Annotated in this window: 49 protein-coding genes, 4 tRNA genes and 2 rRNA genes (1 of these 55 running past the window's edge); 21 read left to right on the top strand and 34 right to left on the bottom strand. The window is 56.1% G+C overall.

Features of this window, described 5'->3' with window-relative positions; genetic code table 11:
• The 13 genes from rnr to nnr all read right to left on the bottom strand — a co-directional run.
• Positions 1-1,594, bottom strand: partial view of a ribonuclease R gene (gene rnr / locus BBA90_RS04380; protein ID WP_065648095.1) — the 5' portion only. 830 nt of this gene lie to the left of the window's left edge; 1,594 of the gene's 2,424 nt are visible here — the first part of the coding sequence; it begins with the start codon at positions 1,592-1,594; its stop codon lies beyond the left edge, outside the window.
• Between the two features lie 15 nt (positions 1,595-1,609).
• The gene (nsrR, locus tag BBA90_RS04375) at positions 1,610-2,053 is read right to left on the bottom strand and encodes a nitric oxide-sensing transcriptional repressor NsrR (RefSeq protein ID WP_065648094.1); all 444 of its coding nucleotides are present in this window, start codon (positions 2,051-2,053) and stop codon (positions 1,610-1,612) included.
• A gap of 194 nt (positions 2,054-2,247) precedes the next feature.
• Positions 2,248-3,546, bottom strand: a complete 1,299-nt coding sequence (locus BBA90_RS04370; RefSeq protein ID WP_065648093.1) for an adenylosuccinate synthase — start codon at positions 3,544-3,546, stop codon at positions 2,248-2,250.
• A 165-nt stretch (positions 3,547-3,711) separates the two neighbouring features.
• Complete coding sequence (locus BBA90_RS04365) at positions 3,712-3,912, bottom strand: DUF2065 domain-containing protein (protein ID WP_065648092.1); 201 nt, start codon at positions 3,910-3,912, stop codon at positions 3,712-3,714.
• A 56-nt stretch (positions 3,913-3,968) separates the two neighbouring features.
• Positions 3,969-4,973 carry a protease modulator HflC gene (gene hflC / locus BBA90_RS04360; protein ID WP_039380630.1) on the bottom strand — a complete coding sequence of 335 codons (1,005 nt, stop codon included), beginning with the start codon at positions 4,971-4,973 and terminating at the stop codon, positions 3,969-3,971.
• A gap of 3 nt (positions 4,974-4,976) precedes the next feature.
• Positions 4,977-6,212 carry an FtsH protease activity modulator HflK gene (gene hflK, locus BBA90_RS04355; protein WP_065648091.1) on the bottom strand — a complete coding sequence of 412 codons (1,236 nt, stop codon included), beginning with the start codon at positions 6,210-6,212 and terminating at the stop codon, positions 4,977-4,979.
• 217 nt (positions 6,213-6,429) lie between these two features.
• Complete coding sequence (gene hflX / locus BBA90_RS04350; protein ID WP_065648090.1) at positions 6,430-7,710, bottom strand: ribosome rescue GTPase HflX; 1,281 nt, start codon at positions 7,708-7,710, stop codon at positions 6,430-6,432.
• An 80-nt stretch (positions 7,711-7,790) separates the two neighbouring features.
• A complete protein-coding gene (gene hfq / locus BBA90_RS04345; protein ID WP_039380637.1) occupies positions 7,791-8,105 on the bottom strand; it encodes an RNA chaperone Hfq in 315 nt (104 codons plus the stop codon).
• A 100-nt stretch (positions 8,106-8,205) separates the two neighbouring features.
• The gene (miaA, locus tag BBA90_RS04340) at positions 8,206-9,156 is read right to left on the bottom strand and encodes a tRNA (adenosine(37)-N6)-dimethylallyltransferase MiaA (RefSeq protein WP_065648089.1); all 951 of its coding nucleotides are present in this window, start codon (positions 9,154-9,156) and stop codon (positions 8,206-8,208) included.
• Positions 9,149-11,065, bottom strand: coding sequence for a DNA mismatch repair endonuclease MutL (mutL, locus tag BBA90_RS04335; protein WP_065648088.1), 1,917 nt, complete (start codon positions 11,063-11,065; stop codon positions 9,149-9,151). Before mutL ends, miaA begins: the two co-directional genes overlap by 8 nt.
• Before the next feature lie 44 nt (positions 11,066-11,109).
• Complete coding sequence (gene amiB, locus BBA90_RS04330; protein ID WP_065648087.1) at positions 11,110-12,771, bottom strand: N-acetylmuramoyl-L-alanine amidase AmiB; 1,662 nt, start codon at positions 12,769-12,771, stop codon at positions 11,110-11,112.
• The gene (gene tsaE, locus BBA90_RS04325; protein WP_065648086.1) at positions 12,768-13,241 is read right to left on the bottom strand and encodes a tRNA (adenosine(37)-N6)-threonylcarbamoyltransferase complex ATPase subunit type 1 TsaE; all 474 of its coding nucleotides are present in this window, start codon (positions 13,239-13,241) and stop codon (positions 12,768-12,770) included. The genes amiB and tsaE overlap by 4 nt, the downstream gene beginning before the upstream one ends.
• 3 nt (positions 13,242-13,244) lie before the next feature.
• A complete protein-coding gene (gene nnr, locus BBA90_RS04320) occupies positions 13,245-14,762 on the bottom strand; it encodes a bifunctional ADP-dependent NAD(P)H-hydrate dehydratase/NAD(P)H-hydrate epimerase (RefSeq protein WP_075050710.1) in 1,518 nt (505 codons plus the stop codon).
• Between nnr and queG the strand changes: the two genes are divergently transcribed.
• The gene (queG, locus tag BBA90_RS04315; RefSeq protein ID WP_065648357.1) at positions 14,761-15,900 is read left to right on the top strand and encodes a tRNA epoxyqueuosine(34) reductase QueG; all 1,140 of its coding nucleotides are present in this window, start codon (positions 14,761-14,763) and stop codon (positions 15,898-15,900) included. The two genes, nnr and queG, sit on opposite strands and share 2 nt — an antisense overlap.
• Positions 15,901-16,325: 425 nt before the next feature.
• On the opposite strand, the gene BBA90_RS04310 is transcribed toward queG, so the two are convergent.
• The 4 genes from BBA90_RS04310 to orn form a co-directional block, all read right to left on the bottom strand.
• Positions 16,326-16,401, bottom strand: a tRNA-Gly gene (locus BBA90_RS04310).
• A 25-nt stretch (positions 16,402-16,426) separates the two neighbouring features.
• Positions 16,427-16,502: transfer RNA gene (locus BBA90_RS04305), tRNA-Gly, on the bottom strand.
• A 78-nt stretch (positions 16,503-16,580) separates the two neighbouring features.
• A tRNA-Gly gene (locus tag BBA90_RS04300) sits at positions 16,581-16,656 on the bottom strand.
• A 217-nt stretch (positions 16,657-16,873) separates the two neighbouring features.
• Entirely contained in the window at positions 16,874-17,422 is a 549-nt protein-coding gene (gene orn, locus BBA90_RS04295) for an oligoribonuclease (protein WP_065648084.1), read from the bottom strand.
• 102 nt (positions 17,423-17,524) lie between these two features.
• Between orn and rsgA the strand changes: the two genes are divergently transcribed.
• From rsgA to mscM, 3 genes are all read left to right on the top strand, one after another.
• Positions 17,525-18,574 (top strand): small ribosomal subunit biogenesis GTPase RsgA, encoded by a 1,050-nt coding sequence (rsgA, locus tag BBA90_RS04290; protein ID WP_065648083.1) that lies wholly within the window; start codon positions 17,525-17,527, stop codon positions 18,572-18,574.
• Positions 18,575-18,669: 95 nt separating this feature from the next.
• On the top strand, positions 18,670-19,566 hold the full coding sequence (gene asd / locus BBA90_RS04285) for an archaetidylserine decarboxylase (protein WP_065648082.1): 897 nt from the start codon (positions 18,670-18,672) through the stop codon (positions 19,564-19,566).
• A gap of 16 nt (positions 19,567-19,582) precedes the next feature.
• The gene (gene mscM / locus BBA90_RS04280) at positions 19,583-22,924 is read left to right on the top strand and encodes a miniconductance mechanosensitive channel MscM (protein WP_065648081.1); all 3,342 of its coding nucleotides are present in this window, start codon (positions 19,583-19,585) and stop codon (positions 22,922-22,924) included.
• A gap of 47 nt (positions 22,925-22,971) precedes the next feature.
• Here the strand turns inward: mscM and mdh are convergent, their stop codons facing one another.
• Positions 22,972-23,910 (bottom strand): malate dehydrogenase, encoded by a 939-nt coding sequence (gene mdh, locus BBA90_RS04275; RefSeq protein ID WP_065648080.1) that lies wholly within the window; start codon positions 23,908-23,910, stop codon positions 22,972-22,974.
• 419 nt (positions 23,911-24,329) lie between these two features.
• Here mdh and argR point away from each other — a divergent pair, with 419 nt between their 5' ends.
• From argR to yhcN (BBA90_RS04260), 3 genes are all read left to right on the top strand, one after another.
• Positions 24,330-24,800: a transcriptional regulator ArgR gene (gene argR, locus BBA90_RS04270; RefSeq protein ID WP_065648079.1), complete on the top strand. Its 471-nt coding sequence runs from the start codon at positions 24,330-24,332 to the stop codon at positions 24,798-24,800.
• Positions 24,801-25,262: 462 nt separating this feature from the next.
• Positions 25,263-25,526: a peroxide/acid stress response protein YhcN gene (gene yhcN / locus BBA90_RS04265; protein WP_065648078.1), complete on the top strand. Its 264-nt coding sequence runs from the start codon at positions 25,263-25,265 to the stop codon at positions 25,524-25,526.
• 92 nt (positions 25,527-25,618) lie between these two features.
• Complete coding sequence (gene yhcN / locus BBA90_RS04260) at positions 25,619-25,885, top strand: peroxide/acid stress response protein YhcN (RefSeq protein ID WP_065648077.1); 267 nt, start codon at positions 25,619-25,621, stop codon at positions 25,883-25,885.
• Between the two features lie 60 nt (positions 25,886-25,945).
• Here yhcN (BBA90_RS04260) and BBA90_RS04255 read toward each other — a convergent pair whose 3' ends face one another.
• The 13 genes from BBA90_RS04255 to csrD all read right to left on the bottom strand — a co-directional run bounded on the left by BBA90_RS04255 (position 25,946) and on the right by csrD (position 43,775).
• Positions 25,946-26,215 (bottom strand): barstar family protein, encoded by a 270-nt coding sequence (locus BBA90_RS04255; RefSeq protein ID WP_065648076.1) that lies wholly within the window; start codon positions 26,213-26,215, stop codon positions 25,946-25,948.
• A 15-nt stretch (positions 26,216-26,230) separates the two neighbouring features.
• Positions 26,231-27,685: an NAD-dependent succinate-semialdehyde dehydrogenase gene (locus tag BBA90_RS04250; protein WP_139074167.1), complete on the bottom strand. Its 1,455-nt coding sequence runs from the start codon at positions 27,683-27,685 to the stop codon at positions 26,231-26,233.
• A gap of 111 nt (positions 27,686-27,796) precedes the next feature.
• Entirely contained in the window at positions 27,797-29,749 is a 1,953-nt protein-coding gene (gene aaeB / locus BBA90_RS04245) for a p-hydroxybenzoic acid efflux pump subunit AaeB (protein ID WP_065648074.1), read from the bottom strand.
• A gap of 11 nt (positions 29,750-29,760) precedes the next feature.
• Positions 29,761-30,690, bottom strand: a complete 930-nt coding sequence (gene aaeA, locus BBA90_RS04240) for a p-hydroxybenzoic acid efflux pump subunit AaeA (RefSeq protein ID WP_065648073.1) — start codon at positions 30,688-30,690, stop codon at positions 29,761-29,763.
• Positions 30,691-30,698: 8 nt separating this feature from the next.
• Positions 30,699-30,902 (bottom strand): p-hydroxybenzoic acid efflux pump operon protein AaeX, encoded by a 204-nt coding sequence (aaeX, locus tag BBA90_RS04235; RefSeq protein ID WP_065648072.1) that lies wholly within the window; start codon positions 30,900-30,902, stop codon positions 30,699-30,701.
• Positions 30,903-31,279: 377 nt separating this feature from the next.
• Positions 31,280-32,725: a metalloprotease TldD gene (tldD, locus tag BBA90_RS04230; protein ID WP_065648071.1), complete on the bottom strand. Its 1,446-nt coding sequence runs from the start codon at positions 32,723-32,725 to the stop codon at positions 31,280-31,282.
• Positions 32,726-32,789: 64 nt separating this feature from the next.
• Entirely contained in the window at positions 32,790-36,590 is a 3,801-nt protein-coding gene (yhdP, locus tag BBA90_RS04225) for an AsmA2 domain-containing protein YhdP (protein WP_065648070.1), read from the bottom strand.
• A 47-nt stretch (positions 36,591-36,637) separates the two neighbouring features.
• Entirely contained in the window at positions 36,638-38,107 is a 1,470-nt protein-coding gene (gene rng / locus BBA90_RS04220) for a ribonuclease G (RefSeq protein ID WP_065648069.1), read from the bottom strand.
• On the bottom strand, positions 38,097-38,690 hold the full coding sequence (locus BBA90_RS04215) for a Maf family protein (RefSeq protein WP_065648068.1): 594 nt from the start codon (positions 38,688-38,690) through the stop codon (positions 38,097-38,099). The genes rng and BBA90_RS04215 overlap by 11 nt, the downstream gene beginning before the upstream one ends.
• An 8-nt stretch (positions 38,691-38,698) precedes the next feature.
• Positions 38,699-39,187: a rod shape-determining protein MreD gene (gene mreD / locus BBA90_RS04210; protein WP_039380697.1), complete on the bottom strand. Its 489-nt coding sequence runs from the start codon at positions 39,185-39,187 to the stop codon at positions 38,699-38,701.
• Positions 39,184-40,218, bottom strand: coding sequence for a rod shape-determining protein MreC (gene mreC / locus BBA90_RS04205; RefSeq protein WP_065648067.1), 1,035 nt, complete (start codon positions 40,216-40,218; stop codon positions 39,184-39,186). Before mreC ends, mreD begins: the two co-directional genes overlap by 4 nt.
• A 257-nt stretch (positions 40,219-40,475) precedes the next feature.
• Positions 40,476-41,519 (bottom strand): rod shape-determining protein MreB, encoded by a 1,044-nt coding sequence (gene mreB / locus BBA90_RS04200; RefSeq protein WP_003855260.1) that lies wholly within the window; start codon positions 41,517-41,519, stop codon positions 40,476-40,478.
• Between the two features lie 309 nt (positions 41,520-41,828).
• Positions 41,829-43,775: an RNase E specificity factor CsrD gene (csrD, locus tag BBA90_RS04195; protein WP_065648066.1), complete on the bottom strand. Its 1,947-nt coding sequence runs from the start codon at positions 43,773-43,775 to the stop codon at positions 41,829-41,831.
• Positions 43,776-44,072: 297 nt separating this feature from the next.
• On the opposite strand from csrD, the gene msrP reads away from it, so the two are divergent.
• The 14 genes from msrP (at position 44,073) to BBA90_RS04125 (ending at position 57,174) form a co-directional block, all read left to right on the top strand.
• Entirely contained in the window at positions 44,073-45,077 is a 1,005-nt protein-coding gene (gene msrP, locus BBA90_RS04190) for a protein-methionine-sulfoxide reductase catalytic subunit MsrP (RefSeq protein WP_065648065.1), read from the top strand.
• Entirely contained in the window at positions 45,078-45,680 is a 603-nt protein-coding gene (gene msrQ / locus BBA90_RS04185; RefSeq protein WP_065648064.1) for a protein-methionine-sulfoxide reductase heme-binding subunit MsrQ, read from the top strand.
• A 232-nt stretch (positions 45,681-45,912) separates the two neighbouring features.
• A complete protein-coding gene (gene aroQ / locus BBA90_RS04180; RefSeq protein ID WP_065648063.1) occupies positions 45,913-46,365 on the top strand; it encodes a type II 3-dehydroquinate dehydratase in 453 nt (150 codons plus the stop codon).
• Positions 46,366-46,386: 21 nt separating this feature from the next.
• On the top strand, positions 46,387-46,851 hold the full coding sequence (gene accB, locus BBA90_RS04175) for an acetyl-CoA carboxylase biotin carboxyl carrier protein (protein ID WP_065648062.1): 465 nt from the start codon (positions 46,387-46,389) through the stop codon (positions 46,849-46,851).
• Positions 46,852-46,862: 11 nt separating this feature from the next.
• Positions 46,863-48,212: an acetyl-CoA carboxylase biotin carboxylase subunit gene (gene accC / locus BBA90_RS04170; RefSeq protein WP_065648061.1), complete on the top strand. Its 1,350-nt coding sequence runs from the start codon at positions 46,863-46,865 to the stop codon at positions 48,210-48,212.
• Between the two features lie 71 nt (positions 48,213-48,283).
• Entirely contained in the window at positions 48,284-48,526 is a 243-nt protein-coding gene (locus BBA90_RS04165; RefSeq protein ID WP_065648060.1) for a YhdT family protein, read from the top strand.
• The gene (panF, locus tag BBA90_RS04160; protein ID WP_065648059.1) at positions 48,516-49,961 is read left to right on the top strand and encodes a sodium/pantothenate symporter; all 1,446 of its coding nucleotides are present in this window, start codon (positions 48,516-48,518) and stop codon (positions 49,959-49,961) included. The genes BBA90_RS04165 and panF overlap by 11 nt, the downstream gene beginning before the upstream one ends.
• An 11-nt stretch (positions 49,962-49,972) precedes the next feature.
• Positions 49,973-50,854: a 50S ribosomal protein L11 methyltransferase gene (gene prmA / locus BBA90_RS04155; protein ID WP_065648058.1), complete on the top strand. Its 882-nt coding sequence runs from the start codon at positions 49,973-49,975 to the stop codon at positions 50,852-50,854.
• Between the two features lie 371 nt (positions 50,855-51,225).
• A complete protein-coding gene (dusB, locus tag BBA90_RS04150; protein ID WP_039380734.1) occupies positions 51,226-52,191 on the top strand; it encodes a tRNA dihydrouridine synthase DusB in 966 nt (321 codons plus the stop codon).
• Between the two features lie 24 nt (positions 52,192-52,215).
• Positions 52,216-52,512 carry a DNA-binding transcriptional regulator Fis gene (gene fis, locus BBA90_RS04145; protein WP_003855228.1) on the top strand — a complete coding sequence of 99 codons (297 nt, stop codon included), beginning with the start codon at positions 52,216-52,218 and terminating at the stop codon, positions 52,510-52,512.
• Positions 52,513-53,016: 504 nt separating this feature from the next.
• The gene (locus BBA90_RS04140) at positions 53,017-54,042 is read left to right on the top strand and encodes an amino acid ABC transporter substrate-binding protein (RefSeq protein ID WP_065648057.1); all 1,026 of its coding nucleotides are present in this window, start codon (positions 53,017-53,019) and stop codon (positions 54,040-54,042) included.
• Positions 54,043-54,110: 68 nt separating this feature from the next.
• Entirely contained in the window at positions 54,111-55,289 is a 1,179-nt protein-coding gene (locus tag BBA90_RS04135) for an amino acid ABC transporter permease (RefSeq protein WP_065648056.1), read from the top strand.
• 14 nt (positions 55,290-55,303) lie between these two features.
• Positions 55,304-56,404: an amino acid ABC transporter permease gene (locus BBA90_RS04130; protein WP_065648055.1), complete on the top strand. Its 1,101-nt coding sequence runs from the start codon at positions 55,304-55,306 to the stop codon at positions 56,402-56,404.
• An 8-nt stretch (positions 56,405-56,412) separates the two neighbouring features.
• Positions 56,413-57,174, top strand: coding sequence for an amino acid ABC transporter ATP-binding protein (locus BBA90_RS04125; RefSeq protein ID WP_065648054.1), 762 nt, complete (start codon positions 56,413-56,415; stop codon positions 57,172-57,174).
• Positions 57,175-57,296: 122 nt separating this feature from the next.
• Here BBA90_RS04125 and rrf (BBA90_RS04120) read toward each other — a convergent pair.
• The 3 genes from rrf (BBA90_RS04120) to rrf (BBA90_RS04110) form a co-directional block, all read right to left on the bottom strand.
• A 5S ribosomal RNA gene (gene rrf, locus BBA90_RS04120) occupies positions 57,297-57,412 on the bottom strand.
• Between the two features lie 37 nt (positions 57,413-57,449).
• Positions 57,450-57,525: transfer RNA gene (locus tag BBA90_RS04115), tRNA-Thr, on the bottom strand.
• A 15-nt stretch (positions 57,526-57,540) separates the two neighbouring features.
• Positions 57,541-57,656 (bottom strand): 5S ribosomal RNA (gene rrf / locus BBA90_RS04110).
• Positions 57,657-57,671 lie beyond the last annotated feature (15 nt).

Genomic DNA, 57,671 nt, shown 5'->3' with positions numbered 1-57,671 from the left:
CATCCGGACGATCGGCGATCTGATCCAGCAGTTCGGCGTAATCCACAGGCTGCGGTTTTGCGCCGCCCGGCAGGCTGAGTCCCAGCTCGCTCAGGACGGTACGGAAACTGGTGATGCTGTCTTCGCTCGGACGATCGTGATCGCGGAACAGCGCCGGCTCCTGGTGTTTCTCCACAAAGCGGGCAGACGCGATGTTAGCGAGGATCATGCACTCTTCAATCAGCTTATGTGCGTCGTTACGCACCGTGCGCTCAACGCGCTCGATACGGCGCTCAGCGTTGAAGATAAATTTCGCTTCTTCGGTTTCAAATGAGATGCCACCGCGCTGCTCGCGTGCGGTTTCCAGCACCTCATACATGCAGTACAGCTCTTCCAGATGTCTTACCTGCGCCGCATACTGCTCACGCAGCTCAGGATTGCCCTGCAGGATATTCCAGACTTTGTTATACGTCAGACGCGCGTGCGAGTTCATCACCGCTTCATAATGCTTATAGCCGGTCAGTTTACCGCTGGCAGAGATGGTCATTTCGCAGACCATGCAGAGGCGGTCCACCTGCGGATTCAGCGAGCAGAGGCCATTAGAGAGGATCTCCGGCAGCATCGGCACAACCTGAGACGGGAAGTAGACTGAAGTACCGCGCTGATGGGCTTCGTCATCCAGCGCCGTACCCGGCCGCACGTAGTAGCTCACGTCAGCGATTGCCACCCAGAGGCGCCAGCCTCCGCCGCGTTTTTTCTCGCAGTAGACGGCATCATCAAAGTCGCGGGCGTCTTCACCATCAATGGTGACCAGCGGCAGCTGACGCAGGTCGACACGCCCCTGCTTCGCCGCTTCCGGCACGTCTTCTTTCAGCTTTGCGATCTCTTTTTCGACTTCTTCCGGCCAGGTGTGCGGAATTTCATGCGTGCGCAGCGCCATATCAACCGCCAGCCCGGTGCCCATATTGTCGCCGAGGATCTCGGTGATTTTACCGATAGCTTTGGTGCGGCGCGTGGCGCGCTGCACAATCTCTACCACGACAACGGAGCCCATCCGGGCATCAAGCGTGGCGTCCTGCGGAATAAGAATATCAAAGCTCAGACGGCTATCGTCCGGTACCACGAAGCCCGTGCCGGCATCGGTAAAATAGCGGCCGACAATCTGGCTGTTACGCGGTTCAAGGACCCGCACCACGCGTGCTTCGCGGCGACCTTTACGGTCTGCCCCGCCTGGCTGCGCCAGGATCACGTCGCCATGCAGGCAAAATTTCATCTGCTCAGCGGACAGATAGAAGTCATCTTTCTGCCCCTCAGCGCGTAAAAAGCCGTAGCCGTCACGGTGGCCGATGACTTTACCGCGCAGCAGGTCGAGGCGTTCCGGCAGCGCATAACACTGACGACGGGTAAAGACCAGCTGGCCGTCGCGTTCCATTGCACGCAGACGACGGCGCAGCGCCTCCAGCTGCTCTTCACTGGTGATATTTAATGCCCCCGCAATCTCTTCGCGGCTGGCTGGTTTTTCCCGCTGCTCCAGCAGCCCGAGAATAAATTCGCGGCTGGGGATCGGGTTATCGTATTTTTCAGCTTCTCTGTCCTGAAAAGGATCTTTTGACATTAGGTTCCTCCGATGTCATTTGGAGTGGATTGCCACCGGCGGTTCGGACAATAGGATGTGGTAGAGCGAATCGTTGTTTCTTACCAGATCGGCCAGCGTATAGTTATCCAGCTCCTGCAAAAATAACTGCACAGCGTCACTGAGCGCTTTACGTAAGCGACAGGCTGGCGTGATGGCGCAGGTTGCGCAATTGACTAACTGCAGCGGCTCCATCTTTCTGACAACATCGCCAATAATAATTTTTTCCGGGTCCATACCTAAACGAATTCCGCCGTTTTTGCCGCGTGTAGCAGCTACAAAGCCGGCCCGGCTCAGTTGATTGATGATTTTTACCATATGGTTACGCGATACGCCGTAAGTATCGGTGACTTCAGTAATGTTAGTCTGCCTGCCCTCGGGCAGCGTAGCCATGTAAATCAGTGCGCGCAGACCATAATCGGTAAAACTTGTTAGCTGCACATATACCTCAGTAAACCATCAGATTTTTTAGTTTTAGCGCCAGTCGTGCGCTTCGATTAACAATGATGATAAACCAGTGCGGAAAAACCCGGAGCGCTTTTTTCATGCCCGTGTGGTCCTGAGCAGGAAAAAACAGAGTGAGCGGAAGCAAACAGCGGATAAACAGAGGCCGGAGCATGTCCGGCCTGAGAAGATTATGCGTCGAACGGATCGCGCAGAATCATGGTCTCACTACGGTCCGGGCCCGTTGAGATAATATCAACCGGCACACCGGTTACTTCTTCAACACGTTTGATGTAATCACGTGCAGCCTGTGGCAGACCCTCTACGGTTTTAACACCAAAAGTGGTTTCACTCCAGCCAGGCAGGGTTTCGTAAATCGGTTCGATACCTTCCCAGCCTTCGGCTGCCAGCGGCGTAGTCGTCATTTCACGCCCATCCGGCATACGGTAGCCCACACAGATTTTAACTTCTTTCAGACCATCCAGCACGTCCAGTTTGGTCATGCAGAAGCCGGAAAGCGAGTTAATCTGTACGGCACGGCGGACGGCAACCGCATCAAGCCAGCCGGTACGACGGCGACGGCCGGTAGTCGCACCAAACTCATTGCCCTGCTTGCAGAGAAACTCACCGGTCTCATCAAACAGCTCGGTCGGGAATGGGCCGGCTCCGACACGGGTAGAGTAAGCTTTTACGATACCCAGCACGTAGTCGACATAGCGCGGACCGATACCGGAGCCGGTTGCCACGCCGCCTGCGGTGGTGTTAGAAGAGGTTACATAGGGATAAGTGCCGTGATCGATATCCAGCAGCGTACCCTGCGCACCTTCAAACATGATCAGATCGCCACGCTTACGCGCGCCGTCCAGCAGATCGGATACATCAACCACCATGCTGGTCAGGATGTCCGCTACGGCCATCACGTCGCTCAGCACTTTTTCGTAGTCAACGGCATCTGTTTTGTAGTAGTTCACCAGCTGGAAATTGTAGAAATCAACAATCTCTTTCAGCTTAACCGCAAAGGTTTCTTTGTTGAACAGGTCGCTGACCCGCAGACCGCGACGCGCGACTTTATCTTCATAGGCAGGTCCGATTCCGCGGCCCGTTGTACCGATCGCTTTGGCACCACGCGCTTTTTCACGCGCCAGATCCATTGCAACGTGGTATTGCAGAATCAGCGGACAGGCTTCAGAAATCAGCAGACGTTCACGTACCGGCACACCGCGCGCTTCCAGACCGTTCATCTCTTTCATCAGCGCTTCAGGTGACAATACCACCCCATTACCGATGATGCTGGTAACATTTTCACGCAGGATGCCAGAAGGAATTAAGTGGAGGACGGTTTTTTCACCGTTGATGACAAGTGTATGGCCTGCATTGTGGCCACCCTGGTAACGCACCACATAATTAGCGCGTTCAGTCAGAAGGTCTACGATTTTACCTTTACCTTCGTCACCCCATTGGGTGCCCAGTACGACGACGTTCTTACCCATTTCTAAAATCACCGATTGCTTAAAAATGGATTCTACCATCGGTTTTTCACAGTTTCAGCACTTTTAGCACACGTTTGCGCTGTTTTTTGTCTGCGTTTTGTTCAGCTCACAACATGTTGGGGAAGCGCAGCCTTACAGACACAATTTACCCGGCAAGCGGCATTCTTAGCCCTGCATGTGCTGGCTGAACAGGCAGTAGATCACCACGCCCGCCACCACCAGTCCACCGCCAAAACGATGCAGCAGGCGGTCAGGCAGCTGCGTCAGAGAAAGTATCATACGCCGCCAGAGTCGCGGCATTAACATCGGCCCCACGCCTTCCAGTATCAGCACCAGCGCAAGCGCCATCCAGATAGTTGAATTCATACGTTACCCAAAAAAAAGGGCCGACATCAGTGTCGGCCCCGGCTTTATAGCAACTTTTATCGTGAAACGTTAGTCGGTGCTTTCATATAGCGGAAGAAATCGCTATCCGGGCTCAGCACCATGACATCCTGATTATCAGCAAAGCTGTTTTCATACGCCCGCAGACTGCGAATGAATGCGTAGAAATCGGGATCCTGGCTGAAGGCATCAGCAAACAGCTTGGCGGCTTCACCATCCCCTTCACCGCGCGAGATCAGCGCCTGACGCTGGGCTTCAGCCAGCGTACGGGTTACCTGATAATCAGCCTGCGCACGCAGTTTTTCTGCCTCTTCCTGACCCTGTGAACGCTGGCTACGGGCAACCGCTTCACGCTCGGCGCGCATGCGGTTGTAGATAGCGTCAGAGACTTCAGTTGGCAGGTTGATCTGCTTGATGCGCACATCGACAACCTGAATACCCAGCGCCGCCATACTGTTTGGATTTGGCGCAGGCTCGCTGCTGTTGGTTTCACGCTCAACGCGCGCGGCAGCACTGGCGATTGCATCATCCGCTGCCGGCGTCTGTACTTCATCATCGTTGCCCGCGCTGCCCGTGTTCAGCGCATCACGTACGTCAGTGGTCAGACGGCCACGCGAATCGGTCACAATATCTTTTACATCCAGGCGGCCCATTTCTGAACGCAGGCGGTCGCTGAACTTACGTTTTAGCAGTACTTCAGCCTGAGAAATATCGCCACCGCCTGTTGCCAGGTAGTAGCGGCTGAAGTCGCTGATACGCCACTTGATATAAGAGTCGACGATCAGATCTTTCTTCTCTTTGGTGACAAAGCGATCGGCCTGGTTATCCATGGTCTGGATGCGCGCATCCAGCGATTTCACGGTTTCAATAAATGGGATTTTAAAGTGCAGACCCGGCGAATAAACCTGTGGCTTATTCTCGTCGTCACGCAGGACTTTACCAAAACGCAGCACAATACCGCGCTGGCCTTCCTGCACAACAAACAGTGACGCGTACAGCACCACCAGCACTACGATAATTACGGCGATGATTGGCTTACGCATCGGTTACTCCCTCCCTTCACGCTGGCTATCGTTGCGCAGCGCATTTGCGCGACGCTGGTCCATGATGCTGTCCGGACTATAAGATGAGTTACCGTTACGATCGGCACTGTTGCCTGGCGATGAAGGCAATTTCATCAGGTTAGTGTTGTTCTGACCGCTCTGGCTGCCTGACTGGCCGTTGCGCAGCAGTTGATCCAGCGGCAGTACCATCAGGTTGTTGCCACGATCGTTAACCAGCACTTTACGCGTATGACTCAGCACGCGTTCCATGGTTTCGATATAGAGACGCTCTTTGGTAATTTGCGGGGCCGCCTTATACTCCGGCAGCAGACGCGCAAAACGGGCAACCTCACCCTGCGCTTCCAGTACGGTACGCTCTTTATACGCTCGCGCTTCTTCAAGAATACGCTGCGCCTGACCGTTGGCACGCGGCTGCACTTCGTTAGCGTAGGCTTCTGCCTCACGCACATACTGCTCACGGTTTTCACGTGCGGCAATCGCATCGTCAAACGCGGCTTTTACCTCTTCCGGTGGACGCGCCGCCTGGAAGTTTACGTCGAGCAGAGTGATCCCCATATTGTAGGGGCGAATCGTTTCGTCAATCTCACGCTGTGTATCGCTGCGCACCACGGTACGCCCTTCGGTCAGAATGCGATCCATGGTGGAGCGACCAATCACGCCACGCAGCGCGCTGTCAGTGGCCTGACGCAGACTGTCATCCGCGCTGGTCACTGCATAGAGATAGCGCTCCGGATCGGTCACGCGATACTGGACGTTCATCTCAACGCGTACCACGTTTTCATCTGATGTCAGCATGACGCCTGATGCAGCCAGCTCACGAACCGCTTCAACGTTAACGGCGCGTACGTTATCGATAAATGTCGGTTTCCAGTTGAGGCCAGGCTCAACCAGATGACTGAATTTGCCAAAGCGGGTAACAACGCCGCGCTCAGCTTCTTTGATCGTGTAGAACCCGCTGGCCGCCCAGATAATCACTACGGCTGCGCCTACAATGCCAACCAGTTTGCCACCGCTACCGCCGCTGCGCTGACCGTTATCGTTCTGTTTGCCACCGCCCAGTCCGCCGAGTTTTTTACTCAGTTTACGGAAGATATCATCCAGATCGGGAGGCCCCTGCTCGCGCCCTCCTTTATTCCCCCCAGAGTTGCCGCCTTGATTATTGCTGCTTCCCCACGGGTCGCGGTCCTGTCCGTTATTTCCGGGCTGATTCCACGCCATGTTTCTACTCCATTTATTGTATTTACGTGTTTTACCTTTCACGTCGCCTGCTGCCGCGCGGTAAACTGCCTGCCCGTCGCCGGACCGCTACAGAGGTAAGCATCCGGTCAGTCGCGCAGTGGTTGTTGCGCCCGCAAAACCGTGTTCCGGCGCATACAACCTGCAATCATACTTACAGCATCATTCTCATGTGTCAGATAAAGGCGTTTGGGCAATATCAAACAATATAACTGGTTAGCAACGGCTCCTGTTTGCATAAGCGATGCCAGTCAACAATTGGCATACGCACCTGCAAACCCGTACTGCCATCTTCTTCATTCCACTCTTTCTCAATCGCCTGCAGCTGGTAAAAGCGGCTGCGCAGGCGTCCTGCTTCAGGCGGCAATCGCAGTTCATACTGCGCAATCTCACCTGCCAGTCGTTCTGAGAGCGCCTGCCACAACAGCTCCAGACCGACGCCGTTCTGCGCAGAGAGCCACACGCGCGTCGGGCGCTGCTCTTCATCGCGGTCGATACGCGGTTCAAACCCATCCAGCATATCGATTTTGTTCATGACCAGCAGCGACGGGATCTCATCCGCCTCAATCTCAGCCAGCACTTCATTCACAGCATCAATGTTGTCGGTGACGCGCAAATCAGCGGCATCGATCACGTGCAGCAGCAGTGTTGCCTGTCGGGTCTCCTGCAGCGTTGCTTTAAACGCCGCAACCAGATCGTGCGGAAGATGGCGAATAAACCCTACGGTGTCTGCCAGCACCACTTCGCCAACGTCGGCGACGTTGAGACGGCGTAGGGTCGGATCAAGCGTGGCAAACAGCTGATCCGCCGCATACACATTGGCAGACGTTATCGCGTTAAACAGGGTGGATTTTCCGGCGTTGGTGTAACCCACCAGCGAGACAGTTGGCACATCAGCTTTGGCACGCGCCTGACGTCCCTGTTCACGCTGCTTTTCAACGCGCTCAAGCCGCGACAGGATCTGGCTGATGCGACCGCGCAGCAAGCGCCGGTCAGTTTCCAGCTGAGTTTCACCGGGTCCACGTAGTCCGATGCCGCCTTTCTGACGTTCAAGGTGTGTCCAGCCGCGCACCAGGCGGGTGGCCAGATGGCGTAGCTGCGCCAGCTCGACCTGTAATTTCCCTTCATGGGTACGGGCGCGCTGCGCAAAGATGTCGAGAATTAAGCCGGTGCGATCGATAACACGACATTCGCACAGACGCTCGAGATTACGTTCCTGAGCAGGAGATAAGGCATGATCGAATAATACGACCGATGCTCCACTCGCTTTTACCGCATCGGCAATTTCAACTGCCTTTCCTTCACCGACAAAATATTTGGGATGTGGCGCTTTACGACTGCCGGTAATGACCTGCAGTGCATCGACGCCCGCAGAAGAGACAAGAGTTTCAAACTCCTGCAAATCTTCCAGCTCTTTGTCTTGGGAGAACCAGATGTGTACCAGTACGGCCTGCTCACCGGCATCATAACGGTCAAACAAGCTATAACCTCGCTAAAATAAAATAACCAGGACGGGAAAACCTGATTGCTCCCCGGCCCTGGCTTTACGGCTACGCAAACTTACTCTGCGCTATCACCGTCTTGTTGTGGCTGCGATTGAGCGCTCTGATTGCTTCCGCCGTGGTGGTAGTTACTGCTACCGCCGCCGCCCGCATTATTACTGTGATGCGAAACCGGACGCGAAGGAACCACGGTAGAGATGGCGTGCTTATACACCATCTGGCTCACTGTGTTTTTCAGTAAAATAACGAACTGATCGAAAGACTCAATTTGTCCCTGCAGCTTAATGCCGTTCACCAGATAAATCGAAACCGGAACACGTTCACGACGCAGTGCGTTCAGAAACGGGTCTTGTAATGATTGCCCCTTAGCCATTCTATCTTTTCCTTATATGCTTGTTGTTTGTTACTTAAGAACCGTGGTTCAGAAAAACTACGTAAAAATTTGCGCACGCTAACCGATCAATTGTACACAATCAGCCCTGCTTAGCACTAACTACCTGAAGTACCGTGTCGCGGGCTGTTTCAGGCGCATCACTGTCTAACCAGTGCACACCCTCCCAGCCTCGTAACCAGGTCATCTGGCGCTTGGCTAACTGCCGGGTGGCGCAAATTCCCCGATAAACCATATCGTCGTAACTGATTTCACCTGAAAGATAAGACCACATCTGGCGATAACCGACACAACGAATGGAAGGCATGTCCGTATGCAAATCACCTCGCGTAAAAAGGGCGCGAGCCTCCGCCTCAAAGCCTGACGCTAACATCTGGTCGTAACGCAATGCAATGCGCTGGTGCAGCATTTCACGATGCGCCGGAGCGATCGCAAACTGGTGCACATCGTAGGGTAGCGCTTCACCGGACGTTTTTGTCAGTTCCGTTAAAGTTTTACCCGAAATAAAAAAAACTTCCAGTGCTCGCGAAAGTCTCTGCGGATCATTCGGATGAATACGACTGCCGGCGACCGGATCGATTTCACACAGCTGGCGGTGCAGGGTTTCCCACCCCTGTTCAGCCGCCGTTTGCTCTATTTGCTGACGTACTTGTGGATCGGCCGGGGGCAGCGGCGACAATCCTTCAAGCAACGCTTTAAAATAGAGCATGGTTCCACCAACAAGCAGCGGAATTTTACCTTCCCGGGTAATCTCCGCCATTTCAGCGAGCGCATCGCGACGAAATTCAGCGGCAGAATAACTCTCTGCCGGATCGCGTATGTCAAGCAGACGGTGAGGAGCCAGCGCCTGCTCTTCAGCCGAAGGTTTTGCCGTTCCTATATCCATCCCGCGATAGATCAGGGCGGAGTCAACGCTAATCAGCTCTACCGGCAGCTGCTGGCGCAATGCAATCGCCAGTGCAGTTTTGCCGGAGGCGGTTGGCCCCATCAAAAAAATCGCCTTTGGCCGGCCAGCCTGGTTTAGTTCACTCATGCTTCAACGCGTTAATCGCGCTCTCAATCTCTAACGTCTGTAACAGACCTGAAGGCGGCGATTTCAGCAGCTGCGGACAGAGCCGCTCCAGCTCCGCCAGTAGCGCAATCGCCTGCGAGTGATTCCAGTGTGGCTCCTCTGCATCCTCACGACGTGCCAGCCATTGGGCCAGCATGGACGCAGATACCTCTTGCTGCCGGGCCAGGTAGCCTAACAGTTCTGGAATCAAGATTTGTAAATTTTGTGTTCTTAACGGTAAAGGCACCGCGCGCAGGGTGACGTGCTGCCCATCCCGTTGTAAATCTATGCCCATCTGCTGCAGCAGCGCCGCCCGGGTGGTAATGACCTCCTGCTCGCTGGCGGCAATTTTCAGCCGTACCGGTATCAGCAGCGGTTGCGGCTTAAGACCTTCTTCTCCTGGCTGAAGCTGCGCCTGTTTTAGCCAGCGCGATGCGACAGGCAGCGAGAGCAGCTGCAGTGCCGGGCCGCGCTCCAGCAGCGCATAGCGTTCGCGTACGACGCTGAGCACGCGGCCAAAGCTCTGTGCATGTGCTGCCAGCGGTGTCTCGGGCGTGGCCTGATGCGTGGTCTGACGCGTCGTCTGTGGTGCAGCTGGTGCCGGTGCCGGTGCTGGTCCGGATGGCGTTTTCAGCAGCTGCTGATAGGCGGCCCCCTCACGGGCGCGGTACGCAGGCTCTTTATGCTGCCAGCCTGCGCCTGCGCCTGCGCCTGCGCTTCCGCTTCCGCTGCGGGCGGGAGCATTGTCGCGACGGCTGGCGGCGGTGTCATCATCAGGACGGTGCGGTGCAGCAGCAGGCTGAGCAAAATGGTTGCCGCCGGCAGCCTGCCGGTTCTCTGGCTGCCACTGTGCAGCGGGCTCTTTTGCAGCAACGTCCGGCAGCGCCGGCCTGCGGCTCGCCTGCAGCACGCTCATCACGCCCTGCCAGATAAAGTCATGCACCAGCCGTGACTGGTGAAAACGCACTTCATGCTTGGCGGGATGAACGTTGACATCAACCTGATGCGGGTCGATCTCCAGGTAGAGTACATAGGCAGGCTGCTGATCGTCGCCACCCTGAGCCTGCCAGGCCTGTCGGATAGCATGATTGATCAGCTTGTCGCGCATCATACGGCCGTTAACATAGCAATATTGCAAATCGGGGATTTGCCGTGCGCCAGCCGGATCGGCTACCCAGCCGCGCAGCGCGAGATCGTCATGCTGCCAGTCAATGCGCAGCGCATGCTGCATAAATGCCGTACCGCAGATCGCTCCCAGACGTCTTTCCTGCTGCGACGTCTGCGACACGCCGCGGTACTGACGCACCAGTTTGCCGTTGTGCGTCAGCGAAATGGCGACATCAAAACGCGCCAGCGCAATGCGACGGATCACCTCATCAATATGGGTAAACTCCGTTTTTTCCGTGCGCATAAATTTACGCCGGGCCGGCGTGTTGTAGAACAGATCCAGCACCTCCAGCGAGGTGCCCACCGGATGGGCCGCCGGCTTAACGGTGACCTGCATGTCACGCCCTTCGGCGTAAGCCTGCCACGCTTCCTGCTGATCGGCCGTGCGTGAGGTCAGCGTCAGGCGAGAAACCGAGCTGATGCTGGCCAGCGCTTCGCCGCGAAAGCCAAGGCTGGCGATCGCTTCCAGATCGTCCAGCGACGCAATCTTACTGGTGGCGTGGCGTGCCAGCGCCATCGCCAGCTCAGCTTTGGGAATACCGCAGCCGTTATCGCGGATGCGAATAAGCCGGGCTCCGCCTTTTTCAATATCAATATCAATACGCGTTGCGCCGGCATCAAGGCTGTTCTCCACCAGCTCTTTTACAACCGATGCCGGACGCTCAACCACTTCGCCCGCGGCAATCTGGTTTGCCAGCTGCGGTGGTAAAATTTGTATAGGCATGGTGGTGATCCTTGTATGTCGCTTGCTGGCCCGAAGGCCAGCGATCAGGATTGAGGAATTTTTAAATTTTGCCCCAGCATCACATTGTCTGACTTCATATTATTGGCCTGCATGATCGCTTTCGGGCTTACGCCGTAACGCACGGCAATAGCCGTCAGTGAATCACCGCGTACCACCTTGTGGCGCGCCGGACGTGCAGCCGTAGTGCTGACGCGACTGCCGGCTGGTACTTTCAGGCGCTGCCCCACCCAGACCACGTCGCGCTTCAGCTTATTAAGCTCGCGCAGCGTTGCCATGCTGACCCCATACTTCGCGGCGATACCTGACAGCGTTTCGCCGCGCGTTACCGTATGGCGCTGCGTCACGCCCGTATACTGTACGGTTCCGCTGGCCGGATTGCTGGCGACGCTAACCGCTGGCACGCTGTCCAGCGGCCGGTTTTCCTGCTTTGGGACGGACTGTAACGGATGTGCGAGGAAATAACTGCGCAGGCCTTTATGGATCGCCTGTGCAATTTTTTCCTGGTACGCACTACTGCCAAGCAGCCGCTCCTCCCCGGCGTTACTGATAAAGCCGGTTTCAACCAGTAAAGATGGAATATCAGGTGAACGCAACACGCCAAGGCTGGCGTGCTCCGGCAGCCGTTTATGCAGCGGCGTAATGCCGCGTAACTGCTGCAGAACTTTGACCGCTACGTCATAGCCAACGCGCTGCGAATGCCCGAACTGCAGGTCCAGCACGGCCTGGCTGAGATAGGGATCGGCCTGACTGTTCGCCAGCAGATCGCCCGCCCCGCCCAGCAGCTCAGACTGTTTCTCTTTCTGCTCCAGCCAGTTTGCCATTTCGTTATTGGCACGCCGGTTCGACAAAACCCAGACAGAAGCGCCCGTTGCCGAATGGTTTGGCGCCGCATCGGCGTGGATCGACACCAGCAAATTGGCGTTCTCTTTACGGGCAACCTCTGAGCGCCCCATGACCGAGATAAAGTAATCACCGTTGCGCGTCAGCACCGGTTTAAACATCGGGTCCCGATCCAGTAGCGCTTTAAGCTTGCGTGCAATGGCGATAGTGACGTTTTTTTCCCGCAGGCCGCGCTGCCCCATCGCGCCCGGATCCTGCCCGCCATGGCCGGCGTCAATCGCCACAATCACCGCGTCGTTCAGGATAACCGCTCCGCCCGGGCGTGTTGTGGTGTTGCTGTTGGTCACTGAAGTGACCGGATTCCCGTCAAACGGATTGCCCTGGCTGCTGGCGATGCTGGCGCTCTGGCGCGCAGCGGTAACCGGTGCGGCTGCGGCACTGCTGCGGTTCACCGGCTGCGTGCCGCGCAGCGTAAACACTACGCGATAGTTATTCCCGTCACGCTGTGTCGCCGCGCGGGTTTTGGTCGTCTGGTTAAGATCAAATACCAGCCGGATGCTTTGAGCATCTTTGGGCTGGCTGTTGCGAATGCGCTGAACGATATTTTCACCGCTGAAGCTCAGCGGCAATCCTTTTATGGTGCCGCTCTGACGAATATCCAGCACTACACGGTTAGGGTTATGCAGCGGGAAAAAACCGTATACCGGCTGGCCGTTGAAGCTGAGCGTCACCGTCGCCTGATTCGAGCCGTTCTCAACTTTGATATCTGAAAGCGTGGCGGCAAATGACGTAGCGGAAAACAGGCAGAGCACGGCCAGCAAGATGCTTTTTATCCGTGCCCTCATGCCGGATCTCCCTGCTGCATCTGATCAAGCAGCGCGGCACCCCTGGCGGAAACCGCAGTGATTTCTGCTTCGCGGCCCGTTTCTGCGTAACGCAGCGTCAGTGACAGATCGGGCTCGGGCAGAAAGCCTGCGCCCTGCTGCGGCCATTCAATCAGACAGAGTGCCTCACCGCTGAAATAGTCGCGGATACCCATAAATTCCAGCTCTTCCGGATCGGCCAGGCGATAGAGATCAAAATGATAGAGGGTGCGTGTTCCTATCTCATAGGGTTCAACCAGCGTATAGGTCGGGCTTTTAACATTGCCCTGATGACCGAGCGACTGCAGAAAGCCGCGGCTGAACGTCGTTTTACCTGCTCCCAGGTCACCGTACAGATAAATGACGGCCGCGCTGCTGCAAACGCGGGCCAGTTGCGCACCCAGTTTCAGGGTTGCCGCCTCATCGGGCAAAGAAATTACACAGGTTTTCATGCGTTATTGTTGCATCATCTCTGGATTAACAAACTGCCACAGTTGTTCAAACAAATCAGTGGCTAACATACCGCGCGTTCCGCGATGGCGGGCAACTGCATCTGCCGCTGCGCCGTGTACCACGCAGCCCGCACAGGCTGCTTCAAATAGCGAAAGCTGCTGGCCCAGCAGTGCTGCAATGATACCGCTCAGCGTATCGCCCATGCCGCCCGATGCCATACCGGCGTTACCCACATCAGCAATCGCGACGTCTCCTGCGGCACTGGCAATGACCGTCCCGGCGCCTTTCAGGACCACTACCCCGCCATAGCGCCGTGCCAGCGTCTGCGCGGCCTGCAGGCGATCGTGCTCAATTTCACTGGTTTTCACCCCCAGCAGCCGGGCCGCTTCGCCGGGATGCGGCGTAATGATGCGATTCTGACGGTTATCGGGATTGATTGCCAGCAGGTTAAGCGCATCTGCATCCCAAAGCATCGGCTTTTCACTGGCAGCAACCTGCTGCAGCGCCTGCTGTGCCCAGTCGCGCTGTCCCATGCCCGGTCCAATCGCCACGACATCCGCCCACGCCAGCGCGTTGTGCAGTTTTTCAGGCGTAAATGCATCAACCATCAGCTCAGGGCGCGCGGTAATAAGCGGCCCGATATTATCAGCCTGCGTCAGCACGCGTACCAGTCCGGCGCCGCTGCGTAGTGCCGCCTCACCGGTCATACGGATCGCGCCAGCGGTTCCGCTGTCGCCGCCAATAATCAGCAGCTGCCCGTGATCGCCTTTATGCGAGGTTGCTTTACGCGGTTTGAGCCAGTGCGTCAGATGCTCCGCTGCATAGCGCCGGACAGGCGCCTGTTGCCCGCTGAGCCAGGCATCAAGGCCCAGCGTATCGCAGTGCAGCTCACCAACATGATCGCGTGCTTTTCCCGTCAGCAGACCCGGCTTCAGCGCGATCATACTCAGTGTGCGACTGGCGACGACCGCCACACCCGGCGTGACACCGGTTGTCGCCAGCAAGCCGGATGGCGCATCAATAGCCAGTACCGGCGCGGTATGCTGATTGATCGCCTCAATCAATGTTGTATACGGTGCCGCAGGCGCACGGCTGAGGCCGGTGCCCAGCAGCGCGTCCACAATCAAATCGACCGGCTCCGGCCATACGCTGTCTGCAGCATGGATCTCGCCACCCGCCTCCAGCCAGGCTTCGCGCGCCTGTCGTGCTTCGTCAGGCAACGGCCTGCTGCCTTCACACGCCAGCAGCGTGACTGCAATGCCCGCTGCCTGAGCCAGTCGCGCAATGACGTAGCCATCACCGCCGTTGTTGCCATGGCCGCACAGGATCAGCCAGTGTTTTGCCTCAGGCCAGCTCTGACGCGCCAGCGTAAAGCTCGCCTGACCGGCGCGCTGCATCAGTTCATACAACGTCACTCCCAGGCTGTCAGCTGCCTCCTGCTCCAGCTGCGCCATGGCCTGCGCAGGCCAGACAGAGTGTGGTAAACTGCGTGCGTTTGCATCAACTGCCTGGTTTCTCATGTCATATCCTCTCGATCTTCAACAGCTTGCTCAACAGATTAAACAGTGGGGGCGCGATCTCGGCTTTCAGCAGGTTGGCATCTGTGATACCGATTTACGTGCCGAAGAGCCAAAGCTTCAGGCGTGGCTGGACAAGCAGTATCACGGTGAGATGGCATGGATGGCGCGCCACGGCATGATGCGTGCGCGTCCGCATGAACTGCTGCCCGGCACGCTGCGGGTGATCAGCGTCCGCATGAACTATCTGCCCGCAAAAGCGGCTTTTGCCCGGACCCTGAAAAATCCTCAGCTTGGCTACGTCAGCCGCTATGCGCTGGGTCGCGACTATCACAAAGTATTACGCAATCGCCTGAAAAAGCTCGGAGAAATGATCCAGTCACACTGCAGCGAACTCAATTTTCGCCCGTTTGTGGATTCTGCTCCCGTGATGGAGCGCCAGCTGGCAGCGAAAGCGGGGCTTGGCTGGACCGGAAAACATTCGCTGATCCTTAATCGCGAAGCGGGCTCATGGTTTTTCCTCGGTGAACTGTTGATCGATCTGCCGCTGCCGGTTGATGCTCCCCAGGAGGAGCAGTGTGGCCGCTGCGTCGCCTGCCTGACAATCTGTCCGACCGGTGCCATTGTGGAACCTTATGTCGTGGATGCGCGGCGCTGTATCTCTTATCTCACCATTGAGCTGGAAGGTGCGATCCCTGAAGCGTTTCGTCCGCTGATCGGCAACCGTATTTATGGCTGTGATGACTGTCAGCTGATCTGTCCCTGGAATCGCTACAGTCAGCTGACGGATGAAGCGGACTTTTCACCGCGTGCGGTGCTGCATGCACCAGAGCTGACAGCGCTGTTTGGCTGGGATGAGGCGCGCTTTCTGCGCGTAACGGAAGGTTCAGCAATTCGGCGAATTGGTCATCTGCGCTGGCTGCGCAATATTGCCGTGGCGCTGGGTAATGCGCCCTGGTCAGCCGAATGCGTAGCAGCGCTGCAACAGCGGCGTGGCGAGCATCCGTTGCTGGATGAGCATATTGACTGGGCACTGGATCAGCAGCAGCAGAAGCGCGCAGCGGAGGTTATTGAGGTACAGCCTGCGAAAACGCTGCGTTTAGTACGCGCCGTGGAAAAGGGCCTGACGCGTGATGCATGATTGAGCGCTCCTGCTGCACACAGGTTTGTCCACACGCTGTGCATAAGATTTTTTCATAAAAACAGTGACGTGGGGGCGCCTGTGGTCTATAGCGCTCATTAACATAATGAAATACTAATTTAGCTATGTTAAACAAACACTTACACAGCATTTGTAAACTTATATTCACCAGATAACGCGCAGGGGTCGAGCCAGAGCTTGTGGATAACTCTGTTCAAAAGGGTTTTGCATAGTGGGTATAACGCCGCCTTTCAGGCGCGGGCAAATTGTGGATAACTTGCAGCGGTATGCAGCAAACCATCGGCAATATCGACGCTGACACAGCGTGTGTAATGATCAGAACAACGCAGGCTGCAAAAGGAACAAACGCAGTGCTTAATGTCTGATAGCGCCCGCAGGCAGGAAACAATCGTGAATAAGAAAACTGGAGCGGGAAACGAGACTCGAACTCGCGACCCCGACCTTGGCAAGGTCGTGCTCTACCAACTGAGCTATTCCCGCAAAGAGGTTACTACAAAACAGATTCTGGAGCGGGAAACGAGACTCGAACTCGCGACCCCGACCTTGGCAAGGTCGTGCTCTACCAACTGAGCTATTCCCGCATTATCGTTGATATTCACCCTGCTGCTACGCGGCAAAGCAAAACATCTGATATTGGTATCTGACTACATCTTTAAATCTGGAGCGGGAAACGAGACTCGAACTCGCGACCCCGACCTTGGCAAGGTCGTGCTCTACCAACTGAGCTATTCCCGCATCATCATTGCGATTATCTGAACCGGCGCAACCTGCACGCTGGGGATAAACGCTGATACTTTACTGCTGCGCACCACACGAAATTCTTCATCGGTACGGGGTGCGCATTATACGAGAATTCGTTTTTGCCGCAAGCCTCTTATCGCAAAATTTTGCGCTTTCAGCGCGTTTGCTGATTTAATCGACAAAATGATGCTTTACTGCGCATTTCAGGCCGTTACAGCTGTAAAAAGTGCTCGCGATAGTACGCCAGTTCCGCAATCGACTCGCGAATATCATCCAGCGCCTGGTGTGTACCCGCTTTTTTAAAGCCTGGCAGAATCTGTGGCTTCCAGCGCCGCGCCAGCTCTTTCAGGGTGCTGACATCCAGATAGCGGTAATGGAAGTAAGCTTCCAGCTCCGGCATATAATTAAACAGAAAGCGGCGATCCTGGCCGATGCTGTTGCCGCAAATAGGTGAGGTATTAGCAGGTACCCACTGCTGAAGAAACGCCAGCGTGGCCTGCTCAGCCGCGCGATCGTTATGCTGGCTCGCTTTGACCCGCTCTACCAGACCGCTGCCGGTATGGGTACGCACATTCCACTCATCCATCAGGGCCAGCTGCTCATCAGACTGATGCACCGCCAGCACCGGCCCCTCTGCAAGAATATTTAAGTTTGCGTCCGTGACGATAGTCGCGATCTCAATAATGCGATCGCGTACCGGATCGAGTCCGGTCATTTCAAGGTCGATCCAGATCAGGTTATTTTCGTTTCCAGCTGTCATCTATTTTCCATCCGTTACCAGTGTCGTCATTCGACCGCGTTAAGGTGTATCATAGACGTTTTGCCCAGCGGGGCGAAGCCTGGCGAAAGCGTGAGAGGATGCGTGAGCAAAAATAAACTGTCGAAGGGTCAACAACGTCGCGTAAGCGCAAACCATCAGCGTCGTCTGCAGCAACGGAGTGAAAAACCGGAGCCTGATGACAGCCTGTTTGGCGATGCGTCTGAGGGTGTGGTGATCAGCCGCTTTGGCATGCACGCAGATGTCGAAGACCAGGCGGGTGAAGTGCATCGCTGTAATATCCGCCGCACTATCCGCTCGCTGGTTACCGGCGATCGCGTGGTGTGGCGCGCAGCGAACGAAAATAGCGGTAAAGGGATCGTTGAAGCGGTACACGAGCGTAAAACCGTGCTGACCCGGCCAGATTTTTACGACGGCGTAAAGCCTATCGCGGCCAATATCGATCAGATCATGATCGTGTCAGCTATTCTGCCGGAGCTCTCTTTAAATATTATCGACCGTTATCTGGTCGCCAGCGAAACGCTGGGTATTGAGCCATTACTGGTCCTCAATAAGATCGATCTGCTGGATAGTGACGCGCGCGCGTTTGTTGATGAACAGATGGATATCTATCGCCATATTGGCTATCGCGTGCTGATGGTCTCCAGCTACGCACAGGATGGTCTGAAAGATCTGGAAGCGGCACTGACCGGGCGCGTCAGTATTTTTGCCGGCCAGTCAGGCGTGGGTAAGTCGAGCCTGCTGAACCGGCTGCTGGGGCTGGACGTCGCCGGCAGCGAGATTTTGACCAATGATGTCTCAGATGTGTCCGGCCTGGGACAGCACACCACGACCGCCTCCCGTCTTTATCACTGCCCGCACGGCGGCGATGTGATTGACTCGCCCGGCGTGCGTGAGTTTGGCCTGTGGCATCTTGAGCCGGAACAGGTTACCCGCGGGTTTGTGGAATTTCGTGAATTTCTCGGCAGCTGTAAGTTCCGCGACTGCAAGCACGATACCGATCCCGGCTGCGCAATCCGCGAAGCGGTAGAAAATGGCCTGATTAACGCATCGCGCTTTGATAATTACCACCGTATTCTGGAGAGTATGGCGCAGGTAAAAACGCGTAAAAACTTTTCTGCCGATGAAGATTGATCGGTAAAACGACATAGTCGCTAACTCACCGGGGCGCTGCTACAATCCGCCCCCCTTTTTTACGTAAACCACAGGTATTAAGCCAGGAGGCAACGGTGTTTGATCGTTTTAAACTCGGCCTGAATCATATTCTGCCCAAGAAGGCGCTGACCGAACTCGCCGGCTGGGGCGCCAGTCGCCGCGGTGGCTGGCTGACCAAAGCGGTCATTGATGCTTTCGTCTGGTTCTATAAAGTTGATATGGCGGAAGCCAGTAAGCCGCATACCGGCAGCTATCGCACATTCAACGACTTCTTTGTCCGCCCGCTGAAAGAGGGTGCCCGCCCTGTCGATCCCGACGCTTCGCTGCTGGCGCTGCCGTGTGATGGCGCGATCAGCCAGCTGGGCCGTATCACCGGCGATCAGATTTTTCAGGCGAAAGGACACTACTATACGCTGCAGGCGCTGCTGGCAGGCAACGACGAGCTGGCAGAGAAATTTATTGATGGTGAGTTTGTCACCACTTATCTTGCTCCGCGCGACTACCACCGGGTGCATATGCCCTGTAACGGTATCCTGCGTGAAATGATCTACGTGCCGGGCGATCTGTACTCCGTTAACCCGCTCACGGCGCGCAATATCCCTAATCTGTTTGCCCGTAATGAACGCGTTATCTGCGTATTTGATACCGATCACGGCCCGATGGTACAGATTCTGGTGGGCGCCACTATCGTCGGCAGTATTGAAACTGTCTGGGCAGGGACCGTAACGCCGCCGCGTGAAGGCGTGATCAAACGCTGGCGCTACCCGTCTGCTGAACATGATGGTGCGGTCGTGCTGCTAAAAGGTCAGGAGATGGGCCGTTTCAAACTTGGCTCAACCGTGATCAACCTGTTTGCGCCTGACCGGGTAAAACTGGCGGAAAGCCTGGAGGCGGAAAGCAAAACCCGTCTCGGCCAGCCGCTGGCTATTGCACTGCCGCAGTCTGGCGACAGCGCCCCGCTGACTCACTAATCAGAGACCTGCTCCCGTGCGCGCCTTTCTTGTCCTGCTGCTGAGCCTCGCGCTCAGCAGCCCTCTCTATGCCGCCTCCCTTCCCTCCACCACGCAGCTGCAGCAGGAACTGGATGAGGCGAAATCCGCTAAAAACAGTCCTGCGCAAACTGAACAGGTGCAGGCGCTGGAAGCGGCCATCAACTTTCTCTCTGAACGCAGCGATTCACTGGAGCGGGCGAAACAGTATCAGCAGGTGATCGACGATTTTCCCCGGCTGGCACGCGAACTGCGCCAGCAGATCGCCGCGCTGAATGAGACCAGCAAACCCGTACGCAGCAATATGAGCAATGCGGAACTGGATCAGGAGATACTTCAGGTCAGCAGCCAGCTGCTGGAAGAGGGACGGCAGGCGCAGCAGGAGCAGGACCGCGCGCGTGAAATCAGCGACTCACTGGCGCAGCTGCCGCAGCAGCAGACCGATGCGCGCCGTGCCATGACTGAAAATGAGCGCCGCGCGCAGGGGGTTTCCAACACCGCGTCAGCGTCACCCCTTGCCCAGGCGCAGATTTACGCCCGCCAGGCGGAAAGCGCAGCGAGTAAAGCCCGGGTGGATGAGCTGGAACTGGCGCAGCTCTCTGCCAATAACCGTCAGGAGCTGGCCCGCATGCGGGCAGAAGTGCATCAGCGGAAAGCCACGCAGCTCGATAACTATCTGCAGGCGCTGCGCAGCCAGCTGAATAACCAGCGTCAGCGTGAGGCGGAACTGGCGCTGGAGCGTACGGAACAGCTGGCGGAAAACAGCGGCGATCTGCCGCCTGCCATTAGCGAGCAGCTGCGTATCAATCGTCAGCTCTCTGCAGATCTGAATCAGCAGGCGCAGCGTATGGATCTGGTCGCCTCTCAGCAGCGTCTGGCGACCAATCAGACGCTGCAGGTGCGCCAGGCGCTGAGCACGCTGCGCGAGCAGTCACAGTGGCTGGGCGCCTCTAATTTGCTGGGTGAAGCCCTGCGCGCGCAGGTGGCCCGTCTGCCCGATATGCCAAAAGCGCAGCAGATCGATAGCGAAATGGGCGAGCTGCGGGTGCAGCGGCTGCACTATGAGTCACTGCTGGAGCGTCAGCAGGCTTTACGTAAAGAGAAGCAGGATGATGGCACGCCTTACACCAGTGAGCAGAACAGGATTCTGGACGCGCAGCTGCGCACGCAGCGTGAACTGCTTAATTCGCTGATCTCCGGCTGCGATACGCTGATTCTGGAGATCACCAAACTCAGGGTATCAAACACGCAGCTGCAGGATGCGCTCAGCGAAGTCAAAGAAGCGACGCATCGTTATCTCTTCTGGACAGCGGATGTCAGTCCGGTTGGCCTGAAATATCCACTGGAAGTTGCGAGCGCACTCACCCGTCTGCTGTCGCTGGATACGCTGGGCCAGATGGGTAAAGCGCTGGCCATGATGTTTACCAGTCGCGAAACGGTGCTGCCGATTATGGGCGCGGTGCTGCTGGTGGGTTTCAGCATCAGCTCACGCCGTCACTACAACGCGTTTATGGCGCGTGCTGCCAGCCGCGTGGGCAAAGTGACACAGGATCGCTTTAGCCTGACGCTGCGTACGGTATTCTGGTCCATTCTGGTGGCGCTGCCGCTGCCGGTGCTCTGGGCGGCACTGGGCTATGGCCTGCAGCATGCATGGCCCTACCCGTTCGCCGTGGCAATAGGCGATGGCATCACCGCCACGCTGCCGCTGCTGTGGGCGTTTATGATCAGCGCCGCTTTTGCCCGTCACGACGGCCTGTTTGTCGTGCACTTTCGCTGGCCGCAGACGCGGGTGGCGCGTGCCATGCGCTACTATTCGCTGACCGTGGGGCTGATTGTACCGCTGATTATGCTGCTGATCGCCTTTGGCAATCTGGAAGATCCGCAGTTTTCCGCGACGCTGGGCCGGCTCTGCTTTGTTCTGATCTGCGGCGCGCTAAGCATTGTTACGGTCAGCCTGAAGCGCGCCGGCATTCCGCTGTATCTTGATAAAGAAGGCAACGGTGACAATTTTGTTAACCGCGTCCTGTGGAACCTGATGATCGCCATCCCGCTGGTGGCCGCCTTCGCCTCCTGCATTGGCTATCTGGCAACCGCCCAGGCGCTGCTGGCACGTCTGGAAACCTCAGTCTGTATCTGGTTCTTCCTGCTGGTGATTTATCATATTATTCGCCGCTGGATGCTGATTCAGCGCCGGCGCATTGCGTTTGATCGTGCCCGCCAGCGTCGTGCCGATATGCTGGCCAACCGCGCACGCAGTGAAGAGGAAAAAGAGCAGCAGAGCGCGACCAATACTGACACGATTGAAATTGATGAGCCGGTGATCGACCTTGATGCCATCAGTGCGCAGTCGCTGCGACTGGTGCGTTCCATCCTGACGCTGATTGCGCTGGTATCGGTGATCCTGCTCTGGTCGGAAATCCACTCTGCGTTTAGTTTTCTCGATAACATTCCGCTCTGGGATGCCAGTACCACCGTTCAGGGTGTTGAGAGCGTGCAGCCTATCACGCTGGGTGCGGTGCTCATCGCTATTCTGGTGCTGATTATCACCACGCAGCTGGTCCGCAATATGCCGGCGCTGCTGGAGCTGGCGCTGCTGCAGCATCTCAGCCTGGCTCCCGGTACCGGCTACGCCATTACAACGCTGACCAAATATGCGCTGATGCTGATGGGCGGCCTGATTGGCTTCTCGATGATTGGCGTGGAGTGGTCAAAGCTGCAGTGGCTGGTGGCTGCACTGGGTCTGGGACTGGGATTTGGCCTGCAGGAAATTTTTGCCAACTTTATCTCTGGCCTGATTATCCTGTTTGAAAAACCGATTCGTATTGGCGATACCGTAACCATCCGCGATCTCACCGGCAGCATTACGCGTATTAACACCCGTGCCACGACCATTACCGACTGGGACCGGAAAGAGATTATCGTGCCCAATAAAGCGTTTATCACCGAGCAGTTTGTGAACTGGTCGTTGTCCGATTCCGTTACGCGTGTGGTGCTGACCATCCCGGCACCGGCGCGCGTCAACAGTGAAGAAGCCACGACCATACTGAAACAGGCGGCTGAGCGCTGCACCTACGTGCTGGATATGCCGCCGCCGGAAGTCTACTTGGTGGATCTGCAGCAGGGTATTCAGCTGTTTGAGCTGCGCGTGCATGCGGCAGAGATGGGACATCGTATGCCGCTGCGACATGAGCTGCATCAGCTGATCCTGCGGGGCTTTGCAGAACATAACATTGAGATGCCCTTCCCGCCTTTCCAGGTGCGTATGGAAACGCTGGGACGCAAAACGCCTGCCGGCAATGGCACGGCGGCCACCCAGACCTTCAGGTCTGGCGGACTGTAACAAAAACGCCCGGCAGACGCCGGGCGTTTCACACTGCGTCAAAGCATTTACTGCTTCACAAACTCTTCACCCTGCGCAATGTCTTTTTTCAGCGTCTCCAGCATACCGTTTAGCGCCTGCTGCTCAAACTCACTCAGCGTGCCCAGCGGGCGGCGTTCAGCAATCCCGTTTTTCCCTAACAGCAGCGGCTGAGAGAAGAAGCGCGCATATTCACCGTCGCCTTCGACATAGGCGCATTCAACCACGTTTGCTTCACCCTGCAGCGCACGGATCAGCGACAGACCAAAGCGTGCGGCCGCCTGTCCCATTGAGAGGGTAGCCGACCCGCCACCCGCTTTTGCTTCCACCACTTCGGTGCCGGCGTTCTGAATTCGCCTGGTAAGATCGGCAATCTCCTGCTCGCTGAAACTGACGCCTGGCACCTGCGACAGCAGTGGCAGAATGGTCACGCCGGAGTGGCCACCCACCACCGGCACGTCGACTTCATCTGGCTGTTTACCTTTGAGCGCAGCGACAAAGGTATTAGCGCGAATGACATCCAGCGTGGAGACGCCAAACAGCCGGTTTTTATCGTAAACGCCGGCTTTTTTCAGCACCTCTGCGGCGATTGCCACAGTGGTATTAACCGGATTCGTGATCACACCAATCAGCGCGGTTGGTGCCGTGCTGGCTACCTGCGCAATCAGGTTGCGGACAATGCCCGCATTAACGTTAAACAGATCGGCGCGATCCATGCCGGGTTTACGCGCTACCCCGGCAGAAATCAGGACCACATCGGCCCCCTTTAAGGCAGGGGTAGCATCTTCACCGCTGAAACCCTCAACGGTTACAGCAGTAGGGATATGGCTGAGATCGACCGCTACGCCAGGCGTAACCGGTGCAATGTCATAGAGAGAGAGGGCGGAACCCGCGGGTAACTGCGTTTTGAGCAGCAGAGCCAGCGCCTGGCCAATACCGCCAGCGGCTCCGAGAACGGCAACTTTCATCCTGAACTCCTTATTAAGATGGGGCAAAGATATGCCAGAAATCCATCAGCTTACGAGTTTAGTCAACATCTCAGGCGATAGCGACATTGCCGCCGCGCACAGGCAGCATGTTACTATCCGCTTCCGATACCGCTCTGTTTCAGAAGCGCCTGAATGATCTTATCGCAGCCAGCAGAGATATACGGCTTTGATCGTCGATCTGGTTGTTACCACGTCAATAGTATAACAACTTTGCAACCTCTGCTTTGCGCGTCAGCGCGCGATTTTGGTGCTTAGCCAGTTTCTGCTAGAATGCCCGGCCCGCGCGGACGTATCGCGAAAGTCGCCGCTGACGCATTGCATAAAAATTCATCTAAATGCATAATAATTTATCAGCTGCAGGCTTGTTGCCTGCTGCGCCTCTCATTCATTGGTAGCTTATGCGTAATCCTTCAAAACAAGACGATCTTATCAAGGCATTTAAGGCCTTGCTTAAAGAAGAAAAATTCAGCTCTCAGGGCGAAATCGTGCAGGCTCTGCAGGACGATGGCTTTGAGAATATCAATCAGTCAAAAGTTTCACGCATGCTGACAAAGTTTGGCGCGGTGCGCACGCGCAACGCAAAAATGGAGATGGTCTACTGTCTGCCCGCTGAACTGGGTGTGCCTACCGCGACCAGCCCGCTTAAAAATCTGGTACTGGATATCGATTACAACGAGGCGCTGGTGGTGATCCATACCAGCCCGGGTGCCGCGCAGCTGATTGCACGGCTGCTCGATTCACTTGGCAAAGCGGAAGGGATTCTGGGCACTATTGCCGGCGATGACACCATTTTCATTACGCCTGCGCGTGCTTTTACCGTTAAACAGCTTTATGACGCGGTACTGGTGCTGTTTGAACAGGAGCTGTAACGTCTCTCTGCCGGCAGCCTGGCTGCCGGCTCCGTCTGGCCATGCCAGATACCGCTGTACTCCGCCCCTCTTTTCTTTATCGCAAAACGTTATCAAACCGGCCTGCATAGGTCCGACCTTTAGGCCTTTCCGATATCTATCCATATTTTGTGCTGCATAGAAGCAGTATTTTACCCCTTTAAACTACTTTCCTCGCCAGCCTGTAGCGGCATCAACCATAAACTTTCGCACGAAAAGTTAATTTGACGCAGATCACTGTTTTTACGAAAAAAAGCGGCTCTGTGAATAAAAAACACCCGCTTTTAATAACTTAACGTTATAAAAAAGCATCATAAGGATAAAGGATAACAACGAAACATTATTAGCGAAGTATTAATTTCCTGCGTGATTAGATCTATACTTCTTTTCGTGACGCAAATCACACTAACTAAAAAGATAAAAATCACAGACGAGGAAAAGATCATGAACATTAAAGCGACTATCGCCACCCTTAGCATTCTCTCTGCACTGTCATTTGGCGCTTCTGCAGCAGATTCTGTTTCTGCCGATCAGGCAGCTAACCTGCAGGCAGCCGGCACCATCAGCGTCAGCGGCGTAGGCGGCTCACCGATGGATATCCATCAGCAGCTTAATGCTAAAGCCGATGCGCAGGGCGCAAAAGCATATCGTGTTATCGAGGCGTATAAAGACAATACGTATCACGCTACGGCTGAACTCTATAAATAACTGTTAACCGGCGTTATGAACGCCGATGCTCATCGACGACCCGCTTACTCTGGTGTAGCTGCAGGTTGTTGATACGAACGAGGAGATATATCATGAAAATCAAAACAACTCTTGCAACTGCTGGCCTGCTGTCTCTGTTTGCCTTTGGCGCCTCTGCGGCTCAACTGGTCACCAGCGAATCAGCACAACATCTGCAGCCTGTAGGCAGCACCATTTCAATCAGCGGTACCGGCGGTGCACCGATGGATTATCGTGAGCAGCTTTCCCAGAAAGCTGATGCGCAGGGTGCCAGCGCTTACCGCGTTATTGAAGCGCGTACCGGTGACAGCTATCACGTAACAGCTGAACTCTATAAGTAATTCCTCGTCACCCCTGACGAACCCTTTGGCCCCGCTTTGCGGGGCCCTTTTTGGGTTGTATTACTGAGTTGTAAAGCGGAGCTGGCCTTCCAGCTCCTCTTCTGCTTTATCAAACAGCAGGATCAATGCGCTATACCGGCGTTTCTGCCCTCTCCCCAGATTAATGAAGAGGATCTCCAGCGGCAGCGGCAGCTGTTTACCGGTAATCACCCGCCAGAGATCGTCCAGATCGCGAATAGCGGCGTCTGCCAGCATAAAACGCTCGCCAAACTGACTATAGAAATGGGCCTGATCGACTATTTCATCAAAATCGAAACGCTCGGTTCGCATGCCTGTATCCTCCTGCTAAGAGAGACCGCCCAGATGCAGCGCTTTAACTTCCAGATACTCTTCGATACCCAGCACTGAGCCTTCACGCCCCAGCCCTGACTCTTTGATCCCGCCAAACGGTGCCACCTCGGTAGAGACCGCACACTCATTGATCCCGATCATCCCCGCTTCCAGTGCAGCAGAGACGCGGAACACCCGCTGCAGATTCTGCGTATAGAAGTAGGCAGCCAGACCATATTCGGTATCATTTGCCCGCCCGATGACCTCCTCTTCGCTGTTAAAGCGGAAACAGGCTGCGACCGGACCAAATGTCTCCTCCTGCGCCAGCATCATGCTCTCCTGCGCCTCTGCGATCACCGTGGGCTGCCAGAAATTTCCTCCCAGCCCATGCCGTTCGCCACCGGTTACTATCCGGCCCCCTTTGCGCACCGCGTCCTGCACATGCTCTTCAACTTTTTCCAGCGCGGAGGCAGCGATCAACGGCCCGACAATTACGCCATCGTCCATGCCGTTACCGACTTTTAGCTGCTTAACGGCCTCTGCCAGCTGCGTAACAAAGCGATCGTAAATCTGCTCATGAATATAAAAGCGATTCACGCTGACACAGACCTGACCGGCATTACGAAATTTATTGGCAATTGCGCCCTGTACGGCAGCATCAATATCTGCATCTTCAAAGACGATAAAGGGTGCATTGCCGCCCAGCTCCATAGAGACCTTTTTCATTGTCTCAGCCGCATTACGCATCAGCGTTTTACCCACTGCCGTTGAACCGGTAAACGAGATTTTGCGCACTGCGCGCGAGGCCATAATAGCGTCGCTGATCGCCTGCGTATCACCCGCCACGGCGTTGAGCACACCGTCCGGCACGCCAGCCTGCTGTGCCAGCGCGACCAGGGCAAACGCGCTGAGCGGGGTATTATTAGCCGGTTTAATGATGCCGGTGCAGCCCGCGGCCAGCGCCGGTCCGAGCTTGCGGGTCAGCATGGCCATCGGGAAATTCCAGGGAGTAATGGCCGCGACCACGCCCACCGGTTCACGCGTGGCCAGAATACGCGAACCCGGTTTGGCGGGCGGGATAATCTCACCGTTAGCGCGCTTGGCTTCTTCCGCAAACCACTGGATAAAGCTGGCGGCATACTCCACTTCGCCCTCCGCCTCTTTAACCGGCTTGCCCTGCTCGGCGGTCATCAGCTCTGCCAGCCAGCGTTTGTTATCCATGATCAGCTGATACCAGCGCATCAGGATCCCGGCTCGTTCTTTGGCCGTTTTATCCCGCCAGCCGGGAAAAGCGCGCTGCGCGGCAGTAATCGCCTGTTCAGTTTCCGCTTTACCTGCTTTTGCAACGCGGGCAATCACGTCGCCGGTCGCCGGGTTGATGACGTCAAACGTCGCGGAGGCAGAGTGCCATTGACCCGCAGCGAAGAAGCCGGTTTTGAAGAGTTCATGTTGCTGCAAAGAAGCGGACATCAATATTCTCCTGTCAGTATGCATCCGTCAGGAAAGTATAGATGGCAACGCGCAGCCGATTTGTGTCAGCGTGGCATATGCCTGCCGCCGCACAGAGCGGCGGCGGCAGATTTAAACCTGAATGAGGGTGTTCTGATATTTGTCCAGCATCTGCGTCAGGCGCGCGACCGGTTCAGTGACGCTGTCTGGCGCAGCATAATGCGCCAGCTTTTCCTGATAGATGGCCAGCTCCTGCAACAGCGTTCTGAACGCGTCGCGCCGCTTATCATCGCTGCTGGCCGAAATAACCCGATCGGCGGTGTGTCGCAGCTGCCGGTGATAAGCAGAGAGATCCGCATTGACCGGCACCTCTGCATTACGCAGCCGCTGGTGACCAATGATCAGCGTCAGGGCGATACGGTATTTGTCGATATCGCCCGGAAACAGATTCAGCAGCAGAAAAAGCTGCTGATAAAGCGCCGGCAGATGGTTTTCCCGGCGCCGGGCCTGATTCGTCGTCAGCGCCGCAACGGCGGCATACATCAGGCGATTCAGCAGCTTGCGGCCGGTACGCGCTTTGGATTTATCGCGAATCAGCAAAATGACCATCATGGCGACAAAGCTGCCGATCCACTGTCCCAGCGCATTATCCAGAAACACGTTGAATTCAAACTTCATTGGGTTATCCAGCACCAGCACATTGATGGTGCCGATCAGCGCACCCAGCGTGCCAATCTGCCGCCGCTGCACAAAGATACCGCCGACAAAGCCGAGCAGACCAATGGCGATACAGAGCAGCAGCGCACTCTGCTGCGTTGCAGGCAGGACCCAGGTGAAGTAGAACAACCCGAGCGGCACGGCGAACGCCATACCGTAAAAGAAATCTTTGGCCATCATCAGCGGATTAGGCATGCGCATCGCCAGTGCGGTAATCACCCCCAGCATGACCATGCAGCCGCTGCCGGAGGTCCAGCCGGTATAGAGCCAGAACAGGGCCCCCAGCGCGGTGGCGACAAAGGTGCGAATACCGTTGATCATCGCATGGTGAGTTTCAGCCGATCGGGCCTGAACGATGATCTCCCGCTGCAGGATACTCTCTTCCCGCGCGCTGATACGGCTGTTGCATTTAATCCCTTTGATCAGCAGCAGATATTCAGTTGCCGCCCCGGTCCAGCTGGCAAGCGTAACCGGGACCGTTTTGCTGCTGTCGCTGATAACGCGGCGTAATACCTTCGTGCGCTTATGAACCTCGCCGGCGCTGTTTGCCTCTTTCTCCAGCAACAGCCGAAACTGGGGCGGAATATAGTCGGGTCGGGAGTTCTGAATAAGAAACGTCTCTGCTGCCTGCGTAATCAGCGTCAGCGACAGGGTATTGAGCATCTGCAGCCGGCGGCTGCTGTTCTGCCAGCGCGACGACTCCATCATCAGCTGGCTGCGCATGCCGTTCAGCGCGGTAGTACGACGCACCAGCGCGCTCCAGGCTTTATCCACCTCATCTTTATCTTCGTGCGCAACGCAGAGCTGCAGCAATTTGTAGTGCGCCACCAGCAGCGCATCCACTTCTGCATCAATAACGTTTTTAATTGAACGGGGTGAAAACAGCATGTCTGCCAGAATCGCGCAGAGGATCCCGAGCACAATTTCGCTGCAGCGCTCTACGGCGAACTGGGGGGCCAGCGTCAGCCCGCCGGTCGCGTCAGCGGTGACGACGATAATCAGCGCGGTATAACCTGCCAGGCCAAGCGCGTAGGAGTTTTCGACTTTGATTAGCGAGGAGAGCCAGACGCAGAAGCCGGCCCATATGCAGCAGAGCAGCAACATCACCACCGGCGCACGCACGGTGGTGATCATGATGGTCAGCGCAGCGATACAGCCAATGAAGGTACCGATGATGCGTAATACGCCGCGATAGCGCAGCGCACCGGAGTAAGGATCGCCACCTGCCGCAAAGGCGGTACCGCCAGCCACAATCCCGGCGGTCATGACTGCCCAGCGCGGCGTTTCCAGATGAAAGTGAAAACCAATCATCAGCGCGGCCACCAGCGCAAACGTCAGCTTGACCGGGAAACGCAGAAACTCAATCATCACGCCCCCGCTTAACCAAACTCACGCAGGCGATTGAAGAACTGCGCCAGCGGCGAGACATTGGTCTGCCGGTCCTGCTCACCGGTGATCGTCACGGTCGCGGTGGTGCCTGCCGGGAAACGGTTGCCAGGCTGGGCATCAAGGCGGATACGCACCGGCACGCGCTGCGCCAGACGCACCCACTCCAGATTAGAATCCACCGTTGCCATGCCTTTGTTATCAATGCTGCTGCTGCTATTGGTCACCCCGGCGGCCACGCTGTCCACCGTGCCGCGTAACACGGTATTACTGCCCAGCGGGGTGACTTCAGCGCGAAAGCCCGGACGCACGCCGCTGAGTTTGGTCTCTTCCATATAAGCCAGTACGTAGAAGGAGTGCTGCTGTACCAGCGCTACCGCTACAGAGCCGCGCGTAATGAATTCACCTTCATACACATTGAGGTTGGTCACCCAGCCATCAGAGGGGGCTTTAATGGTGGTGCGGTCAAGATCGATAACCGCCAGATCGCGGGTGGCGATCGATTTCGCCAGCTGGTGTTCACTGGTCTGCAGATCGCTGTTGGCCTGTTCAATCGCCTCACGCGACATTGCGCTGGTACCGAGCTGATTACGGCGTCCCGCCTCGCGGCGTTTTTCACTGACCAGCGCCTGATAATAGTCCACGTCTGCCTGCGCCTGCGCCAGCGCTTTCTGATAGCGCGGACGATCGACGATAAACAGCGTATCGCCCTTCTTCACCAGCTGGTTGTCATGCACCGGTACGTCGGTGATCAGACCGGTGACATCAGGTGCAATAGCCACCACATCCGCAGAGAATTTAGCATCGCGTGTCCACGGGGATTCGGTATAGAAGACCCAGGCGCGGAAGACAATCACGATGGCGATGATAACCAGCAGGAGCGTAATCGCGTAACGCGCGATTTTTCTTATGAGCGCTTTCACTTAAAACCTCAGATGAATAGACGGGATACAAGATAAAACACACAGCAATAGAGGGCCGTGTTAAACAGTGCCGGATGCCACACCAGATCGTAGATCCCGCTCGGCGTCAGCACACGTTTCACCAGCCAGAACAGCGCCAGCGAAACCAGTAGTTCAATGAAGATGGGCGGAAAAGATAGCCCGAATACGACAAATACCGGAAGCACACTCATTTCGGTTCCTTAGTTCGACCTTGCCGGGGATCGCACCGCTTTTGCCCGCATGCTGTGCCGCACCAGGAGTGGCTAAGCAGGCAGCAGAAAAGTGGCAGTAACACTCAGGCCGCCCTGAGCTAATCATAGCGCATCATCAGCCTGTCAGGTCCATGACGGGATGCGGTGCATAAACCCAGCGCGCGTATAATAACGTGCCTGACTATATGTTTTCTACAAATCGTGACATAAATCACTTTTTAGCCAGAATAAATAATCGAACGACTTAACGCGATGTCCATTTTGCCAAAATGGCTGAATCGGGCGCATTTATAGCTGACGCAGCCACAAAAAAGGCTGCCCGCAGGCAGCCTTTATAGTGACAGAGGTTCAGCCCCTCAGGCGGTGCCGCCTACGGTGATTTTGTCCAGCTTCAGCGTCGGCTGACCCACGCCAACCGGAACGCTCTGTCCCTCTTTACCGCATACGCCAACGCCTTTATCCAGCGCCAGATCGTTACCGACCATTGAGATCTGCTGCATCGCCTCAATACCGGAGCCAATCAGCGTAGCGCCTTTAACCGGCCGGGTGACTTTGCCCTTCTCAATCAGATACGCTTCTGAAGTAGAGAACACAAATTTGCCCGAGGTAATATCGACCTGACCACCGCCGAAGTTAGGCGCATAGAGGCCATATTCCACGCTTTCGATGATCTCCTGCGGCGTGGACTTGCCAGCCAGCATGTAGGTGTTGGTCATGCGCGGCATAGGCAGATGCGCATACGATTCGCGCCGGCCATTACCGGTGGGCGGCACCCCCATCAGGCGTGCATTAAGCTTGTCCTGGATGTAGCCTTTCAGCACGCCATTTTCGATCAGCATGTTGTACTGGCCCGGCACACCCTCATCATCCACTGCCAGCGAGCCGCGCAGTCCTTCCAGCGTGCCATCATCCACCACGGTACAGAGCTCAGAGGCAACCAGCTGCCCCATCTTGCCGCTGAATACCGACGTTTCACGGCGGTTGAAGTCGCCTTCAAGCCCATGTCCTACCGCTTCGTGCAGCAGTACACCCGGCCAGCCGGCACCCAGTACCACCGGCAGCGCGCCTGCAGGGGCTGCAACCGCGGAGAGGTTAACCAGCGCCATGCGTACCGCTTCACGCGCCCAGGCATCAGCGCGGACGTCACCGCTCTCATCGGCAAGGAAAAATTCATAACCGGTACGCGCGCCGCCGCCGCTTGAGCCGCGCTCGCGCTTGCCCTGATCTTCCACCTGCACGCTGATTGACAGACGCACCAGTGGACGAATATCCGCCGCCAGCGTCCCATCCGTTGCCGCCACCAGCACCTGTTCGTAAACGCCGCTCAGGCTGGCATTGACCTCCTGCACGCGCGGATCGGCCGCGCGCGCTACGCGGTCCACGCGATGCAGCAGGGCGATTTTGTCTTCACGCGTCAGGCTGTCGAGCGGATTAACCGGCGCATAGAGCGAGCGATGCATGACCGCCTGCAGCGTATGTGCGGTGCCGTTGCCCTGCTCGCGTACAATGCTGCGCGCCGCTTCCGAAGACTGACGCAGCGCGTTCAGGGTGATCTGGTCTGCATAGGCGAAGCCGGTTTTTTCACCGCTTACGGCACGTACGCCAACGCCCTGATCGATATGGTAGGAACCATCTTTAATAATTTTATCTTCCAGCACCCAGGACTCATGGAAGCTGGACTGAAAATAGAGATCGGCATAATCCAGACGACGTTCTGAAAGCTGCCCTAACAGGGAATGAAGGTCCTGCTGTTTAATGCTGTTCGCAGTCAGTAACTGCTCACTTACCAGATTCAGAGTCATCGTTTCTCACTCATTATGTGCTCAGATAGTCATAGCCTGCGGCAATTCCCCGACGGCGTCAAATTCACTTGCTGCCGGCGTCGCGCGCTTTGCGCAACACTTCACTGATTTCTGGTTTATCCAGCGGGCCACTGATGTGATAGCGCAGCAGAGATATCTTGTTCCACAGCGGTCCCAGCACCTTGCTGGCGGCAAAAACGGCGGCACCAACCACCGGATTGATCACAAATGCCGTTGCCACACCGACTGAGGCGGAGATCTCCGGCGCCACAACCGCTTCCATATCAATTTGCCGCTGTACCAGATCGATCCGGCCCTGCATCGCGATATCCGCTTCCAGCCCATCGACCAGCAGGTTATCAGTGCGCATGACACCGTTTTCGATCCAGGCAGTGCCGTTGATTGAATCAAAATAGAAGCCATCGCTGAAGGTATCGCTGAAATCCAGACGCAGCTTGCGCAGCAGCGCATCAAAGCTCACCAGCCGCAGCAGCTGGCCCGCCCGTCCGGTATTCACATCTGCAATCTGTCCTTTGCCGAAATGTGTTTTCAGCGTGCCGCTCAGCGACGCTTCAGCAGGCTGCCACGGCGCAGCGCGCCAGTGCAGATCATAATCCACGTTAAACGGCGCATCGCGCAGCGGCGTATTCATACCAAACCAGTTAGTGGCATCGTTGATGTTGCTGCCGCTCAGGCGACCCTTCAGCGAGGTGCGCGGATTGCCCGGTGAGTTAACCCATTCGCCATTGACGCTGAGCCGGGCGTTGCCGCTATCCACAATACCGTTAGTGAGTGCTAACGTCTCTCCGTGTGGCGTCAGCGTTGCAGCCATTCGTCCGAACTTTTGTCCGCGCAGCCAGCACTCATCGCAGTTAAGCTGCAGCGCGGGCCACTGACTGAAATCGATGCCGCTGTCGCCGCTGAAAGGTGAGGACGCCTGCGTGCTGCCGGTCTGTTTCCATTGCGGATTATAATAAAGGTAGTTCAGATTGATGCGCCACGGTGCACGCTGCGCTGTGGTCAGCGTGCCGCGCGCTTCACGACTCTCCAGCTTCAGCTGCGCATCACCGCCCGGGCCCTGCAGCAGAGTGGCGCTGAGATCGTGCCACTGCTGCCCGCCCAGCGTCAGGGCTGGTGTATGCAGCGTGATATCTCCCGGCAGTCCGACGCCGCCCACCTGGGTGGCACCCTGTCCGCTGCCGCCTGCACCTGCGCCTGCCAGCACACCAAGCCAGGCTTCCCCATCCAGCGGCGGCAGGTTTAATACCATCCCGCGCTGCGCCGGCAGTGCAGGGGTGGTTGTGATGTCGTTCTGCCAGATGCCGCGTTCGACGCGCAGCTGCGGCTCCAGCAGCCAGCGGCTGTTAAAGCGGTGCGTTTCACCTACGCTGCCGCTGAGCATAAAGCCATTCAGATCGCCTTTAGCCCTGACCGTTACCGGCAGCGCTTCACCGGCAGACTTTGTCAGCGGTGCGGGTAAGTGACTGCTTACTGCTTTGCCATCGCCGTTCAGATCGACGCTGTAGGTGGCGCCCCCGCTATGGGGTAGCGTGATATCTACCTTGCCCTGCCAGGCGAGTGAACCACTGAGCTGGCGTGCCACCGCTTCCGGCATCACGCTGAGATGCGCGGGCTGCCAGTCGCCCAGCAGCCGGACGTTAACGCCAAAGTCCTGCGGATTCTCCTGCGTGCTGAAAGTGACCCCCAGCGGCTGACCAAACCAGTTCGCCTGCATCTCTTCGCTTTCAAGATTGCCGTTGTTATAGCGAAAACGTCCTGTCAGCTGCGTCAGCGTGCTTTTCAGCGGCTTAATATGCAGCGTGTTGTTATTCATCACCACGTTGCCGCTGGCGTGTACCTGCTCGCCATCCAGCGGGATCTCAAGATTGAGCGTGCTTTTTACCTTGCCGCCAACCTGCAGCTGCTGCAGCGCGGCACCGAGCGATGATTTCAGCGGCGTCTCATCAAAGTAGGCGCCGATATCCGCCCCCTGCCCGCTCAAATCGCCGGCGATAAGTAATTTCTCTTTGAGATAATCCGGAATGACGGCTGTGACATTGCGCGCCTCAACCTTACCCAGACGCGCGTTGTCAGCGCGCATCCACAGGCCGTCATTCACAAAATCGAGATCGATATCCAGATTCTGCAGAGCCGGCCAGCCAGGCAGAAAGCGGAACGCAGCATTGCGCAGCGGCACCTGAACTTCAAACATGCCGTCGTTGTGCTTAAACGGGAACAGGCGCGGATCGCCGGCAAACAGCAGCGTGGCATTGTCCGTTTCACCGCCTTTTATCGCTTCGCTAAGGTAGTGCGTCAGGTTATGTCCCATCAGCGGTTCCGGCAGATAACGCCACGCATCGCCCGCGTCGGTGACGCGAATGCCGGCCAGAATATCGAGCCGGGGTGCCGTGTCACTGTTTTGCTGATAGCGGAAGTCGCCGCGCGCCCACAGCGAACGCGCCTGCACATCCAGCTGATGCCCTGCCAGCGTCAGACCATGACGGTCACGCAGCCAGCTCAGCTGGCCACTCAGCTGATGAATATCCAGCGGCGCCTGGAACATATCCCCGTAGGGCACTTCAGCCTGCCCCATGCTGAGGTCCACCTGGCCATGGCTGACGCTGCCGCTGGCGCGCCCGCTGAGATTGCTGATGCCGGGCAGCAGCTTCCAGTTATGCCACGCCAGGTCGCGCCAGGTCGCCTGCAGCCGCGTCTGTTCCGGCTGCGCCAGGGGAATATCCAGCGCCAGCGTGTCGATATAACCGCGCGGCTGCAGCGCACGCCACGTATCCAGTAGCGTCGGTGAGAGCGGACCAATCAGCGGAACCAGCGGCGCAAACCGCTGCAGATCAAGACGGGTAGCGCGTACCCGGATCTCCGCTGCCGCGTGATCCTGAGGTTGCCACAGCAGCGCAATCCGGCCGGGTGCCCAGGCAACGCCATCCGTGCTGAGCCGGGTTTGCGGTATGTTCAGACTCCAGCCGTTGCGGAAGCGCGCCAGATGCGCGGTCAGTCCGTCAATCTGCAGCTGGTGATTATGCTGTTCACCGCGCCAGTGTGCCCCGCCCTGTTTAATCAGTATGTCACCCGCATAGAGTTCGCCATCACGCAGGCTGGCCCATGCCGCCAGGCTGATACGCGCGCTCTCCAGGCTGGTGTTATCACGCAGCCAGCGGCCAATCCAGGGACGCACATCCACATCGTCTGCCTGCATCCAGATGTGACCGTCGTTCAGCAGGCCACGAGTATCATTTAAATCCAGCCTGACCTGCACAACGCCATGCTGACCGGTAAAGCTGCTAAGGCTGACTTCGCCTTCAGCGCGATGCCGGTTTGCTTCATTCAGCCAGGTGAGACGCGGTATCGCCAGTTCGGCATGCTGGCCTGAAGGCGTCAGAAAGCGGATAGTGCTGTCGCGTAAATCGAAGTGATCGAACTGGCGCAGGAACAGGTCGTTGATTTGAGCGGGCTTGATGCTGGTGGTCTCGCCGTCGCGGGTAAACAGCGGGCGCTCCGTCGCCAGACGCAGCTGCCAGAAAGTTAAATCGCGGAACTGCCAGCGCCAGTGCAGCAGCGACTGCCAGACATCCAGCGCCAGGCTGACGCGGCCAATGTGCAGTTCGCCCTCCTGCTGCATATCGATACGCAGATCGCGTACCTGCAGCGTCGGGCCGAAATTCTGCCACGACCCCTGAAGTTCGCTGGCTTCTGCAGTGACACCGCTGATGCGTGAAACCGTCTGCAGTATGTCGCTGCGATAACTGTTGAGATGCGGCATCACCAGACGCAGCCCGCTCACCAGCAGCGCCACAATGACAATCACTGTGGCGCTCAGCAGTAACAAAATCCCTGGCAACCGCCTCACACATCTCTCCTTGCTGGTCACTGGATAATAACGTCTGGCCGCAGGCCTTACATCATGACGACGTCAAACTGCTCCTGAGTATAGAGCGGTTCAACCTGGACTTTGACCTGTTTGCCGACAAAGATTTCGACTTCGGCCAGCGCATGCGACTCATCCGTTTTCAGCGCCTCGCCTACCGCCGGTGAGACATAGACCAGAAAGCGATCGGAGTCATAGGCGTGATGCACACGTACGATCTCGCGCATGATTTCATAGCAGACCGTCTCCACGGTTTTCAGCGAGCCGCGTCCCTTACATACCGGGCAGTCGGCACACAGCACGTGCTCAATACTTTCGCGCGTTCTTTTACGGGTCATTTCCACCAGACCCAGCGCGGAAAAGCCATGAATACCGGTTTTGACCCGATCTTTACTCAGCGCACTCTCCAGCGAATGGAGCACGCGCCGGCGATGATCGTCATTACTCATGTCGATAAAGTCGATAATGATAATGCCGCCAAGGTTACGTAACCGCAGCTGACGGGCAATGGCCTGCGTCGCTTCGATATTTGTATTAAAGATGGTTTCGTCCAGGTTGCGGTGGCCAACAAACGCACCGGTATTAATATCTACCGTGGTCATCGCCTCTGTCTGGTCAATAATCAGGTAGCCACCTGATTTAAGCTCTACCTTGCGCTCCAGGGAGCGCTGAATTTCATTTTCGACATCATAAAGATCGAAAATCGGCTGCTTGCCGCTGTAATGCTCCAGCTTGCTCGCCATTTCGGGAATATATTCGCTGGTGAACTCCACCAGCAGATCGCAGGTCAGGCGTGAATCCACGCGGATACGATCCAGCGCGGCACCGGCAAAATCACGCAGCACACGCTGCGCCAGCGCCAGTTCGCCATACAGGAGGCAGCGCGTCTGGTTACGCTTTTTGCGCTCGCTGACTTTTGTCCACAGGCGTTTGAGAAACGCCGCATCCTGCGCCAGCTCTTCAGCGCCAATGCCTTCTGCAGCGGTGCGGATAATAAAACCGCCCAAATCATCGCAGTAGGCGGCAACCACTGCCTTCAGCCGCTCGCGCTCCGCTTCACTCTCAATACGCTGTGAAACGCCCACGTGGGATGCGCCGGGCATAAAAACCAGATAGCGGGACGGCAGCGTGATATCAGTGGTGAGGCGTGCGCCCTTGGTGCCCAGCGGATCTTTCACCACCTGCACCATCAGATCCTGCCCCTGACGTACCAGCTCAGCGATGTCGCGCACGACAAAATTTTTCTTTTCATCGCCGGCCACACACTCCGTGTGCGGCATGATGTCGGAGGCGTGCAAAAAGGCAGCTTTATCCATGCCAATATCGACAAAGGCAGCCTGCATACCCGGCAGCACGCGGCTGACCCGGCCTTTGTAGATGTTGCCAACAATGCCGCGCCGCGCTTCGCGCTCAATATGAATTTCCTGCAAAATGCCGCCATCAATATAGGCAACGCGGGTTTCCGAAGGTGTCACATTTACCAGCAGTTCAGCCGTCATTCTGTCCCCTTAATGCACGCAGCGACTGAAAATGGCTCAGCAGCTCCGTGGTTTCCACCAGCGGTAGTCCCACCACGGCGTAGTAGCTGCCATGAATCGTGCGTACGAAATTGCCGCCCAGCCCCTGAATGCCATAGGCGCCCGCCTTATCCATCGGTTCACCGCTGGCAATATAGTGCGCGATTTCATCAGCGGTCACATTGCGGAAGGTCACATCGGTGAGCACCAGACAATCCAGCAGCGTCTCGCTGTCGGCCAGCGCCACGGCGGTCATCACCTGATGGGTCTGTCCGGAGAGCCTGGCCAGCATCTCTGCGGCATGTGCCGCGTCGCGCGGTTTCTCCAGTACGTCGCCATTCAGTACTACGATAGTATCCGCGCCGAGCACCGGCAGATCCCGGGGCGCGATGGCAACACCGGCGCGCGCTTTGTCCGCCGCCAGACGACGAACGTAATGTTCAGCCGCCTCATCAGGCTGACGCTGCTCTTCGGTGTGGGTGAGCAGACGCTCAAATTGCAGCCCAAGCTGCGTCAGCAGCTCGCGCCGGCGAGGCGAGCCGGAAGCCAGATACAGGGTAATCATTGTGTTCCTTACTGAACGGCAAACTGCCGGCGGATCTTTCTCATCAATAAGAATAGCCAGGGCCAGAGAATGCCGTCGACCACGCTACTCCAGAAAATTTCTGGCCGGAATGAGACGTCTATGACCAGGAATTCAGCCCAGAAAACAATGACATCTACTGCCAGAGAAAGAACCATAACCATTAACGCCTGCTGCCACAATGCGAGGTTGCGGAACAGCTGGAATTTAAAGGCGACCAGGTAGGCGATGATACTGAAAGCCAGCGCACGTACGCCCAGCGTGGAGCCGGCAATCAGATCCATAACGGCACCGAGAAAAAACCCGGTGCCGACGTTGACCCGATGCGGCAGCGCCAGCACCCAGTAGATCAGAATAAGCAGCAACCACGACGGCCGGAACATGTAGAACTGCTCCGGCCATGGCATGATTTGCAGAATCAAGGCCAGCAGAAAAGAGAGCCAGATTACCCATCGTCCCTGACTGCGATATCGGCTCAAGGCTGGCCCCCACGCGTGGTCGCCGGAGCACTCTGCGAACTTCCGCTGGCCGCAGAGGATGGCGGTCCCATCTGCTGATTCTGCTGCATCATCGCGGGCGCCGGTGGCCCCATTTCACCCGCCGGCGGCAGCACCTGAGGCATCATCTGCATCAGGCGCTCGTTCGCCACGCGGTGTACTTCATCCGGCGCCATCGGCATATCGCCATTTTTATCCGCTCCCCACAGCAGCAGCAGATAGCGCAGGCGCTGCAGCCCGGCTGTCGGATGGGCCTGTATGACCGTATAGGCGCGCTGGGTATCAACCTTGACGGATGACACCACGCCGACCGGATAGCCTTCCGGGAACCGACCGCCGAGGCCGGATGTCACCAGCACATCGCCAACGCGAATGTCGGTGTTGCCTGGCAGATGCTCCAGCTGCAGATCTTCGCTGCAGCCGTTACCGGCGGCAATGACACGAATGTCGTTACGCAGAACCTGGATCGGCAGAGCATGCGAGGCATCGCAGATCAGCAGCACACGGCTGGTCAGCTGACCCACTGCCACCACCTGCCCGACAACGCCTTTATCACTGATAACCGGCTGACCTTCGTAAACGCCGTTTACGCTGCCCTTGTCGATAACCACCTGATCGGTATAGGGATCGGTGCCGGTTGAGATCACCTGCGTCACCATCTTGTGCTCATCCTGACGCAGCGGCGAGCCGAGCAGCTCGCGCAGGCGTGCGTTTTCCTGCTTATATTGCCCCAGCATCAGCAGATCGCTGTTTTTCAGGAAAAGCTCGCGGCGCAGCGCTTTATTCTCCAGCTCCAGCTGCTGACGGGATGCCAGCGTATCCGACACGCCGTCAAGCAGCTGCCGCGGGCCGTTGGCGAGAAAATAAAATGGGCTGACTGACGTGTCCAGATAGTTGCGGATCCGGGAGAAAGTACTTACGCGGCTGTCGGCGATAATAATCGCGATTGCCACAATAACGGCCAGAAAGAGACGCAACTGCAGGGAAGGTCCCCTGCTAAAAATCGGCTTCATAAATTCTGCGAATTCCTCGACATCAGGGAAGAAGCACCAGTCCGCAGACCCGCGCCTCCAGGGCTGGACGCATTATGCCGTCGTACGCAGCCGCGCCATTTACCCTATGCCTGAACCGCCGCTGCATGATGCAATGCTGCGGCTCTGACGCTGCACAACGGCAGGCCAGAGCGATACACGCTGCGTGCGATTCAGTTTATGATGAGTATTGTCGCGATTCCCTGCGCAATATGACCATGGTCGCAGCCAGTGAGGAATTACTCCTCGCTGAACAGATCGCCACCATGCATGTCGATCATCTCCAGCGCTTTACCGCCGCCACGTGCTACGCAGGTCAGTGGATCTTCCGCTACCACGACCGGAATGCCCGTCTCTTCCATCAGCAGGCGATCCAGATTGCGCAGCAGCGCGCCACCGCCGGTCAGCACCATGCCACGTTCTGAGATATCAGAAGCGAGTTCTGGCGGACACTGCTCCAGCGCAACCATAACCGCGCTGACGATGCCGGTCAGCGGTTCCTGCAGCGCTTCAAGAATTTCATTTGAGTTCAGCGTAAAGCCACGCGGCACACCTTCTGCAAGGTTACGTCCACGCACTTCGATTTCACGTACTTCGTCGCCCGGATAGGCTGAACCGATTTCATGCTTGATACGTTCTGCGGTCGCTTCACCAATCAGTGAGCCGTAATTGCGACGTACGTAATTGATGATAGCTTCATCAAAGCGATCGCCACCAATACGTACAGAAGAAGAGTAGACCACCCCGTTCAGGGAGATCACGGCGACTTCAGTGGTACCGCCACCAATATCCACTACCATGGAGCCGGTTGCTTCAGAGACCGGCAGGCCGGCACCGATAGCCGCAGCCATTGGCTCTTCAATCAGGAAGACTTCGCGTGCGCCTGCTCCCTGCGCAGATTCACGGATAGCGCGACGCTCAACCTGGGTCGCGCCGACCGGTACACACACCAGTACGCGCGGACTCGGGCGCATAAAGCTGTTGCTATGTACCTGCTTGATAAAGTGCTGGAGCATTTTCTCAGTCACAAAGAAGTCAGCAATTACGCCATCTTTCATCGGACGGATAGCGGCAATGTTGCCCGGCGTACGGCCAAGCATCTGCTTTGCGTCATGACCAACAGCCGCTACGCTCTTTGGGGAGCCGGCGCGGTCCTGACGGATAGCAACCACTGAAGGCTCGTTCAGCACGATGCCCTGTCCTTTTACATAAATCAGGGTATTCGCAGTACCCAGGTCAATGGACAAGTCATTGGAAAACATGCCGCGAAATTTTTTAAACATACTAAGGGATAATCCTGCAAGCTGGGGGCGGAAAATAAAATCCGCTTACTTTACCAACCACACGAAGCCGCTACAAGGCGCAAAAACGTTCGGCTACGGTGAAAAAATAGACCGTATAATTTTTCCGGCCGGTACTGTCCGCCACTGGCAGCGCCAGATGGCGTTAAACCGCCCTCTTTAACGCAAATTGTGCGGACGCGCAGCGGGGTTACCGACATAAAATTTAACATTTCATGCCCTTTGTTCTGCCCGCCTCCGCAGTATAAAGCCAGAAAAACATGGATTGGCGGGAAAATCCATGCCAGAACATTAAATACGGTAACGTTGCGAATGTTTTTTAACATTACTGTTAACCGGCTGTGAAGGTGCAAACAGGTCACCCTGCCCGCCTGACACCCCAAGCGCAGTCAGAGTCTGCCATTCAGCCCGGGTACGCACGCCGGCAGCAAAAACATAGCTGGAGGTTGATTTACACACTTCCAGCAGGCTCTGCACAAAAAGCTGATTCTCTGTGCGGCGATCGATATTACGTACCAGCCCCGGATCCAGCTTGATCACATCAACAGGAAGCTGGCGAATATAAGCGCTGCTGACCACCGTCATTCCCGCCTGATCGACTGCGATACGGCAGCCAAACGTGGTAAGCATGTGAAAGACCGGCAGCAAACGATTGATGTGTTGACACACATCCGCCTCGGCAAGTTCAAATAAAAATCGCCGCCGCTGAGATTTATTACACTGCAGCAGTAATTTTTGCAGCCAGCGCTGGAACGGGCGCTGTAACAGTGAATCAATGCTTACCGGCAGCGCCAGCGTCTCATCGGGCCACACTTCTGTCAGCGCGGCAATGCGCGTCACCAGCTGGCGATCCCAGCTGTCAGTCAGCCCCAGCTGCATGACCAGCGGCATAAATTCGGCGGCCACCACTTCTTTATCACCGTCAAAGATGCGCGCCAGCATCTCCCGGTGGTGGACTTTGCCATCCATCAGCACCGCAGGCTTTTGATACAGGCGGGGACCACCGCGGTTGAGCGTATTCTCCAGCAGCGTACGCCAGCGCACGCTGCCACGGCCCATATCCAGCGGATTACCCTCGCCCACGGACCAGGTATTCCCCCCCTGCAGCACGGCGCGCCGCGTGGCCAGCTCTACGCTCTCCATCACCTGCAGTACGCTCTGTCCGCTACACCAGGCGTTGATGCCGATATGAATTAAATCATCCCGATCCACCCTGCGCATCGGCGGCAGAGAGTCCACCGCATTGATGAGCTGCTCGGCAATGCTGTTCGCCTCTTTCAGCGTCCGGTGCGGCAGCAGCACGGCAAAATCACTGCGAAAATAGCGTGCCAGCAGCGCTCCCGGATAGCGCAGCACAAAGGTGGAAAACATATTGATGATATCAAACAGGTACTCTTCAGCCAGCGTCGGACCGATGATTTCGTGCAGGTTGTCAAAGTCAGGCAGGCGGATCATCATCACCACGCCATGCGTGCCGACATCCTCCTGATCTTCCAGCAGCGTGGCCAGCTGATTATCAAAAAAGAGCCGGTTATTGAGGCCCGTACGCGCATCCTGCGCAGCAAACGTGCGGATAAGCGTATCGATTCTCAGACGCTGTTCCCCCGCCTCCTGGAGATCGCTGAGCAGCGTATCCAGCGCGCGGCTGGCTTTGGCGGGCCATTCAGTGGTGCCCGGGACGCGAGCGATGCGCTCGCCGGCTATGATGCGTCCGGCGCGCGCCTCCAGCCGATCCATATTGCGCCAGCGGCGATTGAGCCAGTGATGCGTCATTGCCAGCAGCGCCACCATAATGGCAACCACGCTCAGCAATACCACCAGCGTGTAGGCACCGGTAAAGGAGCGAAACCAGGTTTTTGCCGGATCGAGCACCACGACACGCAGCTGCATCTCGGGTGCGTGCACCAGCGGCAGCTCAAACTGAATAAACCGGTTAGGTTCATCTTCCAGCATGGGATTTTCATGGCGGGTAAGGCGAAATATTTCGCCGTCATCATTGCGCAGCTCAACCTGCTCAGCGTTGATTACCGGCATCAGCCGCGTCAGCCACTGTTCAACCTCCTGCGGAGACTGAGTCATCAGCGCCTTATCAACTTCGGTTGCCAGCGTATCGATACGGCTTTCAACGCGCTCCTGCGACAGCCAGATAAAACTAAAAGCGCAGCCTACCAGCATCAGTAACATTGCCAGTAAGCTTAATAATGTAATAAACGCAGAAAACTTCGTTGTTAATCGCATCCCTGTGCCTGTACCACTGCGGTTATAAACGGGCGGCCGCCCTGTGCATCATTCAGCTGACGCAAACCTGAGCAAAGTACCATAAATAGCGGTCTGAATCAGCGCCATTACTCCGGCGATCACGCTGTCGCGCGAGTATAACGGTAAAGTCATCGTACCTGACCGCCGGACTGGCTTTTTCGTCCTATTCTCAACAGAGGATGTCTGCCAGGAAATTTCATATTTTCCCCGGCAAAGTGGCATCGCCGATGCGGTTTACTCATCTTAATGATCACTGCTTACCTGCCGGAGAACACCATGAAGTTCAAGCACACTCTCACTGAAGCTGATGTCACCCCGGAAAACATCTTTGCGCTGCGCCGGCGTCAGGTGCTGAAGGCGCTGGGCATTGGCGCTGCTGCCGCAACGCTGCCGGGCAGCGCCCGGGCAGACATTCTGAGCTGGTTTAAAGGGAACGATCGTCCGCCGGCACCGGCCGGACGCGATTTGACGTTCACAAAACCTGCGCAGTGGCAGGCAGATTTACCGTTAACGCCTTACGATAAAGTGGCCGGCTACAACAACTTTTATGAGTTTGGTCTGGATAAAGCCGATCCCGCTGCTAACGCCGGCTCGCTGAAGACTGAGCCCTGGCAGCTGCGTATTGATGGCGAAGTTGCCAGGCCTGTAACGCTGGATATGGATGACATATTTAAACGCTTTGCCATGGAGCAGCGTATCTACCGTATGCGCTGCGTCGAAGCGTGGTCAATGGTTGTGCCCTGGGTTGGCTTTGAACTCAGCAAGCTGCTGAAGCTGGCAGAACCCACCAGCAAAGCACGCTATGTGGCGTTTCAGACGCTCTACGATCCTGAGCAGATGCCGGGCCAGAAAGATCGCTTTATTGGTGGCGGACTGGATTATCCCTATGTTGAAGGCCTGCGGCTGGATGAAGCGATGCATCCGCTGACGCTGCTCAGCACCGGTGTCTATGGTAAAGCGTTGCCGCCGCAGAATGGTGCCCCGATACGCCTGACGGTGCCGTGGAAATATGGCTTTAAAGGCATTAAATCGATTGTAAAAATCACGCTGACCGCTGAACAGCCGCCGACCACCTGGAGCCAGATTGCCGCCAGCGAATATGGGTTTTACGCCAATGTGAATCCGCACGTCGATCATCCGCGCTGGTCACAGGCGACAGAGCGCTTTATCGGCGCGGGCGGCCTGCTCAACGTTGAGCGACAGCCTACGCTGCTGTTTAACGGTTATGCACGTGAGGTAGCGTCACTCTATCGCGGGCTCGATCTGCGGGAGAATTTTTAAATGCGCCTGACCCTGCGACAGGTTACCTGGCTCAAAGTGGCGCTGCACCTGGCCGCGCTGCTGCCGCTCGTCTATCTGGTCCTTTCTGCTGCTCAGGGCTGGCTGAGCGCCGATCCGGCAAAAGATATTCAGCACTTTACCGGCAGAATGGCGCTGAAGCTGCTGCTGGCGACGCTGCTGGTCAGTCCGCTGACGCGCTATCTGAAACAGCCACTGCTGATCCGCACCCGCCGGATGCTGGGGCTCTGGTGCTTTGCCTGGGCTACGCTGCATCTGATCAGCTACTGGCTGCTGGAGCTGGGCTTCACGCATCTGCGTCTGCTCGGCAGTGAAATTTTCGCCCGCCCCTATCTGCTGCTGGGTCTGCTCAGTTGGGTGATCCTGTTTGCGCTGGCGATCACCTCGTTTCAGCGCGCACAGCGCAAACTGGGCAGACGCTGGCAAACGCTGCATAACGCTATCTACCTGGTGGCGATCCTCGCTCCTGTCCACTATCTCTGGTCAGTTAAAGTGCTGTCACCGCAACCATTGCTCTATGCGCTGGCGGCGCTGCTGCTGCTGGCGTGGCGCTACAAAAAGTTACGCAAGGGCTTTAGCCGCTGATTTCTCTGAGGTTGTTTTCTCCCCCCGCTTTCTGTTAAAACGTGTGGCCTTCGGGCCGCACCGGATCAACTTCGCAGATAAGACCAGTATTTTGCTGCGAATTGTCCCGAAACGGATATAATGCCCGGCTTTATTGCAAGCAAACCCTTCTTTTTCACTCTCAAGGGTGACAAATGAAGGATGTCGCGGTATTTTACGCGATGCCCTAATGATTGCAGGAGATAGCCGCAAGATGGCGCATAAATTTCACATACTGTTGTTGAACGGTCCCAACCTGAATTTGCTGGGAACGCGCGAGCCTGACAAGTATGGTCACGCCACACTGGCTGATATCGTCAGCGATTTGGCGCAACAGGCCGGCCAGCACCATGTGAAATTGAGTCATCTGCAATCAAACGCAGAATATGAGCTGATCGATCGTATTCACGCCGCGCGCAGCGATGTGGATTACATCATCATCAATCCGGCTGCGTTCACGCATACCAGCGTTGCGCTGCGTGATGCTCTGCTGGCGGTTAGCATACCTTTTATCGAGGTGCATCTCTCTAACGTGCATGCACGCGAGCCGTTCCGGCACCACTCCTATCTTTCCGATGTATCTGCCGGCGTCATTTGTGGACTTGGCGCGGATGGGTACGCGTGGGCTTTACAAACGGCGATAAAACGCCTGTCACATTCCAATTAAACAGAGTACGGAACCACACTCATGGATATTCGTAAAATTAAGAAACTGATCGAACTGGTTGAAGAGTCCGGCATTGCTGAGCTGGAAATCTCTGAAGGCGAAGAGTCAGTTCGCATCAGCCGTTCACCTGCCAATGTCGGTTATCCTATGATGCAGCAGGCTTATGCTGTACCTGCTCCGCAGCCTGCACTGGCAGCTGCCGTTGCACCGGTTGCTGCCGCTCCGGCTGAAGCCGCGAAGCCTGAAGTCAGCGGACACATTGTTCGCTCACCGATGGTCGGCACCTTCTACCGCACCCCAAGCCCGGACGCAAAAGCGTTTGTGGAAGTGGGTCAGAAAGTGAACGCTGGCGATACCCTGTGCATCGTTGAAGCGATGAAAATGATGAACCAGATCGAAGCCGACAAATCCGGCGTTGTGAAGGCGATCCTGGTAGAAAGCGGCCAGCCGGTTGAATTTGACGAGCCGCTGGTCGTCATCGAATAACGAGGCGAAGCATGCTGGATAAAATTGTCATTGCTAACCGTGGTGAAATCGCGCTGCGCATTCTGCGTGCCTGCAAAGAGCTGGGCATCAAGACCGTAGCGGTTCACTCCACGGCAGATCGCGACCTTAAGCACGTGCTGCTGGCAGATGAAACTGTCTGCATCGGCCCGGCGCAGTCGGTCAAAAGTTACCTGAATATTCCGGCTCTGATTTCTGCTGCTGAAATCACTGGCGCAATTGCGATTCACCCGGGCTACGGCTTTCTCTCTGAGAATGCCGATTTTGCTGAGCAGGTTGAGCGTTCAGGCTTTATCTTTGTCGGACCGAAAGCGGATACTATCCGCCTGATGGGTGACAAAGTGTCCGCTATTACCGCGATGAAAAAAGCGGGCGTTCCTACCGTTCCGGGTTCAGACGGCTCGCTGACTGATGATATGGATAAGAACCGCGCTATCGCGAAGCGCATCGGCTATCCGGTTATCATTAAAGCTTCTGGCGGCGGCGGCGGACGCGGTATGCGCGTTGTGCGCCATGAAAAAGATCTTGAGCAATCCATTGGCATGACGAAGGCGGAAGCAAAAGCAGCTTTCAATAACGACATGGTCTATATGGAGAAATTCCTCGAAAACCCACGTCATATCGAAATTCAGGTACTGGCCGACGGTCAGGGCAACGCCATCTATCTGGCAGAGCGCGACTGCTCTATGCAGCGTCGCCACCAGAAAGTGGTGGAAGAGGCGCCAGCGCCAGGCATCACGCCGGAACTGCGTCGCTTCATTGGCGAGCGCTGCTCCAACGCCTGTGTGGAAATTGGCTATCGCGGTGCCGGTACTTTTGAATTCCTGTATGAAAACGGCGAGTTCTATTTCATTGAGATGAACACCCGTATTCAGGTTGAACATCCGGTTACCGAAATGATCACCGGCGTTGACCTTATCAAAGAGCAGCTGCGTATTGCTGCCGGTCAGCCGCTGTCGATCAAACAGGAAGATGTGATTGTGCGTGGTCATGCGGTGGAATGCCGTATCAACGCTGAAGATCCCAATACCTTCCTGCCAAGCCCGGGTAAAATTACGCGCTTCCACGCGCCGGGTGGCTTTGGTGTTCGCTGGGAATCGCATATCTACGCTGGCTACACCGTGCCGCCGTACTACGATTCCATGATCGGCAAACTCATTACTTACGGCGAAACCCGTGAAGTCGCGATCGCCCGCATGAAAAATGCGCTGGCTGAGCTGATCATCGACGGCATCAAAACCAACGTCGAGCTGCAGATGAAAATCATGTCTGACGAAAACTTCCAGCAGGGTGGCACCAACATCCACTATCTGGAGAAGAAACTCGGCCTGCACGAGAAGTAATTGCAGCGCAGAGCACGACAGAGGCCGGTTAATCCGGCCTTTTTTATTGTTATCGCCTGTGAGGTTACCTGATGGATGGGCGTTTTTTACAAGCGAACAGAGAGGCTCGCTGGTCACTGGGTCTCTCTCTCGCGTATCTGCTGGTGTGGGCCCTGTCTGCCTGGCTTGGCGGAACGCAAAGCGGAATATCTGGCCTGCCCCGCTGGTTTGAACTCTCCTGCATATTTGCACCGCTACTGTTTATTGTCCTCTGCACGCTGATGGTTCGCGTCATTTTCCGCGACATGTCACTGGAGGACAGTAATGGAAAGTGAAATTCTGCTGCCGCTGCTGGCTTATCTGGTTCTGATTGCCGTTTTGTCAGTGATCGCCATGCGCAAACAGCGCCAGGGCACTTTTCTGACCGAATATTTTCTCGGCAGCCGTTCCATGGGCGGCTTTGTGCTGGCAATGACGCTGACCACAACCTACATCAGCGCCAGCTCATTTATAGGCGGTCCCGGTGCCGCCTATAAATATGGTCTGGGCTGGGTACTGCTGGCCATGATTCAGGTGCCTGCCGTCTGGCTTTCGCTGGGCGTGCTGGGAAAAAAATTTGCCATTCTGGCCCGGCGTTATAACGCAGTAACGCTTAACGATATGCTTTATGGCCGTTACCGCAGTCCGCTGCTGATCTGGCTGGCCAGTATCAGCCTGCTGGTGGCTTTTATCGGCGCCATGACCGTGCAGTTTATCGGCGGCGCTCGCCTGCTGGAGACAGCTGCGGGTATTCCTTACGATACGGGCTTACTGATTTTTGGCGGCACTATCGCGCTCTATACGGCTTTCGGTGGCTTTCGCGCCAGCGTGCTGAATGATGCGATGCAGGGGCTGGTGATGCTGGCAGGCACGTTTCTGCTGCTGTTTGCCGTTATTCATCATGCCGGCGGGTTGAGTCACGCGGTCAGCACGCTGCGCACTATTGATCCGCAGCTGGTGTCACCGGAAGGGGTGGGCAACGTGATTACGCCAGCCTTCCTGAGCTCATTCGCTGTGCTGGTCTGCTTTGGCGTAATCGGTTTGCCGCATACGGCCGTACGCTGTATCTCCTATCGGGACAGCAAAGCGATGCACCGCGGGATCATACTTGGCACTATCGTAGTGGTGCTCCTGATGCTGGGTATGCATCTGGCTGGCGCACTGGGACGCGCGGTGTTGCCCGACCTGACCATACCTGATCAGGTGATCCCGACGCTGATGATTACCGTACTGCCCCCGATGGCAGCCGGCATTTTTCTCGCTGCACCGATGGCGGCCATTATGTCGACCATTAACGCGCAGCTCCTGCAGGCATCCGCTACGCTGATCAAAGATCTCTATCTGCGTATTGCGCCCCGGCAGAGTGAAAATGAAGCGCGCCTGCGTATGCTCTCCGGCACGATTACCTTTGTGCTGGGTATCCTGCTGCTGCTGGCGGCCTGGAATCCGCCGGATATGATTATCTGGCTTAATTTGCTGGCATTTGGCGGGCTGGAAGCGGTATTCCTGTGGCCGCTGGTGCTGGGTCTCTACTGGGAGCGCGCCAACGCCGCCGGGGCTATCAGCGGTATGCTGGCAGGCGCCGTAAGCTACACGCTGCTCGCCAGTCTGAAGATTGAATGGTGGGGATTCCACCCTATTGTTCCCTCGCTAACCCTGAGCCTGCTCGCTTTTCTGGCAGGTAACCTGTTTGGCAGCGCGTCTGAGACGCACGACGCTGCACTGAAATAAAGAGAAACGCTATGCCATGGATTCAAATCAAGATTAACAGCACCGGAGAACAGGCTGAGCCACTGAGCGATGCCCTGATGGAAGTCGGTGCCGTCTCGGTGACCTTTCAGGATACGCACGATAATCCGGTGTATGAACCGCTGCCGGGTGAAACCCGGTTGTGGGGTGATACTGACGTCATCGGTCTGTTTGACGCAGAGAGTGATATGGATGAAGTCGTGGCCGCACTGCGTCTGCAGCCGGTGCCGGGATCGTCATTTCACTACAAGATCGAGCAGATCGAAGATAAAGACTGGGAGCGCGAATGGATGGACAACTTCCATCCAATGCGCTTTGGTGAACGTCTGTGGATCTGTCCAAGCTGGCGTGATGTCCCCGATCCGGATGCGGTCAACGTCATGCTCGATCCCGGTCTGGCCTTTGGCACCGGCACGCATCCTACGACTTCACTCTGCCTGAGCTGGCTGGATGGTCTCGATCTGCAGGGCAAAACGGTGATCGACTTTGGCTGCGGTTCCGGCATTCTGGCGATCGCTGCGCTGAAGCTGGGTGCTGCCCAGGCGATCGGGATCGATATCGATCCACAGGCTATTCAGGCCAGCCGCGATAACGCTGAACGCAACGGCGTAGCAGACCGTCTGTCGCTCTATCTGCCACATCAGCAGCCTGAAAATCTGCAGGCTGATGTCGTGGTCGCCAATATCCTGGCGGGCCCGCTGCGTGAACTGGCACCGCTGATTGGCGTTCTGCCAAAAGCGGGCGGCTATCTCGGCCTGTCTGGCGTACTGGCCAGCCAGGCAGAAAGCGTCTGTGAAGCTTACGCTGAGCGCTTCGCGCTTGATCCGGTTGCGGAGAAAGAGGAGTGGTGTCGTATTACCGGGCGTCTGCGCTAATTTTACTCCCGGGCCCGCAAGCGCGGGTCTGGGGTTTATCAGGGCGCAGTATCGTGCTGTGCACGCCCTGCATCCGGAGAGAATGGTTTTGTATTAAATTTGCGCAAAAGGCCGTTAATTCTGTGGTTAATCTGTCAAAATTGCGGCTTTTATATCGTGATTTGTCGTATAAATTCAGAAAAACGTTTGTTCACAATTTCGCCGTAAATTAATAAATATATGATTTTTAACAACTATCCAGAGAGCATCAGGTTGCACAGTGAAAGCACTATGATGTTAAGGGGTTGTTGTTCAAAGTTTGGCCTTTCATCTTCCGGAAAAAATGCGTAATATACGCCGCCTTGCGAACAGTTAGGGTCACTTCTTTTTTCATGCGCATTGGACACCACCAGCTACGTAATCGCCTCATTGCTGCGCCTATGGCCGGAGTAACCGATAAGCCATTTCGCACACTCTGTTACGAGAACGGTGCCGGTATGACTGTCTCCGAGATGCTGTCATCTAACCCGGAAGTCTGGGCCAGTGACAAATCCCGGCTGCGCATGGTGCATAGTGACGAGCCCGGCATTCGTGCCGTGCAAATTGCTGGCTGCGATCCCGATGAGATGGCTGCTGCCGCGCGAATTAATGTTGCGTCTGGCGCGCAGGTTATTGATATCAATATGGGCTGTCCGGCTAAAAAAGTGAATCGTAAGATGGCTGGCTCTGCACTGCTGCAGCATCCGCAACTGGTAGAATCGATTCTCCGGGCGGTGGTCAACGCAGTGGACGTGCCGGTTACGCTGAAGATTCGCACTGGCTGGGACAAAGAAAATCGTAATTGTACAGAGATTGCCCAATTGGCTGAACGTTGTGGCATTCAGGCTCTCACCATTCATGGACGCACCCGCGCCTGTTTGTTTGAGGGGCAGGCTGAATATGACAGCATTCGGACAGTTAAGCAGAGCGTTTCCATTCCGATTATCGCGAATGGGGACATAACTGACCCGCATAAAGCCAGGGCAGTGCTCGACTACACCGGAGCAGATGCTCTGATGGTAGGACGTGCTGCTCAGGGAAGACCGTGGATCTTCCGGGAAATCCAGCATTATCTGGACACAGGGGAGCTGCTTGCACCGAAGCCGCTGGCAGAGGTGAAGCAAATGCTGATTGGACATATACGGGAGCTGCACGACTTTTACGGTCAGCGCAAGGGATACCGTATTGCCCGAAAACACGTTTCCTGGTATTTGCAGGAAAGTGCCCCTGACGACCAGTTTCGGCGCACATTCAACGCCATTGAGGATGCCAGCGAACAGCTGGAGGCGTTGGAGGCATACTTCGAAAATCTTGCGTAAACGAAATAAAGAGCTGAAAGAACTATGTTCGAACAACGCGTAAATTCTGACGTACTGACCGTTTCTACCGTTAACTCACAGGATCAGGTGACCCAAAAGCCACTGCGTGATTCGGTTAAACAGGCACTGAAGAACTATTTTGCTCAACTGAATGGTCAGGATGTTAGTGATCTGTATGAGCTGGTACTGGCTGAAGTCGAGCAGCCTCTGTTGGACATGGTGATGCAGTATACCCGTGGCAACCAGACCCGTGCAGCCCTGATGATGGGTATCAACCGTGGTACTCTGCGTAAGAAGCTGAAAAAATACGGCATGAACTGATTGTTCGCTGCTGCGATAACGCCAGCCTTCGGGCTGGCGTTTTTGTTTGGATCGTTTTCCCGCTTATCACTTCACGTGAAACAGTTACCGTCTGTATGGTAACTATTGTTGCAATCCCCTGCGTCATTTTTCCTGTGCCCTCCTCTGCTTAATTCGGCAGCGGCCTGCGTGCAACCTGGCAGTAACCTGTACCGCTGCGGTGTTCGCAGGTATTAACGCCAGCAACCCTGACTAATGAGCGGTAGCTCACACTGCGCTCCAATAGTGAAACTATTTGCACTATTTGTGATCGCGGCGACTCGTCATGCCGCCTTTTGGTGCGCGATAGTAACCGCACGTTACTTCCTGCCCTTTTCTGACGCTCTTTCCTGAAGAATTCAGCCCGCTGCAAAACTGGCATCAGCTTTGCAACAGGCAGGATGGCACGCTGCCACCGACAGACAGTAGTGCACTACAAAGTGCACACCACAATAACAACAGACGAACTGCCACACAGGATGCTTTATGAAAAAGATGATGCTCTCTACCCTGATCGCTGCTGCCACACTGCTGAGCGCGACGCAGCAGGCGCATGCAGGTGCCACGCTGGACGCAATTAAAAAGAAAGGTTTTGTACAGTGTGGTATCAGTGACGGACTGCCGGGTTTCTCATACGCAGATGCCAGCGGCAAATTCACCGGTATTGATGTGGATGTCTGCCGTGCCGCCGCTGCTGCCGTGTTTGGCGATGCCGGCAAAGTTAAATATACCCCGCTGACGGCTAAAGAGCGCTTTACGGCGCTGCAGTCGGGTGAAGTCGACATCCTGTCGCGTAACACTACCTGGACCTCTTCGCGCGACGGCGGCATGGGCTTTCTGTTTGCCGGCGTAAACTACTATGACGGCATCGGTTTTCTGACGCATAAGAAAGCGGGACTGAAAAGTGCCAAAGAGCTGGATGGCGCGACGGTCTGCATCCAGGCAGGTACTGATACCGAGCTGAATGTCGCCGACTATTTTAAAGCGAATAAAATGCAGTACACCCCGGTGACCTTTGACCGCTCCGATGAGTCAGCCAAAGCGCTCGATAGCGGCCGCTGCGATACGCTCTCCTCCGATCAGTCCCAGCTCTATGCGCTGCGCATCAAACTTGGCAAACCTGACGAATTTATCGTGCTGCCGGAAGTGATCTCCAAAGAGCCGCTTGGGCCACTGGTGCGTCGCGGTGACGACGACTGGTTTACGATTGTTAAGTGGTCACTGTTTGCCATGCTGAATGCTGAAGAGATGGGTATCAGCTCAAAGAATGTCGATCAGATGGCAGCAAAACCCACCACGCCTGATATGGCGCATCTGCTGGGCGCAGAAGGCGACTTTGGTAAAGACCTGAAACTTGATAATAAGTGGGCTTATAACATCATCAAGCAGGTGGGTAACTATCAGGAAATTTTTGACCGCAATGTCGGGAAAGACAGCGCGCTGAAAATCGCACGCGGACAGAATGCGCTCTGGAACCAGGGCGGCATTCAGTACGCACCGCCAGTGCGCTGATTTACGGCTGTGCCAGTCGGGCACCGCGTCCTGCGGTGCCCACGCGTATCTATCATTGAGGTTTCAACATGTCGCAACGCCCAACCGTGAAAAGGGATTTTTCATTCGGTAACCCTGCGGTTCGCGCCTGGCTTTATCAGTTCGTCGCGATTATTGCGGTAGTGGCGGTGGTGGGATATTTAATCCACAACACCATCATCAATCTGGCCAACCGTGGCATTACGTCAGGTTTTGGCTTTCTGGAGCGCAGTGCCGGTTTTGGTATTGTTCAGCATCTGATTGACTACACCGAAGGAGACACCTACGCCCGGGTCTTTATGGTCGGGCTGACCAATACCCTGCTGGTCTCCGCGCTTTGCATCGTCTTTGCATCACTGCTTGGCTTTGCGGTAGGCCTGGCGCGACTGTCTGATAACTGGCTGCTGCGTAAGCTCTCTGCCATTTATATTGAGACGTTCCGTAATATTCCCCCCCTGCTGCAGATTTTCTTCTGGTACTTTGCCGTACTGCGTAATCTGCCCGGCCCGCGTCAGGCACTGAACGCCTTTGACCTCGCCTTTGTCAGTAATCGTGGCCTGTATATTCCATGGCCACAGTATGCGCCCGGTACACTGCCATTTCTGGTTGCGCTGGCGTCAGGCATTATCGCCAGCCTGGCGCTGTTTCGCTTTAATCGTAAACATCAGCTGAAAACCGGTCAGCTGCGTCGCACCTGGCCCGCCGCCGCCGGGCTCATTGTGCTGCTGCCGCTGATTGCCCACAGCCTGTTCGGAGCGGGCGTGCACTGGGATGTGCCTGAGCTACGCGGATTCAATTTTCGCGGTGGCTTCGCGATGATCCCGGAGCTGGCCGCGCTAACGCTGGCGCTCTCGATCTATACCTCTTCATTTATTGCTGAGGTGATCCGCGCCGGTATTCAGTCTGTACCGCATGGCCAGAGTGAAGCGGCGCGCTCGCTGGGATTGCCGAACCCTGTGACGCTGCGTCAGGTCATTATTCCGCAGGCAATGCGCGTCATTATTCCTCCGCTGACCAGCCAGTATTTAAACGTGGTCAAGAACTCGTCGCTGGCAGCCGCTATCGGCTACCCCGATATGGTGTCGCTGTTTGCCGGTACGGTGCTTAATCAGACCGGCCAGGCAATAGAAACCATTGCGATCACCATGGCGGTTTATCTCATCATCAGCCTGACGATTTCCCTGCTGATGAATCTCTATAACCGCAAAATTGCGCTGGTTGAGCGTTAAGAGAACGAAACACTATGTCTGTGACAACGCATGAAACGCCGCCGGTAAGCAGTAATCTGCTGCAGAAGAGCTGGAGCTGGGCGCGTAAAAATCTCTTCTCCGGCTGGCTGAACACGCTGCTTACGCTGATCAGTCTGTGGCTCATCTGGAATGTTATTCCCCCGGCACTGAACTGGCTGATATTTCAGGCAAACTGGCTGGGCGAAACCCGTGCCGACTGTACCAAAGCGGGTGCCTGCTGGGTGTTTATCCATGCACGCTTTGGTCAGTTTATGTATGGACTCTATCCGCATGAACTGCGCTGGCGTATCAATCTGGCGCTGGTTATCGGTTTAGTGTCAGTTATTCCCCTCTTTATCCGCGCCATGCCGCGTCGTGGTCGCTATCTTGCCTGCTGGGCAGTGCTCTATCCGGTTACGGTCTGGCTGCTGCTTTATGGCGGCTATTTTGGTCTGGAGCGCGTGGAAACCCGCCAGTGGGGCGGCCTGACACTGACGCTGATTATCGCCTCCGTTGGGATCGCCGGCGCCCTGCCGCTGGGTATTCTGCTGGCGCTGGGCCGACGCTCAAATCTGCCGGTGGTGCGGACGCTGTCCGTTATTTTTATCGAGTTCTGGCGCGGCGTACCGCTGATCACCGTGCTGTTTATGTCCTCTGTCATGCTGCCGCTGTTTATGGCGGAAGGTACGACGATCGACAAACTGGTTCGTGCGCTGGTGGGTGTGATTCTGTTCCAGTCTGCCTATGTAGCGGAAGTGGTGCGCGGCGGCCTGCAGGCGCTGCCTAAAGGTCAGTATGAAGCGGCTGAGTCGCTGGCGCTGGGCTACTGGAGAACGCAGGGGCTGGTGATCCTGCCGCAGGCGCTGAAGCTCACTATCCCGGGACTGGTTAATACCATTATCGCCCTGTTCAAAGATACCAGCCTGGTGATCATTATCGGCCTGTTTGATCTGTTCAGCAGCGTGCAGCAGGCCACGGTCGATCCTGCATGGCTGGGCATGTCCACGGAAGGCTATGTTTTTGCTGCACTGGTCTACTGGATTTTCTGTTTTAGCATGTCGCGCTACAGCCAGTATCTGGAGAAGCGTTTTCACACCGGGCGTAAAGCGCACTGAGGTTTACTATGACATCCACAATAACGACGGCGGCTAACGCTATGATGATTACGCTCGAAAACGTGAACAAATGGTACGGACAGTTTCACGTGCTTAAGGATATTAATCTGCAGGTTAAACCGCGTGAACGTATTGTACTCTGCGGCCCGTCAGGTTCAGGAAAGTCGACCACTATTCGCTGTATCAACCATCTGGAAGAGCATCAGCAGGGACGTATCGTCGTTGACGGTATCCATCTTAATGATGACGTGCGCAATATTGAACGGGTACGCACGGAAGTGGGTATGGTGTTTCAGCACTTTAATCTGTTTCCGCATCTTACCGTTCTGCAAAACTGTACGCTGGCCCCCATCTGGGTAAGAAAGATGCCGAAGAAGGAGGCGGAAGCGCTGGCGATGCACTACCTCGAGCGGGTGCGCATTGCTGAACATGCTCATAAGTTTCCGGGACAGCTCTCTGGCGGCCAGCAGCAGCGCGTGGCAATAGCCCGTTCGCTCTGTATGAAGCCCAAAATTATGCTGTTTGACGAGCCGACTTCAGCCCTTGATCCGGAGATGGTGAAAGAGGTGCTGGATACCATGATTGGCCTCGCAGAAGATGGCATGACCATGCTGTGTGTGACGCATGAAATGGGGTTCGCACGTACGGTCGCTGACCGGGTGATCTTTATGGATCGGGGGGAGATCGTGGAGATGGCGCCGCCAGAGGAGTTCTTTGCTAATCCGCGTTCAGAGCGTACCCGCGCGTTTCTGTCGCAGGTTATTCACTGATCTCAGCGCTCTTAGCTCTGCCCCTGCCATGCAGCAGGGGCTTTTTTCTGGCTGCGCGTTTTCATCCTGTCCGGCAAAAACAAAAAAGCCCTGAACTTTCGTTCAGGGCTTCTGTGTTTGGTGCCTGGCAGTTCCCTACTCTCGCATGGGGAGACCCCACACTACCATCGGCGCTACGGTGTTTCACTTCTGAGTTCGGCATGGGGTCAGGTGGGACCACCGCGCTAGTGCCGCCAGGCAAATTCTTTTACCCGAACTCATGCTTTTTTTAAAACTGGTGCTGATACCCAGAGTCGAACTGGGGACCTCACCCTTACCAAGGGTGCGCTCTACCAACTGAGCCATATCAGCACGCTTTAATTGGATGCCTGGCAGTTCCCTACTCTCGCATGGGGAGACCCCACACTACCATCGGCGCTACGGCGTTTCACTTCTGAGTTCGGCATGGGGTCAGGTGGGACCGCCGCGCTGTGGCCGCCAGGCAAATTCTGTTATCC

Source organism: Pantoea eucrina, assembly GCF_001691555.1.
GTDB lineage: Bacteria > Pseudomonadota > Gammaproteobacteria > Enterobacterales > Enterobacteriaceae > Pantoea > Pantoea borealis.
This window is presented reverse-complemented; position numbering and strand designations above follow the sequence as displayed.

Coding starts and splice junctions, on each gene's coding strand:
- BBA90_RS04370 (WP_065648093.1), bottom strand. CDS start 3,546: ATGGGTAAGAACGTCGTCGTACTGGGCACCCAATGGGGTGACGAAGGT.
- BBA90_RS04365 (WP_065648092.1), bottom strand. CDS start 3,912: ATGAATTCAACTATCTGGATGGCGCTTGCGCTGGTGCTGATACTGGAA.
- hflC (WP_039380630.1), bottom strand. CDS start 4,973: ATGCGTAAGCCAATCATCGCCGTAATTATCGTAGTGCTGGTGGTGCTG.
- hflK (WP_065648091.1), bottom strand. CDS start 6,212: ATGGCGTGGAATCAGCCCGGAAATAACGGACAGGACCGCGACCCGTGG.
- hfq (WP_039380637.1), bottom strand. CDS start 8,105: ATGGCTAAGGGGCAATCATTACAAGACCCGTTTCTGAACGCACTGCGT.
- miaA (WP_065648089.1), bottom strand. CDS start 9,156: ATGAGTGAACTAAACCAGGCTGGCCGGCCAAAGGCGATTTTTTTGATG.
- mutL (WP_065648088.1), bottom strand. CDS start 11,065: ATGCCTATACAAATTTTACCACCGCAGCTGGCAAACCAGATTGCCGCG.
- amiB (WP_065648087.1), bottom strand. CDS start 12,771: ATGAGGGCACGGATAAAAAGCATCTTGCTGGCCGTGCTCTGCCTGTTT.
- tsaE (WP_065648086.1), bottom strand. CDS start 13,241: ATGAAAACCTGTGTAATTTCTTTGCCCGATGAGGCGGCAACCCTGAAA.
- queG (WP_065648357.1), top strand. CDS start 14,761: ATGTCATATCCTCTCGATCTTCAACAGCTTGCTCAACAGATTAAACAG.
- nnr (WP_075050710.1), bottom strand. CDS start 14,762: ATGAGAAACCAGGCAGTTGATGCAAACGCACGCAGTTTACCACACTCT.
- orn (WP_065648084.1), bottom strand. CDS start 17,422: ATGACAGCTGGAAACGAAAATAACCTGATCTGGATCGACCTTGAAATG.
- mdh (WP_065648080.1), bottom strand. CDS start 23,910: ATGAAAGTTGCCGTTCTCGGAGCCGCTGGCGGTATTGGCCAGGCGCTG.
- argR (WP_065648079.1), top strand. CDS start 24,330: ATGCGTAATCCTTCAAAACAAGACGATCTTATCAAGGCATTTAAGGCC.
- yhcN (WP_065648078.1), top strand. CDS start 25,263: ATGAACATTAAAGCGACTATCGCCACCCTTAGCATTCTCTCTGCACTG.
- yhcN (WP_065648077.1), top strand. CDS start 25,619: ATGAAAATCAAAACAACTCTTGCAACTGCTGGCCTGCTGTCTCTGTTT.
- BBA90_RS04255 (WP_065648076.1), bottom strand. CDS start 26,215: ATGCGAACCGAGCGTTTCGATTTTGATGAAATAGTCGATCAGGCCCAT.
- BBA90_RS04250 (WP_139074167.1), bottom strand. CDS start 27,685: ATGTCCGCTTCTTTGCAGCAACATGAACTCTTCAAAACCGGCTTCTTC.
- aaeB (WP_065648074.1), bottom strand. CDS start 29,749: ATGATTGAGTTTCTGCGTTTCCCGGTCAAGCTGACGTTTGCGCTGGTG.
- aaeX (WP_065648072.1), bottom strand. CDS start 30,902: ATGAGTGTGCTTCCGGTATTTGTCGTATTCGGGCTATCTTTTCCGCCC.
- tldD (WP_065648071.1), bottom strand. CDS start 32,725: ATGACTCTGAATCTGGTAAGTGAGCAGTTACTGACTGCGAACAGCATT.
- rng (WP_065648069.1), bottom strand. CDS start 38,107: ATGACGGCTGAACTGCTGGTAAATGTGACACCTTCGGAAACCCGCGTT.
- BBA90_RS04215 (WP_065648068.1), bottom strand. CDS start 38,690: ATGATTACCCTGTATCTGGCTTCCGGCTCGCCTCGCCGGCGCGAGCTG.
- mreC (WP_065648067.1), bottom strand. CDS start 40,218: ATGAAGCCGATTTTTAGCAGGGGACCTTCCCTGCAGTTGCGTCTCTTT.
- mreB (WP_003855260.1), bottom strand. CDS start 41,519: ATGTTTAAAAAATTTCGCGGCATGTTTTCCAATGACTTGTCCATTGAC.
- csrD (WP_065648066.1), bottom strand. CDS start 43,775: ATGCGATTAACAACGAAGTTTTCTGCGTTTATTACATTATTAAGCTTA.
- msrP (WP_065648065.1), top strand. CDS start 44,073: ATGAAGTTCAAGCACACTCTCACTGAAGCTGATGTCACCCCGGAAAAC.
- msrQ (WP_065648064.1), top strand. CDS start 45,078: ATGCGCCTGACCCTGCGACAGGTTACCTGGCTCAAAGTGGCGCTGCAC.
- aroQ (WP_065648063.1), top strand. CDS start 45,913: ATGGCGCATAAATTTCACATACTGTTGTTGAACGGTCCCAACCTGAAT.
- accB (WP_065648062.1), top strand. CDS start 46,387: ATGGATATTCGTAAAATTAAGAAACTGATCGAACTGGTTGAAGAGTCC.
- accC (WP_065648061.1), top strand. CDS start 46,863: ATGCTGGATAAAATTGTCATTGCTAACCGTGGTGAAATCGCGCTGCGC.
- BBA90_RS04165 (WP_065648060.1), top strand. CDS start 48,284: ATGGATGGGCGTTTTTTACAAGCGAACAGAGAGGCTCGCTGGTCACTG.
- panF (WP_065648059.1), top strand. CDS start 48,516: ATGGAAAGTGAAATTCTGCTGCCGCTGCTGGCTTATCTGGTTCTGATT.
- prmA (WP_065648058.1), top strand. CDS start 49,973: ATGCCATGGATTCAAATCAAGATTAACAGCACCGGAGAACAGGCTGAG.
- dusB (WP_039380734.1), top strand. CDS start 51,226: ATGCGCATTGGACACCACCAGCTACGTAATCGCCTCATTGCTGCGCCT.
- fis (WP_003855228.1), top strand. CDS start 52,216: ATGTTCGAACAACGCGTAAATTCTGACGTACTGACCGTTTCTACCGTT.
- BBA90_RS04140 (WP_065648057.1), top strand. CDS start 53,017: ATGAAAAAGATGATGCTCTCTACCCTGATCGCTGCTGCCACACTGCTG.
- BBA90_RS04135 (WP_065648056.1), top strand. CDS start 54,111: ATGTCGCAACGCCCAACCGTGAAAAGGGATTTTTCATTCGGTAACCCT.
- BBA90_RS04130 (WP_065648055.1), top strand. CDS start 55,304: ATGTCTGTGACAACGCATGAAACGCCGCCGGTAAGCAGTAATCTGCTG.
- BBA90_RS04125 (WP_065648054.1), top strand. CDS start 56,413: ATGACATCCACAATAACGACGGCGGCTAACGCTATGATGATTACGCTC.